Origin of the sequence: Pseudomonas sp. GM41(2012), assembly GCF_000282315.2 — a bacterium.
In the GTDB taxonomy this organism is placed as follows: Bacteria; Pseudomonadota; Gammaproteobacteria; order Pseudomonadales; family Pseudomonadaceae; genus Aquipseudomonas.
Window position 1 is genome coordinate 740,387 of sequence record NZ_AKJN02000006.1, and the last position, 57,671, is coordinate 798,057.

Annotated in this window: 44 protein-coding genes (2 of these 44 running past the window's edge); 25 read left to right on the forward strand and 19 right to left on the reverse strand. The window is 58.0% G+C overall.

Annotated features, from left to right (window positions below):
• Window positions 1–1,061: the 3' portion of a patatin-like phospholipase family protein gene (locus PMI27_RS22325; protein ID WP_150113538.1), read on the forward strand. Its footprint begins 82 nt before the window's first position; the window shows 1,061 of its 1,143 coding nt (coding positions 83–1,143); its start codon lies off the left edge, out of view; its stop codon occupies window positions 1,059–1,061.
• Between the two features lie 53 nt (window positions 1,062–1,114).
• On the opposite strand, the gene PMI27_RS22320 is transcribed toward PMI27_RS22325, so the two are convergent.
• Window positions 1,115–1,762: an MliC family protein gene (locus tag PMI27_RS22320; RefSeq protein ID WP_033053296.1), complete on the reverse strand. Its 648-nt coding sequence runs from the start codon at window positions 1,760–1,762 to the stop codon at window positions 1,115–1,117.
• 328 nt (window positions 1,763–2,090) lie between these two features.
• On the opposite strand from PMI27_RS22320, the gene PMI27_RS31850 reads away from it, so the two are divergent.
• The 6 genes from PMI27_RS31850 to otnI all read left to right on the forward strand — a co-directional run bounded on the left by PMI27_RS31850 (window position 2,091) and on the right by otnI (window position 7,825).
• Window positions 2,091–2,258 carry a hypothetical protein gene (locus PMI27_RS31850; RefSeq protein ID WP_008146427.1) on the forward strand — a complete coding sequence of 56 codons (168 nt, stop codon included), beginning with the start codon at window positions 2,091–2,093 and terminating at the stop codon, window positions 2,256–2,258.
• Window positions 2,251–3,156: an L-threonate dehydrogenase gene (gene ltnD / locus PMI27_RS22315; protein ID WP_008146428.1), complete on the forward strand. Its 906-nt coding sequence runs from the start codon at window positions 2,251–2,253 to the stop codon at window positions 3,154–3,156. The genes PMI27_RS31850 and ltnD overlap by 8 nt, the downstream gene beginning before the upstream one ends.
• Before the next feature lie 27 nt (window positions 3,157–3,183).
• Complete coding sequence (gene otnK, locus PMI27_RS22310) at window positions 3,184–4,476, forward strand: 3-oxo-tetronate kinase (RefSeq protein ID WP_008146429.1); 1,293 nt, start codon at window positions 3,184–3,186, stop codon at window positions 4,474–4,476.
• The gene (otnC, locus tag PMI27_RS22305) at window positions 4,473–5,111 is read left to right on the forward strand and encodes a 3-oxo-tetronate 4-phosphate decarboxylase (protein ID WP_008146430.1); all 639 of its coding nucleotides are present in this window, start codon (window positions 4,473–4,475) and stop codon (window positions 5,109–5,111) included. The genes otnK and otnC overlap by 4 nt, the downstream gene beginning before the upstream one ends.
• Window positions 5,112–5,300: 189 nt before the next feature.
• On the forward strand, window positions 5,301–6,761 hold the full coding sequence (locus tag PMI27_RS22300) for a GntP family transporter (RefSeq protein ID WP_008146431.1): 1,461 nt from the start codon (window positions 5,301–5,303) through the stop codon (window positions 6,759–6,761).
• A 272-nt stretch (window positions 6,762–7,033) separates the two neighbouring features.
• Entirely contained in the window at window positions 7,034–7,825 is a 792-nt protein-coding gene (gene otnI, locus PMI27_RS22295) for a 2-oxo-tetronate isomerase (protein WP_008157390.1), read from the forward strand.
• Window positions 7,826–7,867: 42 nt separating this feature from the next.
• On the opposite strand, the gene PMI27_RS22290 is transcribed toward otnI, so the two are convergent.
• The gene (locus tag PMI27_RS22290) at window positions 7,868–8,689 is read right to left on the reverse strand and encodes a DeoR/GlpR family DNA-binding transcription regulator (protein ID WP_008157392.1); all 822 of its coding nucleotides are present in this window, start codon (window positions 8,687–8,689) and stop codon (window positions 7,868–7,870) included.
• A 251-nt stretch (window positions 8,690–8,940) separates the two neighbouring features.
• Between PMI27_RS22290 and nspC the strand changes: the two genes are divergently transcribed.
• From nspC to PMI27_RS22265, 5 genes are all read left to right on the forward strand, one after another.
• Window positions 8,941–10,038: a carboxynorspermidine decarboxylase gene (gene nspC, locus PMI27_RS22285; protein ID WP_008157394.1), complete on the forward strand. Its 1,098-nt coding sequence runs from the start codon at window positions 8,941–8,943 to the stop codon at window positions 10,036–10,038.
• 27 nt (window positions 10,039–10,065) lie between these two features.
• Window positions 10,066–11,301 carry a saccharopine dehydrogenase family protein gene (locus PMI27_RS22280; protein ID WP_033053096.1) on the forward strand — a complete coding sequence of 412 codons (1,236 nt, stop codon included), beginning with the start codon at window positions 10,066–10,068 and terminating at the stop codon, window positions 11,299–11,301.
• Window positions 11,302–11,641: 340 nt separating this feature from the next.
• Window positions 11,642–13,363, forward strand: coding sequence for a type I secretion system permease/ATPase (locus tag PMI27_RS22275; protein WP_008157398.1), 1,722 nt, complete (start codon window positions 11,642–11,644; stop codon window positions 13,361–13,363).
• Window positions 13,356–14,708: an HlyD family type I secretion periplasmic adaptor subunit gene (locus PMI27_RS22270; RefSeq protein WP_008157400.1), complete on the forward strand. Its 1,353-nt coding sequence runs from the start codon at window positions 13,356–13,358 to the stop codon at window positions 14,706–14,708. The genes PMI27_RS22275 and PMI27_RS22270 overlap by 8 nt, the downstream gene beginning before the upstream one ends.
• Window positions 14,709–14,710: 2 nt before the next feature.
• Window positions 14,711–16,060, forward strand: coding sequence for a TolC family outer membrane protein (locus tag PMI27_RS22265; RefSeq protein ID WP_008157402.1), 1,350 nt, complete (start codon window positions 14,711–14,713; stop codon window positions 16,058–16,060).
• Between the two features lie 1,116 nt (window positions 16,061–17,176).
• Here the strand turns inward: PMI27_RS22265 and PMI27_RS22260 are convergent.
• Window positions 17,177–22,003: a glycosyl hydrolase family 28-related protein gene (locus PMI27_RS22260; RefSeq protein ID WP_008155454.1), complete on the reverse strand. Its 4,827-nt coding sequence runs from the start codon at window positions 22,001–22,003 to the stop codon at window positions 17,177–17,179.
• A gap of 401 nt (window positions 22,004–22,404) precedes the next feature.
• Between PMI27_RS22260 and PMI27_RS22255 the strand changes: the two genes are divergently transcribed.
• Window positions 22,405–25,014, forward strand: coding sequence for a bifunctional diguanylate cyclase/phosphodiesterase (locus PMI27_RS22255; protein ID WP_008155452.1), 2,610 nt, complete (start codon window positions 22,405–22,407; stop codon window positions 25,012–25,014).
• 19 nt (window positions 25,015–25,033) lie between these two features.
• On the opposite strand, the gene PMI27_RS22250 is transcribed toward PMI27_RS22255, so the two are convergent.
• The 10 genes from PMI27_RS22250 to PMI27_RS22205 all read right to left on the reverse strand — a co-directional run bounded on the left by PMI27_RS22250 (window position 25,034) and on the right by PMI27_RS22205 (window position 40,039).
• The gene (locus tag PMI27_RS22250) at window positions 25,034–25,897 is read right to left on the reverse strand and encodes a hypothetical protein (protein WP_008155450.1); all 864 of its coding nucleotides are present in this window, start codon (window positions 25,895–25,897) and stop codon (window positions 25,034–25,036) included.
• Window positions 25,894–26,883, reverse strand: a complete 990-nt coding sequence (locus PMI27_RS22245; RefSeq protein ID WP_008155448.1) for an alginate O-acetyltransferase AlgX-related protein — start codon at window positions 26,881–26,883, stop codon at window positions 25,894–25,896. The genes PMI27_RS22250 and PMI27_RS22245 overlap by 4 nt, the downstream gene beginning before the upstream one ends.
• On the reverse strand, window positions 26,880–27,533 hold the full coding sequence (locus tag PMI27_RS22240) for an alginate O-acetyltransferase AlgF (protein ID WP_008155445.1): 654 nt from the start codon (window positions 27,531–27,533) through the stop codon (window positions 26,880–26,882). Before PMI27_RS22240 ends, PMI27_RS22245 begins: the two co-directional genes overlap by 4 nt.
• A gap of 8 nt (window positions 27,534–27,541) precedes the next feature.
• Window positions 27,542–30,085, reverse strand: coding sequence for a bacteriophage N4 adsorption protein A (locus tag PMI27_RS22235; RefSeq protein WP_008155442.1), 2,544 nt, complete (start codon window positions 30,083–30,085; stop codon window positions 27,542–27,544).
• Window positions 30,082–32,196, reverse strand: a complete 2,115-nt coding sequence (locus PMI27_RS22230) for a glycosyl transferase family protein (protein ID WP_008155439.1) — start codon at window positions 32,194–32,196, stop codon at window positions 30,082–30,084. Before PMI27_RS22230 ends, PMI27_RS22235 begins: the two co-directional genes overlap by 4 nt.
• A gap of 12 nt (window positions 32,197–32,208) precedes the next feature.
• Window positions 32,209–34,422 carry a membrane protein gene (locus PMI27_RS22225; RefSeq protein WP_008155437.1) on the reverse strand — a complete coding sequence of 738 codons (2,214 nt, stop codon included), beginning with the start codon at window positions 34,420–34,422 and terminating at the stop codon, window positions 32,209–32,211.
• 41 nt (window positions 34,423–34,463) lie between these two features.
• A complete protein-coding gene (wecB, locus tag PMI27_RS22220; RefSeq protein WP_033053297.1) occupies window positions 34,464–35,636 on the reverse strand; it encodes a non-hydrolyzing UDP-N-acetylglucosamine 2-epimerase in 1,173 nt (390 codons plus the stop codon).
• Between the two features lie 753 nt (window positions 35,637–36,389).
• Window positions 36,390–37,805: an amino acid permease gene (locus PMI27_RS22215; RefSeq protein ID WP_008155432.1), complete on the reverse strand. Its 1,416-nt coding sequence runs from the start codon at window positions 37,803–37,805 to the stop codon at window positions 36,390–36,392.
• 122 nt (window positions 37,806–37,927) lie between these two features.
• The gene (locus tag PMI27_RS22210) at window positions 37,928–38,953 is read right to left on the reverse strand and encodes an ornithine cyclodeaminase (protein WP_008155430.1); all 1,026 of its coding nucleotides are present in this window, start codon (window positions 38,951–38,953) and stop codon (window positions 37,928–37,930) included.
• 51 nt (window positions 38,954–39,004) lie between these two features.
• Entirely contained in the window at window positions 39,005–40,039 is a 1,035-nt protein-coding gene (locus tag PMI27_RS22205) for a histone deacetylase family protein (RefSeq protein ID WP_008155427.1), read from the reverse strand.
• A gap of 120 nt (window positions 40,040–40,159) precedes the next feature.
• Between PMI27_RS22205 and PMI27_RS22200 the strand changes: the two genes are divergently transcribed.
• Window positions 40,160–40,660 (forward strand): Lrp/AsnC family transcriptional regulator, encoded by a 501-nt coding sequence (locus PMI27_RS22200; protein WP_008155426.1) that lies wholly within the window; start codon window positions 40,160–40,162, stop codon window positions 40,658–40,660.
• Between the two features lie 38 nt (window positions 40,661–40,698).
• Here the strand turns inward: PMI27_RS22200 and PMI27_RS22195 are convergent, their stop codons facing one another.
• Entirely contained in the window at window positions 40,699–41,601 is a 903-nt protein-coding gene (locus tag PMI27_RS22195) for a LysR family transcriptional regulator (RefSeq protein ID WP_008155423.1), read from the reverse strand.
• Window positions 41,602–41,964: 363 nt separating this feature from the next.
• Between PMI27_RS22195 and PMI27_RS22190 the strand changes: the two genes are divergently transcribed.
• From PMI27_RS22190 to PMI27_RS31745, 6 genes are all read left to right on the forward strand, one after another.
• Window positions 41,965–43,305 carry an MFS transporter gene (locus tag PMI27_RS22190; RefSeq protein ID WP_008155422.1) on the forward strand — a complete coding sequence of 447 codons (1,341 nt, stop codon included), beginning with the start codon at window positions 41,965–41,967 and terminating at the stop codon, window positions 43,303–43,305.
• A 115-nt stretch (window positions 43,306–43,420) separates the two neighbouring features.
• Complete coding sequence (gfa, locus tag PMI27_RS22185; protein ID WP_008155420.1) at window positions 43,421–43,999, forward strand: S-(hydroxymethyl)glutathione synthase; 579 nt, start codon at window positions 43,421–43,423, stop codon at window positions 43,997–43,999.
• Between the two features lie 233 nt (window positions 44,000–44,232).
• A complete protein-coding gene (salA, locus tag PMI27_RS22180) occupies window positions 44,233–45,516 on the forward strand; it encodes a salicylate 1-monooxygenase (RefSeq protein WP_008155418.1) in 1,284 nt (427 codons plus the stop codon).
• A 248-nt stretch (window positions 45,517–45,764) separates the two neighbouring features.
• A complete protein-coding gene (gene wrbA / locus PMI27_RS22175; RefSeq protein WP_008155417.1) occupies window positions 45,765–46,367 on the forward strand; it encodes an NAD(P)H:quinone oxidoreductase in 603 nt (200 codons plus the stop codon).
• A gap of 293 nt (window positions 46,368–46,660) precedes the next feature.
• On the forward strand, window positions 46,661–47,269 hold the full coding sequence (locus PMI27_RS22170; protein ID WP_008155415.1) for a dTMP kinase: 609 nt from the start codon (window positions 46,661–46,663) through the stop codon (window positions 47,267–47,269).
• 57 nt (window positions 47,270–47,326) lie between these two features.
• The gene (locus PMI27_RS31745; protein WP_160171630.1) at window positions 47,327–47,473 is read left to right on the forward strand and encodes a hypothetical protein; all 147 of its coding nucleotides are present in this window, start codon (window positions 47,327–47,329) and stop codon (window positions 47,471–47,473) included.
• Between the two features lie 11 nt (window positions 47,474–47,484).
• Here the strand turns inward: PMI27_RS31745 and PMI27_RS31750 are convergent, their stop codons facing one another.
• Window positions 47,485–47,646: a hypothetical protein gene (locus tag PMI27_RS31750; RefSeq protein ID WP_008155412.1), complete on the reverse strand. Its 162-nt coding sequence runs from the start codon at window positions 47,644–47,646 to the stop codon at window positions 47,485–47,487.
• 44 nt (window positions 47,647–47,690) lie between these two features.
• Here PMI27_RS31750 and PMI27_RS22165 point away from each other — a divergent pair, with 44 nt between their 5' ends.
• A complete protein-coding gene (locus tag PMI27_RS22165) occupies window positions 47,691–48,128 on the forward strand; it encodes a hypothetical protein (RefSeq protein ID WP_008155410.1) in 438 nt (145 codons plus the stop codon).
• 419 nt (window positions 48,129–48,547) lie between these two features.
• On the opposite strand, the gene PMI27_RS22160 is transcribed toward PMI27_RS22165, so the two are convergent.
• The 4 genes from PMI27_RS22160 to PMI27_RS22150 all read right to left on the reverse strand — a co-directional run bounded on the left by PMI27_RS22160 (window position 48,548) and on the right by PMI27_RS22150 (window position 54,603).
• Window positions 48,548–49,462, reverse strand: a complete 915-nt coding sequence (locus PMI27_RS22160) for a class I SAM-dependent methyltransferase (RefSeq protein WP_008155408.1) — start codon at window positions 49,460–49,462, stop codon at window positions 48,548–48,550.
• A gap of 1,501 nt (window positions 49,463–50,963) precedes the next feature.
• Window positions 50,964–51,155 (reverse strand): MFS transporter, encoded by a 192-nt coding sequence (locus PMI27_RS31755; RefSeq protein WP_160171631.1) that lies wholly within the window; start codon window positions 51,153–51,155, stop codon window positions 50,964–50,966.
• A 55-nt stretch (window positions 51,156–51,210) separates the two neighbouring features.
• Window positions 51,211–51,645: a phosphate-starvation-inducible PsiE family protein gene (locus PMI27_RS22155; protein WP_050562625.1), complete on the reverse strand. Its 435-nt coding sequence runs from the start codon at window positions 51,643–51,645 to the stop codon at window positions 51,211–51,213.
• Between the two features lie 192 nt (window positions 51,646–51,837).
• Entirely contained in the window at window positions 51,838–54,603 is a 2,766-nt protein-coding gene (locus PMI27_RS22150; RefSeq protein ID WP_443200782.1) for an AAA family ATPase, read from the reverse strand.
• A gap of 728 nt (window positions 54,604–55,331) precedes the next feature.
• Between PMI27_RS22150 and PMI27_RS22145 the strand changes: the two genes are divergently transcribed.
• From PMI27_RS22145 to PMI27_RS22130, 4 genes are all read left to right on the forward strand, one after another.
• Complete coding sequence (locus PMI27_RS22145) at window positions 55,332–55,874, forward strand: redoxin domain-containing protein (RefSeq protein WP_008061013.1); 543 nt, start codon at window positions 55,332–55,334, stop codon at window positions 55,872–55,874.
• Window positions 55,875–55,885: 11 nt separating this feature from the next.
• On the forward strand, window positions 55,886–56,413 hold the full coding sequence (locus tag PMI27_RS22140; protein WP_008061011.1) for a DsbA family protein: 528 nt from the start codon (window positions 55,886–55,888) through the stop codon (window positions 56,411–56,413).
• Between the two features lie 202 nt (window positions 56,414–56,615).
• Window positions 56,616–56,810: a hypothetical protein gene (locus tag PMI27_RS22135; RefSeq protein WP_008061009.1), complete on the forward strand. Its 195-nt coding sequence runs from the start codon at window positions 56,616–56,618 to the stop codon at window positions 56,808–56,810.
• 120 nt (window positions 56,811–56,930) lie between these two features.
• On the forward strand, window positions 56,931–57,671 hold the 5' portion of the coding sequence (locus PMI27_RS22130) for a low temperature requirement protein A (RefSeq protein ID WP_008061008.1). 360 nt of this gene lie beyond the right edge of the window; the window shows 741 of its 1,101 coding nt (coding positions 1–741); its start codon is at window positions 56,931–56,933; the stop codon falls past the right edge of the window.

The following is a 57,671-nucleotide window of genomic DNA, read 5'->3' on the forward strand; positions in this document are numbered from 1 at the left end:
ATGCCCGCTACTGGCTGGATCAGGATCTGACGCCGTTCATTCGGGATGTGAGTCAGGCCAACCTTCGAGAAGCCGAGACGCTCGCCAGCGCAGGGATGCCCAATGACACCCTGCCGCTGGCCAGCATGTTGGCCGTTTCAGGGGGCGGCGATGCAGGCACCTTCGCAGGGGGCATCATTGCGGGCTGGACCCTGCATGGGTCTCGTCCCGTGTTCAAAGTCGTCACCGGCATTAGCGCTGGCGCCCTGGTCGCCCCGTTTGCCTACCTGGGGCCCCAGTACGACGGGGTCATTCTGGGTATCTGCAATGCAGTCGGTCCAAAAGACATATTCCATTCGCGCAATGTGCTGACCCGTCTTGCCAGCGACGGTATCGCGCACAGCAAGCCTCTGTCGCGGCTGATTGCGCAGCACGTCACTGAAGAGGTGCTTGCGGCGATCGCGGCGGAATACGCCAAAGGACGTCTTCTGATGATCGGCACCACCGACCTTGATTCAGGACGCCCGGTCACCTGGAACATGGGCGCTATTGCCTCAAGCCAGGCACCGGGCGCGCTCGACCTGTTTCGCAACATCATGATCGCGTCGATGAGTATTCCCGGCGCCGTCTCACCCGTCATGATCGATGTGGAGGTAGACGGTCAACAGTTTCAGGAAATGCACGTGGACGGAGGCGTCCTGACTCAGGTGTTCCTTTACCCACCCGGCACCGTGATGGCGCTGAACCGCGTGACCGGGGCGCGTTTGCGTGATGAACGGCATTTCTATGTCATTCGCAATGGCAAACTGGAGCTGCAATGGTCCGGAACCAAGCGTCGCACCTTGAGCATCGGCGGTCGCGCCATCAGCGCATTGATCCAGACCCAGGGGATCAGCGATCTGGATCGAATTTACCGAATTGCACAGCAGGATGGCGCGGACTTCAATCTGGCGTACATCGGCTCCGACTTTGATATTTCCCGCAATCACAGATTTGATGGCGAGTACATGAAGCGCTTGTTCGAATACGCCTTTGAACTCAGCGCGAAAGGCTATCCGTGGCATAAATCGCCGAGTACGTGAGAGAGGGCCGGCGCACTGCCTACCCGAAGTATCCCGGACTTGCACCAGAGAAATCAGCTGACCGGCTCGGCGGTACAGCTCATCGCCCCTGAACCTGGCTTCTGGAAAATCACCCCGTTGCCGTCTTGCCAGAAGCGGTAGTTCCCCAGGGAATCCTTGCCGGTGTATTGGGTTCCCGAATCACTCGGCACCTGGTTCAGGGTGATCGAGGTGTTCGCCCATTTCAGGTACACGACACCTGGCTGCGAGTTAAAGAACGTGGCGGAAATCAGTGCGTTAAACCCGGTACAACGAAAAGCCAGGGGGCCTTCGGTGAGCCTGTCTGGATCCTTGGTTCTCACAATGGCCGAGCCTTGGCGGAGCTGGTACGCGCGCTCGGCATAACTTCGGATCGTGCACGCCTTGGGCTCAGACGTGGACGCACACTGATTACGGGAGTCGATCCAGAACTGCTGGTCGATCAAGACTTTGTCTGGCCGCGGTACTGAACGTTCATCCGTGAGCGCCAGACGATAAAGACGCGTCAGTTCGATATCCATCTGCGCCAGTTGCGAGTCGCGACAGATAAGTTTTTCCACGGATGCCCTTGCCGTGGCGCAGTCGAAGCTGGTCTTGAACGACGCAGCATTTGCGCAGGTGCTCGTCGCCGCGCAAACGCTGGCAGCGAGCAGACAGGTGAAAAGGCTCGTGACCGTTTTCATGTTGGCTTCACCCAGATCATTACGTGATCCCCGGATCGCCATGGAACCTATCGATCTGTTGGACATTCATTCGTTCGCATTGGGTGTATCGCAGTGTAAGTCAGTGCTCAAAACTTGCCACACCGCCGGGCGCAGAAACGCATGCCTTGTAGCCGCTGGCGAAGCCTGCGTCCGGCTCTACAGATCACGTAAGGGATTACCGAGGATCCGTAGGGCATGTTAAAAAATGTTAGATTAAAAAAATACTTCACATAATCCGATCATTGGTAGATGATCTCCATCAGCCGGTATGACAACCTGATAACACGACAAAAACAGGATTGCCTTGATGTTCGATGAGATCCCGACTCATGTGCTCAATGACAGCGCCCCTCGGCGGATTTATCCGCTCGGCGCTGTTCCTGTCTACCGCAGCCCTCTCTACAACGCGGCCAATGTCTGCGCCTTGCAGGCGCGCAAGCAGTCGCTGCTTTCCTCTGGAGTACCCCATGAATAACAAGAATGTCGGTGTGGTCGGTCTGGGCGCGATGGGCCTGGGCATTGCTCGCTCGTTGTTGCGCAGCGGTTTCAATGTGCATGCCTGTGATGTGCGAGCTGCTGTGACTGAACAGTTTGCCGGGGAGGGCGGTGTGGCTTGCGCTTCGCCGTCGCACATGGCCGCTGAGTGTGACGTGATAGTGACCGTGGTGGTCAACGCCGAGCAGACCGAAACCGTACTGTTTGGTGAGGGTGGTGCCGTGGCCGCACTGCGGCCGGGCAGTCTGGTGATTGGCTGTGCCACCGTAGCCCCGACTTACGCGGTGGATCTGGGCCAGCGCTTGGCCGCGTTGGGCCTGCTGTATCTGGATGCACCGATTTCCGGTGGCGCCGCCAAGGCGGCCGCTGGCGAGATGACCATGATGACCTCGGGGCCGGCCGACGCCTATACCAAGGCTGAGTCGATCCTGGCGGGCATGGCCGGCAAGGTGTATCGCCTGGGTGACGTTCATGGCCTGGGGTCGAAGGTCAAAATCATCAACCAGCTCCTCGCCGGGGTGCACATCGCCGCTTCTGCCGAAGCCATGGCGCTGGGCCTGCGTGAAGGGGTCGATGCCGATGCACTCTATGAGGTGATCACCCATAGCGCCGGTAATTCCTGGATGTTCGAAAACCGCGTACCGCACATTCTCAAGGCTGACTACACGCCGTTGTCCGCGGTGGATATTTTCGTCAAGGACCTGGGCCTGGTGCTGGATACCGCCCGGGCGAGCAAATTCCCGCTGCCGCTGTCGGCCACCGCTCACCAGATGTTCATGCAGGCGTCCAGTGCCGGCTTCGGTCGTGAAGACGACTCAGCAGTAATCAAGATTTTCCCGGGCATCGAATTGCCGACTGCCAAGCCCCAGTCCGTTTGAAGCCCGAGCCCGTTTGAGGAACACCCCATGACTACCTCCACCGCACGCCCGCTGCTGGGCTGCATCGCCGACGATTTCACCGGTGCCACGGACCTTGCCAACATGCTGGTGCGCGGCGGAATGCGTACCGTGCAAAGCATCGGTATTCCGAGCGCAGACGTCGCCGCCGGGCTTGATGCCGATGCGATCGTCATTGCCCTGAAGTCGCGCACCATTCCTGTCGCCGACGCGGTCGAACAGTCCCTCGCCGCACTGGCCTGGCTGCGCGAGCAAGGCTGCGAGCAGATCTTCTTCAAATACTGCTCGACGTTCGACTCCACCGCGGCCGGCAATATCGGCCAGGTCAGCGAAGCGCTGCTGGCGGCGCTGGGCAGCGACTTCACCCTGGCCTGTCCGGCGTTCCCGGAAAATGGCCGGACAATCTTTCGCGGCCACTTGTTTGTGCAGGATCAACTGCTCAGCGAGTCGGGCATGCAGCATCACCCGCTGACGCCAATGACCGATGCCAATCTGGTTCGGGTGCTGCAATCGCAGACCGGCCTGAATGTCGGTCTGTTGCGCTACGACACCATTGCCCGTGGCACCGAGCAGGTGCGTGCGCGAATTGCAGAGTTGAGGGCTGAAGGTGTCGGCATAGCCATCGCTGATGCCTTGTCGGACAACGATCTGTACACCCTCGGCGCCGCCTGTGCCGATCTGCCGTTGTTGACAGGTGGTTCGGGGCTGGCCCTGGGTTTGCCGGAAAACTTCCGTCGCGCCGGCAAGCTGCGCGACCTCGATGCCTCGAAGCTTCCGGCGGTGTTCGGCGGGGAAGTGGTGTTGGCCGGCAGTGCTTCGATCGCCACCAATGGACAAGTGGCCGCCTGGCTCGAAGCCGGTCGGCCGGCCTTGCGGATTGATCCGTTGGCCTTGGCGGCGGGTGAACCGGTGGTGGCGCAAGCCCTGACCTTCGCCCGTGATAACAAACAAACTGTATTGATCTACGCCACCAGTTCACCGGATGAGGTCAAGTCGGTGCAACAGCAACTGGGTGTCGAGCAGGCTGGAAGCCTGGTGGAAAATGCCTTTGGCGAAATTGCCCAAGGTCTGCGCCAGAGCGGCGTGCGCCGTTTCGTGATCGCTGGCGGAGAAACCTCGGGCGCGGTGGTTCAGGCGTTGGGTGTACAGCTGCTGCAGATCGGCGCGCAGATCGATCCGGGTGTGCCGGCGACTGTCAGCAGTACTGACGAACCGTTGGCGCTGGCACTTAAGTCGGGCAACTTCGGTGGTCGCGACTTCTTCAGCAAAGCCTTGAACCAACTCGCGGGAGGTGCTCAGTGAGTAACGAAAACGCCCTGCGCGAAGAAATCTGCGAGGTTGGCCATAGCCTTTACCAGCGCGGTTACACCGTCGGCAGCGCCGGCAATATCAGCGCGCGCCTGGATGACGGCTGGTTGATCACACCGACCGATGTCTGCCTCGGGCGCCTCGATCCGGCGACCATCGCCAAGGTCAACCTGGCCGGCGAATGGGTGTCCGGTGACAAGCCTTCAAAGACTCTGGCGCTGCACCGCCAGGTCTACGACCGCAATCCGAGTGTTGGCGGCGTGGTGCATACCCATTCCACTCATCTGGTGGCGTTGACGCTGGCCGGTGTCTGGCAGGCAGACGACATTCTGCCGCCGCTGACGCCGTACCAGGTGATGAAAGTCGGGCACATTCCGTTGATTGGCTACCAGCGACCCGGTTCGCCGAAGGTAGCCGAGCAAGTCGCGCAGCTGGCCAATAGTGTTCGCGGCGTGATGCTTGAACGGCTTGGGCCGGTGGTCTGGGAAAGTTCGGTCTCCAGGGCCAGTTACGCCCTGGAGGAGCTTGAGGAAACTGCGCGGCTCTGGCTGATGAGCCATCCCAAACCGGAACCTCTCGACCAGGCGGCTTTGGACGAGTTGCGAGAGACCTTCGGCGCGACCTGGTAAAGCGCTGGCTTAACGCGACAAATCGATACAGCAGGCCCTGTACATGAGGCGCGCAGCGACTCTCGACAGACCCGGCTTGCCTGAAAAAACAATAACAACAGGAAATCCAAGCATGACTCACCTTCACGGCGGCATTTTCAGATTCAGTGGCAGAACCGTTTCGTTTACCCGGCGTGGAGGGATTCTGAAATGAGCCCGTTAATCCTGCTGGTTACCGCGGGGGTGGGCATCGCGCTGTTGTTGTTCCTGGTGCTCAAGTACAAGTTCCAGCCCTTCGTGGCCTTGATGATGGTGAGTATTCTGGTGGCGCTGGTGGCTGGGGTAAAACCGGCCGATCTGGTGGCGACCATCGAAGGCGGCATGGGCAAGACCCTGGGTCATATCGCGATCATCATTGCCTTGGGCGCGATGATCGGGAGGATCATCGAACTCTCCGGTGGTGCCGAGGCGCTGGCCAAGACCCTGATCACTCGTTTCGGCAACCGGCGTACACCGCTGGCGCTGACGATTGCCGGGTTCATGGTCGGGGTGCCGGTGTTCTTCGAGGTCGGCGTGATCATCCTGATGCCGCTGGCCTATGGCATTGCGCGCAGTGCGCGTAAGCCGCTGTTGGTCTTCGCGTTGCCGATGTGCGCGGCCTTGTTGACCGTACACGCCTTTCTGCCACCACACCCGGGCGCCGTGGCCGCTGCCAGTCAGTTGGGCGCGGACCTGGGCCGCGTGCTGATGTTCGGTCTGCCGATCACCGCGTTCCTTTGCTATGTCGGCTACCGCGTGGCCGGGCGCATGACCCGTCGGGTGTACCCGATGACCGACGATATTCGTGCCGAGGTCTATGGCCCGCATGTCACCAACGAGGATCTGGCCGCCTGGTCCAATGGCAACGACAAGAGCACTGAACGAGCGGCTGTGGCTGTGTCGCACATGGGCCTGGAAGAGTCCACCAGCAGCATCGTTTCCAAGTTGCCGCCGGCACCGCCGCCAGGGTTTGGTTTGATCGTCAGCCTGATCCTGCTCCCCATCATTCTGATTCTGCTGGGAACGCTGTCCACTTCGTTGCTGCCTGCCGAATCGACCCTGCGCGGCATCATGACCGTGCTCGGCGCGCCGCTGGTGGCGTTGCTGATCGACACGTTGCTGTGTGCCTGGTTGCTGGGTTCGCGTCGGGGCTGGAGCCGTACTCAAGTGTCTGATGTGATCGGCTCGGCCTTGCCCGGTGTGGCCATGGTGATCCTGATTGCCGGCGCCGGCGGGGTGTTTGGCAAGGTGCTGGTGGATACCGGAATCGGCGCCGTGGTCTCCGATATGCTGCGCACCACCGGTCTGCCGGTGCTGGCGCTGGGCTTTCTGCTGACCCTGCTGTTGCGCGCGGTGCAGGGCTCGACGACGGTGGCGCTGGTGACCACTGCCGGCATCATCAGCCCGCTGATTGCGACCCTCAATCTCACTGCGAATCACATGGCGCTGCTGTGCCTGGCCATGGGCGGTGGCGGGTTGGCCATGTCCCATATCAATGACGCCGGTTACTGGATCTTCACCAAGTTGTCCGGACTGAACGTGGCCGACGGCTTGCGCACCTGGACGGTGTTGACCACCTTGCTCGGCACCTTGGGTTTCTGTATTACCCTGCTGATCTGGCCGTTTGTTTAACGAACTCGACCTGTAGGAGCACGGCTTGCCTGCGATGGCGTTCTTGAGATCGCCATCGCGAGCAAGCTCGGCTCCTACAAAGAGCGTTGTTGACCTGTAGGAGCACGGCTTGCCGGCGATGGCGTCTTTGAGATCGCCATCGCGAGCAAGCTCGGCTCCTACAAAGAGCGTTGTTGACCTGTAGGAGCACGGCTTGCCGGCGATGGCGTCTTTGAGATCGCCATCGCTAGCAAGCTCGGCTCCTACAAAAAAAGCCATCCATAGGAGTTACCATGCCTCGTTTCGCTGCCAACCTCAGCATGCTCTACCCGGAACATGCGTTTCTGGATCGCTTCGCCGCCGCGGCCGCCGATGGTTTCGAAGCGGTGGAGTATCTGTTCCCCTACGACTACAGCGCTGAAGAACTCAAACAACGCTTGAGTGATAACGGCCTGGTGCAGGCTCTGTTCAACGCGCCGCCCGGTGATTGGGCGGCGGGCGAGCGGGGCACAGTGTCGTTGCCGGGCCGTGAGCGTGAATTTCGTAGCGGTTTTGATCGCGCCCTGGAGTACGCCGGCGTGCTGGGTAACTCGCGAATCCATGTCATGGCCGGCCTGCTGCCTTCCGAGAGTGATCGGGCACGGCATCACGCCATTTATCTGGAAAACCTCGCCTATGCCACCGCCCAAGCAGCGAAGGCAGGTGTCACGGTGTTGCTCGAGCCGATCAATACACGAGACATGCCGGGGTTTTTCCTCAACCGCCAGGACCAGGCCCAGGCCATCTGCAAGGAAGTAGGCGCCAGTAACCTGAAGGTTCAGTTCGACTGTTATCACTGCCAAATCGTCGAGGGCGACCTGGCCACCAAACTGCGTCGGGACTTCGATGGCATCGGCCATATCCAGATCGCTGGCGTGCCGGACCGGCATGAACCGGACCTGGGAGAGGTCAACTATCCCTATCTGTTCGAGTTGATCGACCAGTTGGGTTATGACGGCTGGGTAGGGTGCGAATATCGGCCGCGTGGCAACACATCTGCCGGCTTGCAGTGGTTGCGGGACTGGAAGGCGCGCCAAGCGCAATAGTGAAGGGGCGACGGGCTCTGCTGGATGCGCGAGCCCGTCGTTTCAGGCCCGGGAATGGTCAGACGGCAGCAACAATTCGACTCCCTGCTTGCGAATGCCATCGGCCGCGGCCGCGGTCAGTGCATCGTCGCTGAGGATAATGTCGAACTGCTCTAGCCCGGCAATCTTGTACATGCTGAAGGTGCCGTATTTCGAACTGCTGGCCACCAGCACCACTTGCGAGGCCGATTGCATCGCGGCTTGTTTCACCTCCACCTTCAGCGCCGAAGGCGTGGTAAGGCCGCGACGCAAATCCCATGAGCTGGTCGATATGAACGCGATGTCGGTGACGACCTGGCGCAAGGTGGCAACCGCCAGACTACCGACGCACGATTGATTGGAGTGATCCAGCTGCCCGCCGGTATGAATCACCGTGACATGGGGAGCTTCGATCAGCGCCTGGACAACGCCGAAGTCATTGGTCACCACAGTCATGCCGGACAGCGCCTTGATGTAAGGGACGATTTCCAGCGTACTGGTTCCCGCATCCAGGTAAATCGTCATATCGGCATGCAGTAGCCGGGCGGCAAGCTTGGCCATGGCCTGCTTCTGCGGCAACTCGACCACCGCCTTGAGCTGATGGCTGGGCTCACTATGGAGCTGGCTGGCGATCCGCACCCCACCCGTTACCGAATAGGCACGACCTTCCTGCTCCAGCAGCGCGATATCGCGACGTATGGTCATGTGCGAACAGTCGAACATTTCCATCAACTGATGAACACTCAGCACCTGATGCTTGCGCAACTGTCGCAGCATCAGTTCACGGCGCTGTTCAGGAATCATCGGTGCGCCGCTGTCGGCGGCGATGTCCTTTTGAGTAGGCATTCGGGCTCCAGATCAAGGAAAGCTGACGGTAAAGCTAACGGTCAAACATAGTAGCGAATCTGTAGCCGGATCAGTAGCGTGGCGATGTTACGGGGCCTGCGGACAAAGGCCGTCACTCAGGCTTGTTTGCAGCCTGGGACTTAAATTGAGCCGCGTTTCACGTGGAGAGCGCTTCCTGCTCTTTCGATATGTAGCCAGTGAAGGCACAATGCGCATCCTTTTTTGGCTGGCCTTGCCGGAGGCGCCTCGAAATGATCAAAACGCCGTACTACCTCATCGATAAACAAAAGCTGCTGGCGAACATGCAGAAGATCGCTTACGTACGCGAACAGTCCGGGGCCAAGGCCCTGCTGGCACTCAAGTGCTTCGCCACCTGGTCGGTGTTCGACCTGATGCAGCAATACATGGACGGCACCACGTCGTCGTCGCTTTACGAGCTAAAGCTCGGTCGACAGAAGTTCGCTGGCGAGACCCATGCCTACAGCGTGGCCTGGGCCGACGACGAGATCGAGGAGATGCTCGAAAACTGCGACAAGATCATCTTCAACTCCATCGGTCAGTTGCAGCGCTACACCGAGGCTTCGGCCGGCAAGGTGCGCGGTCTGCGGGTCAATCCGCAGGTGAGCAGCTCGGATTATCTGCTGGCCGACCCTGCGCGACCGTTCAGCCGCCTGGGCGAGTGGGACCCGGTGAAGATCGAGCAGGTCATCGAGCAGATCTCTGGCTTCATGTTCCACAACAACTGCGAAAACGGTGATTTCGGCCTGTTCGACCAGATGCTGTGCACCATTGAAGAGCGTTTCGGCGACTTGCTGCACAAGGTCGAGTGGGTCAGCCTCGGTGGCGGTATCCATTTCACGGGTGAAGGCTACGCGCTGGACGAGTTCTGCGCGCGCCTCAAGGCCTTCTCGCAAAAATACGGCGTGCAGGTCTACCTGGAACCGGGCGAAGCGGCCATCACACAGAGCGCGTCGCTGGAAGTCACCGTGCTCGACACCCTCTACAACGGCAAGCACCTGGCGGTTGTGGACAGCTCCATCGAAGCGCATATGCTCGATCTGCTGATCTATCGCCTGAATGCCAAGCTGGCGCCTAGCGAGGGCGAGCACACGTACATGGTGTGCGGCAAATCCTGCCTGGCCGGCGACATTTTCGGTGAGTATCAATTTGATCGTCCGCTGGCTATCGGGGATCGGCTGTCGTTCATCGACGCAGCGGGTTACACCATGGTCAAGAAGAACTGGTTCAACGGCCTGAAAATGCCGTCCATCGTAGTGAAACAACTCGACGGTACAGTCGAGGTGGTTCGTGAGTTCGGTTACAACGACTACATGTCCAGCCTTTCGTAAGCTGGCAGAGAAGGAGAGAGAGAAAAATTGAAGAAGAACGTGCTTATCATTGGTGCAGGAGGTGTCGCCAAGGTGGTGGCCCACAAGTGCGCGCAGCACAACGATGAACTCGGTCGTATTGCTATCGCGTCGCGCAACATCTCCAAGTGCCAGGCCATCATCGACAGCGTCAAGGCCAAGGGCAGCCTCAAAGTGCCCGCCGACATCCAGGCCTTCTCGCTGAACGCACTGGATGTCGAAGCGACCAAGGCGCTGATCCGCGAAACCGGATCGCAGATCGTCATCAACGTCGGTTCCGCGTTCCTCAACATGTCGGTGCTGCGCGCCTGCATCGATACCGGCGTGGCCTATCTGGACACCGCCATTCACGAAGAACCGGGCAAAGTCTGCGAGACGCCGCCCTGGTATGGCAACTACGAGTGGAACCACCTCGAAGAGTGCAAAGAGAAGAACATTACCGCCATTCTCGGCGTGGGCTTCGACCCGGGTGTGGTCAATGCCTATGCAGCACTGGCGCAACAACAGTATTTCGACCGCATTGATTCGATCGACATTCTCGACGTCAACGCCGGTTCCCATGGCAAGTATTTCGCCACCAATTTCGACCCGGAAATCAACTTCCGCGAATTCACCGGACAAGTGTGGAGCTGGCAGAACAGTCAGTGGACCAGCAACACGATGTTCGAAGTCAAACGCACCGACGACCTGCCGGTCGTCGGCGCGCAGAACCTGTACCTGACCGGCCACGATGAAGTGCACTCGCTGTCGAAGAACCTCGACGTGCCCAACGTGCGTTTCTGGATGAGCTTCGGCGAACACTACATCAATGTGTTCACCGTACTCAGGAACCTTGGCCTGCTCTCCGAGCAACCGGTCAAGACCGCCGAAGGCCTGGAAGTCGTGCCGCTGAAAGTGGTCAAGGCTGTGCTGCCTGATCCGAGCTCGCTGGCGCCCGGCTACACCGGCAAGACCTGCATCGGCGATCTGGTCAAGGGCACCAAGGATGGCCAGCCGCGCGAAGTGTTCATCTACAACGTGGCTGATCATGAAGACGCTTACGCGGAAACTGACAGCCAGGGCATTTCCTATACCGCAGGCGTGCCGCCCGTGGCCGCTGCCTTGCTGGTCGCCCGTGGCGAGTGGGACGTGCAGCGCATGGCCAACGTCGAGGAGCTTGCGGCCGAGCCGTTCCTCAAGGCGCTGGATGTGATGGGCCTGCCGACCCGCATCAAGGACGAGAATGGAGACCGTCCGTGGAGCTGAAACGCTTGAGGCTCGCGACTTACAGTTGAACCGAGTTTCCCGCTCCATACGCAAAACGCCGCTCTTTGAGCGGCGTTTTTGTTTGTGCGTAATGGGCCCATCATTTTGGACGGCAGTGGGAATGCAACATCCCCGCCCGTCACCCACTTGCAAACCCAGCCCGTCGAACCGGCACTAACCCGTGGTTGCGCGGTCAGTAAATGGCGCCTGGAGCGACGAGGATCGTCTCTGATAGCGGCACATCAGGCTGCGTTTAGTGTTTTCTCCAAAGCCTTAGGGCAAAAAAAACCAGCGATGGATTGCGTCTTGGACCGACTATTTCTTTTGCGGGCGACACTCTATGGGTTTGCTTCTCGATCCGCGTCATGACATTGATGCCGCTTTATTAAGCTATCGCCGGGTGTTCTGGTCGCTGGCGCTGTTCAGTGGGGTGATCAACCTGCTGGTGCTGGTGCCGTCGCTCTACATGATGCAGGTGTACGACCGGGTCCTCACCAGCCGCAACGAAACCACCTTGTTCATGCTCACCTTGATCGCCCTGGGACTGTTCATGTTCAGCGCCCTGATCGAGTGGGTACGCGGCGAGGTGATGATTCGCATGAGCGCGGGGCTGGACGATGCCTTGGGCGAGCGGATTTTCGACGCTGCCTTCGCCCGCAGCCTGCGCGAGCACAACGCCAACCCGGCGCAGGTGCTCACCGACCTGGCGACGCTGCGGCAGTTGATCACCGGCCAGGGTCTGATCGCCTTGCTCGATGCGCCGTGGTTGCCAATCTTCCTGCTGGTGGCGTTCATCTTTCATCCCTGGTTCGGCGTGCTGACGCTGGTTCTGGCCCTGGTGCTGATCGGTCTGGCGCTGTGGGGCGAGTTGGCGACTCGCACGCGTTTGGGCGAAGCCAATCGCCTGGGCGTGCAGTCGTCGATCTATGTAAACAGCACGTTGCACAATGCCGAAGTCATCCAGGCCTTGGGCATGCTCGGGCCATTGCGCCAGCGTTGGAGCCTGCTGCAGCAACGCATCATTGCTGCCCAGGCCCATGCCAGCGACCGCGGTGCGCGTATCACTTCGATGACCCGTTTCGTGCGCATCTCCGGACAGTCTCTGGCCCTGGGCCTGGGGGCGTTGCTGGTGCTTGAAGGCCAATTGTCGGCGGGCATGATGATTGCGATGTCGCTGCTGCTGGGGCGTGCGCTGGCGCCCGTGGAAATCGCCATTGGCTCGTGGAAGCAATTCAACGCCGGCCGCCAGAGCTACCAGCGCCTGAGCCAACTGCTGGCCGAGCATCCGCGCGAGCGCCTGCGCATGCCTTTGCCACCGCCCACCGGCGCAGTGCGTTTGGAGCAGTTGTATGTAGGCCCGCCCGGCGCCTCGCAACCGATCCTGCGTGGCATCCATTTCAGCCTGGCCAAAGGTGATGTGCTCGCCGTCGTCGGCCCCAGCGCCAGTGGTAAATCAACGCTGGCCAGGGCGATGGTCGGGGTATGGCCAGCCTTGGGCGGGTCGGTGCGCCTGGACGACGCCGAGATCAGTCAATGGTCCCACGACGCCCTGGGCCCGCACCTTGGATACCTGCCGCAGGACATCGAACTGTTCGACGGCAGTGTGGCCGACAACATTGCCCGCTTCGGCGAGCAGGACGCCGACAAGATAATCGCAGCCGGGCGTCACGCCGGCATTCACGAGATGATCCTGAGGTTCCCCAAGGGTTACGACACACCTCTGGGCCCCGGCGGGCTTGGCTTGTCCGGTGGGCAAAAGCAACGCCTCGGCCTGGCTCGTGCACTCTATGGGCGCCCGTCGCTGATTGTGCTCGATGAGCCCAATTCCAACCTTGATGAAGCCGGAGAGCTGGCACTGGTGCAGGCCATCAGTGCGATCAAGGCTGCTGGCAGCACCGTGGTGCTGATTACCCACCGGCCTAATGTGCTGGCAGTGGTCGATTACATCCTGGTGCTCAAGGACGGCACTCAACAAGCATTCGGTTCACGAGACCAGGTGCTCAAGGCATTGATGACGGGGCCAAGACCGGCCGCGGTCAAGGAGACTGGCGAAGATGCATGATCTGACCCCTGAGCAGAGGCTGAGCGTGCGCGGCGCCACAACATTGCCCTGCGCCAGTACCGACGCCGGGGGAGCGGCACGCTATGGTGTCGGTTTCCTGGTCCTGACGCTGGGCGGTTTCCTGCTCTGGGCCTGCCTGGCTCCGCTCGACCAGGGTGTCGTGGGCAGCGGCACCGTGGTGGTGGCGGGCGAACGTAAGGCTGTGCAGTCGTTGGTCGGTGGGGTGGTGGAAAAGCTGCTGGTCAGCGATGGCGACCGCGTCACCCAGGGACAGTTGCTGGTGCAGCTCAATACGGTGCAGGCGCAGTCGCAACGGGACGTGACCCTGGGCAAGTTGCTCAACGATCGCAGCGTTGAAGCGCGGTTGATTGCCGAGCGCCTGGGCTCAACCGAGATCCAATGGCCCGCTGAACTGCTGGAACATGCCGATGAGCCGCGGGTCAAGGCCGCCATGGCCTTGCAGAGCCAGTTGTTTCTGACTCGCCGCGCAGAGCTGGGCAGCCGCTTGCAGATCATCGAACACGAAGCCGCGGCGTTGCAGCAGCAATTGCGCGGCTACGAAGGCGTCAAGCGCAACTACGACGCGCAGATGCGCTTCCAGCAGCAGGAGCTGGAAGGCCTGCGTGATTTGGCCCGTGAAGGCTACGTTCCGCGCAATAAACTTTTCGAGGCCGAGCGCAACGCAGCCCAATTGGCCGGGCAGATTGCCTCCGGGGTGGGCGATGTCGGCAGGACCCGCCAGGCGATCAACGAAAGCCGCCTCAAGGCCTTGCAGGCGCAGCAGGAATTTCGCCGCGATGCCGAAACCCAGCTCAGCGAGGTCTCTGCCGAGGCGGCGGGTTATGCCGATCAGATTCGTGCCTTGCAGTTTGAAGTCGACAACGGCGCGATCCGTGCGCCGGTGTCCGGGCAGGTCATGGACGTGAGCCTTCATACGGTCGGGGGCGTTGCGCAGGCCGGCCAAACCCTGATGCAGGTGGTGCCGCTGGATGCGCCGATGGCGATTACCGCGCGTTTCGAGCCGCTGATGGCCAATAAGTTGCGCCCGGGTCTGCCGGTGCATGTGCATTTCACCGCGCTGCAACGGGTGGATACGCCGACGGTCACCGGCACGGTGACTACGGTGTCGGCGGACCAGTTGATCAATGAACAGACGCACCAGCCGTACTTTTCCGCCAAGGTCGAAATTCCCGCCGACACCGTCGCCTCGCTCCAGGCCGCCGGCCTGCTGGTGCGCCCCGGCATGCTCGCCGATGTCACGGTGGTGACGGGGGAACGCACCTTGATGAATTACCTGATGAAACCTTTGCGTGAACGCTTGCTTGCAGCCTTCAAAGAGGAATGAGCATGACCGATCGTTGTCGCTATCGCTCCCGTGCGTTGCTGGGTTTGTATATCAGTTGGGCCGCGATCAATCCCCTATGGGCCGCCGAAAAAGGCCTGAGCCTGACCGCGGCGTACGACGCCTCGCGCGCCAATGACCCGACCGTGCAATCGGCGACCCATGCCTTTGATGCTTCGAAGCAGGAAGAGGCGATTGGCCGCGGCGGCCTCTATCCGCAAGTGTCGTTGACGTCACGCTACGGCTACGGTGGGCGTATCGATGGCGGCGACGACAGCACCTACGTCAACAGTAATGATTACCAGGCAAACAACGTCACCCTGGCGGCGCAACAACCGCTCTATGACAAGGGGCGCTGGGCGGCGTATCAGGAGGGCAAGGCGCGAGGGCAGTTGGGTAACCAGCTATTCGACGTTGCCGGCCAGACCCTGTACGACCGGGTCGCCAAAGGCTACTTCGACGTCGCCCGGGCTGAAAACGAGATCAAGTTGATTGCCCAGCAAAAGGCTGCCATCAGTGGATTGGTGACGCAGAGCAAAAAGCTTTATCAGGGCGGCCAGGGTGCGATCACCGACATTGATGAGGCCCAGGCGCGGCTCGATCTCGTCGAAGCCCAGGAGACTGAAGCCCAGGCCCGCCGCGTGGCGGCGTTGCGGGCATTGTCCGGTCGCGCCAGCGTGCCCATCGATGACATCCAGCCGATGCGCGAAGAACTCGCCGCCGGTAGCCCGATCCCGCCGGAGCAGGATTTGCCGTACTGGACGGCGGTTGCCCGTGAAGCCAGCCCAGAGCTGGCAGCCCGGCTGGCAGCGGTGAAAGTCGCCGAGGCGCAAGCCGACAGTCAGCGCGCCGGGCATTATCCGACCTTGTCGCTGACCACCCAGCTAACCCGCCGGGAAACCCGCCAGTACCAGGAACTCGATCCGCGTCAGGACAGTTATTACGTGGGGGTGCAGCTGGATATTCCGTTGTATCGCGGCGGGGCGGTACGCGCCTCGGTGGCGAAGGCTGAAGCGCAACTGGCCGGTGCCCAGTCCGACTACGATGTGCAGCGTCAACAGTTGGCCGAGGACATCGAAGCCGATTATCTGGGCGTGGTGGCCGGGTTCACCAAGAGCAAGGCGATGCAGCGGGCGGTGGAGTCCAATCAGCGGGCCCTGACCTCGACGGAAAAAGGCTTTCAGGGTGGAGTGCGTTCCACGGTGGATATTCTTGATGCACAGCAGCGGGTGTTCCAGGCCCGCCGAGACCTGCTCAACACCAAACTCGACATGCTGCAAAGCTATGTAAGCCTGCACACCCACACCGGCCAGATGAGCCGCGGCGTGCTGGAGCAGGTGCAAAGCCTGTTCTGAGCCGCAGGGTTGCGACCAGGTTCAAGATTGACGCCTATCGCCACGAAATCAACCATGGTCAGTCAGGTCGAATGCATATCCTGTGGGAGCGGGCTTGCTCGCGAAAGCGGCGGGTCAGCTTGTATCAGTGCTGAATGTGTCGCCGTCATCGCGAGCAGGCTCGCTCCCACATTTGATCTGTGGCTGTCCTCGATTTTTGTGGCACTGCAAGTCCCCTGTGGGAGCGGGCTTGCTCGCGAAAGCGGTGGGTCAGCTTGTATCAGTGCTGAATGTGTCGCCGCCTTCGCGAGCAGGCTCACTCCCACATTTGATCTGCGGCTGTCCTCGATTTTTGTGGCACTGCAAATCCCCTGTGGGAGCGGGCTTGCTCGCGAAAGCGGCGGGTCAGCTTGTATCAGTGCTGAATGTGTCGCCGCCTTCGCGAGCAGGCTCGCTCCCACATTTGATCTGCGGTTGCCCTGGTTTTTGTGGCACTGCAAGTCCCCTGTAGGAGTGAGCCTGCTCGCGATAGCGGTGGGTCAGCTTGTATCAGTGCTGAATGTGTCGCCGCCTTCGCGAGCAGGCTCGCTCCCACATTTGATATGCGGTTGCCCTGGTTTTTGTGGCACTGCAAGTCCCCTGTGGGAGTGAGCCTGCTCGCGATAGCGGTGGGTCAGCTTGTATCAGTGCTGAATGTGCCGCCGTCATCGCGAGCAGGCTCGCTCCCACATTTGATCTGTGGCTGTCCTCGATTTTTGTGGCACTGCAAATCCCCTGTGGGAGCGGGCTTGCTCGCGAAAGCGGTGGGTCAGCTTGCCGCAGTGCTGAATGTGCCGCCGTCATCGCGAGCAGGCTCGCTCCCACATTTGATCTGCGGCTGTCCTCGATTTTTGTGGCACTGCAAATCCCCTGTGGGAGTGAGCCTGCTCGCGATAGCGGTGGGTCAGCTTGTATCAGTGCTGAATGTGTCGCCGCCTTCGCGGGCAAGCCCGCTCCCACATTTGATCTGTGGCTGTCCTCGATTTTTGTGGCACTGCAAATCCCTTGTGGGAGTGAGCCTGCTCGCGATAGCGGTGGTTCAGCTTGCAGCAATGCTGAATGTGACGCCGTCATCGCGAGCAGGCTCGCTGCCACACGTCAGGCTGTGAAATCGCTGGCATGCAGCTCCTTGACGCCCACCAGTTCAAACTCGAACTCGGGGGTGGCGTCGGCGTTGACACTGCCGTAGAGAATGCCATCGGCAAAGCGCAGTTGGCCGGTGGCGTTGGCAGGGTCGAAGGCGTTGCTGCCGATGAACGTGAAGGCGTCGATATTGGCGGTCAGCGGGTTGGCGTCCAGGCCGGTGAAATCCAGATGATCACCCTCGGTGGTCTTGAAACCGTTGACCACATCGCGCAAAGCCCCGACGCCCATGTCCGACAGCGCACCAAACGCGTAGGTGTCCGCGCCAGTGCCGCCGGTGAGGTTGTCGGTGCCTGCACCGCCGATCAGCCGGTCATCGCCCGAACCACCCACCAGCGTATCGTTGCCCGCACCACCGTTCAGAACGTTCGCGGCGCTGTTGCCCGACAGACTGTCGGCGTAGGCGCTTCCCGTCAGGTTTTCGATAAATTTCAGAGTGTCGAGCCCGGAACCCACGGTATTTTGTTGCGCTGACGTCGAGAGGTTTACGGTAACCCCGGAGAGGGCGCGTTCAAAGGACACCGTGTCGTTGCCATCGCGCCCGTCCAGCACGTTGTTGCCGGCTCCGGCGAACAGCGTGTTGTCCAGCGCGTTGCCCGTGCCATTGGCGGCGCCAGTGCTATCGATATACAGACGCTCGACGTTGTTGGCGAGAGTATGGGCCGCCAGGCTGCTGTGCACGCTGTCGATCCCTCCAGACACTGCATTGCTGTTGGTCTCGATCACGATGTCGTCGGCGTTGTCGACATAGTAGGTGTCGTTGCCATCGCCACCACTCATGCTGTCGTCCCCTGCAGCACCATTGAGCACGTTATTGGCGGCATTGCCGGTGATGAAGTTGTGCCGCTCATTGCCGGTGCCGTTGATGTTCGACGCGCCGGTGAGCACCAGGTTCTCGAGATTGGCGCCCAGGGTCCAGCTGACCGAGGCCTGCACCGTATCGATCTGCGAGGTCGAGGTGTTGGTTTCCACCACGCGGTCGGACGCGTTATCGACCACATAGATGTCATTGCCATCGCCACCGGTCATGGTGTCGGCGCCCAGTTTGCCATCCAGTGTGTCGTTGCCCGAAGTGCCCACCAGGGTATCCGCTTGGTCGGTACCGGAAATCATGTTCTGAGCGTTGTCGAAAATGTCCTGCACGCTGTTGTTGTCGTTAGGGTTGCCCTGGAAGCCAAGGTCACCGGCAATGTAGTCGGCCAGGCGCTGGCCAACGATCTCCGCTGACTCCTCGTGCAGGTGCCAGACGTCGTCGGGATACGCCTGCGGATCGACTTCGTGGCGCAAGGGGAGGTCGGTGTAGTCCACCGCCAGCTTGACATCGGCACGCTCGGCAGCGATGGCTTCCTGGGCGGCGCGGACATAGCCAACCCCCTCGACGATGGAGGCAATCTTCTCCTCCGAATAACCACGGGTACGCGCCGCGTCCTGCTCGTAGTGACCGGTTTCCATCATGTACACGCTGAAGTTGCCGAACTGGGCATGCAGGTAATCAAACACCTTCAGGGTCGCGGCCTTGTACGCCGCTGCTGCCGCTGCTTTGTCCGTGGCGCGGCCGATCTCCTGGGCGGCTTCCTCGCCCTGGCCCCAAATGATGCCCATGGTGACGTTATCGATGGATTGCAGTTCGGTGTGCTGGTCCCGCAGCAGCGTCACGGCGCGCAACAGCGCAGGCCCGGGTTGGTTGGTGTCGGTCAGCCACCAGCACAACTTGAGTTCCTCGGCGCTGAGAGTCGACAGGCCGGTGACCGTGCTGCCGCCCACCGCGATGTCGATGCCGTTCCCATCGGTATCGGTGAACTGGCTGCGCACGTCATAGGTTGTGTAGCGGTCCAGGTCGTTGACCAGCATCGAGGTGCCGGACTGATTGTCGTCCTCTGTCATGCGTAGCAGGCGTGCATTGGATTGGCCGAGGACGGGCAGGTAGAGGATGTCCTGCTGGGCGCGCTCGCCGAACACGAAATCACTGGCGGTCAGGGTGTTGAGGTAGTTGCCGTTGAGGGCGATTTCGAAGCGATTGCCATCGGCATCGGTCTCGGCGGATTTGATGTAAGTCTTGTCGCCGGCCGCGTTGAGGGTGATGTACAACGTGCCGTTGCTGCCATCGCCGAGGCCGACAAAGCCAAGGCCCGAAACATCGATCTTGTCGACGCCTGCGGTGAAATCATAAATCGTGTCGGTGGCCGTGACACCGCCGGTGTCGTAGTCGCGGTAGCTGTCGAGTACGTTGGTGTAGCGGAAGGTGTCGGCACCGTCGCCGCCGTACAGCGAATCGCGTCCGGCGCCGCCATCGACGATGTCCGCGCCGGTGCCGGCCTTGATGGTGTCGTTGCCACCGAGGCCGAGGATCAGGTCTGCGCCCGCCGTGCCGTTGAGGCTTTCGGCATTGTTGGTGCCGGTGATGGTGTTGGCGGGCGTATCGGCCACTGCCAGGGCGAAGCTGTCGCTGACCGATGCACCGGCCGGGTCCGTGGCTTTAACCAGCACGTTGTAATTGCCGGATGCAGTGCTGGTCGGCGTGCCGGTGAAGGTCAGGTTGGTGGCATTGAAGCTCAGCCACGCGGGCAGGGCGCTGCCATCGGCCAGGGTCGCGGTATAGCTGAGGCTGTCGTTATCCGGATCGGTGAAACTGGTGGTCGGCACCGCGTAGTTGAACGGGGTGTTTTCGGTCGCGTTCTGATCCAGCAACGCCGTTGCCACCACCGGTGCATGGTTGACCGTTGGCGACGTGGCGAAGACGAAGTTGGCGCTGGTCAGCTTGTTGAGGTAGTTGCCGTCCAGTGTCACTTCGAAGCGGTTGCCATTGGCGTCGGCGGTCAGGGACTTGATGTACGTCTTGGTGCCGGCACTGTTGAGCACCACGTACACGGTGTTGTTTTTGCCATCCCCCAGGCCGGTGAATCCAATGGCCGAGAGGTCGATCTTGTCGGCGGTGATATCGAAATCGGTGATCACGTCGCTAAGATTGGCACCGCCGGTGTTGTAGTTGCGGTAACTGTCCAGGCGATTGGAGAACGCAAAGATGTCCGCGCCAGTGCCGCCGGTGAGGGAGTCCATGCCGGCACCGCCGTCGAGCTTGTCGTCGCCCGCGCCGCCACTGAGGCTGTCGTTGCCCGCCAGGCCGAGCAGGGTGTCGGCCGAGTCGCTACCCGACAGCGAGTCGCTGCCGCTGGTGCCGGTGATCACACGATTGAAGATGAAATTGCTGGCGGTCAGGGTGCTGGCCAGGTTGCCCGAGAGAATCAACTCGAAGCGATTGCCGCTGGCGTCGGCATCGTAGTCCTTGATGTAGGTGCGGTCGTTGCTGGCGCTGTAGCTGACCTGCAAGGTGCCGCCACGGCCATTGCCCAGGCCGGTGAAACCGAGGCCGGCGAGGTCGATCTTGTCCTGGGTGACGTCGAAGTCGGTGATGGTGTCATCGAAGCTTGCGGTTGCGTTGCGGTAACTGTCGGACTGAGCGACGAACCGGAACGTATCGGCACCGGTACCGCCGGTGAGTTTGTCGATGCCTGCACCGCCCACCAGAATGTCGCCACCGGCCCCGCCATTGATGGTGTCGTTGCCGGCAACGCCGTAGAAAATCTCGCTGGCGGCACTGCCCAGCAGGGTGTCGTTGCCAGCCGTACCTTGCACGGTGGTCATCGGCACCGTGGCGCTGACGTAGCTGCCGTCACCATAGACTAGCGTGGCACCGTTGCTGGTGTGGCTGATGGTGTTGCCGATGATGGCGTTGCGATCAGTGCCGTCTTCATTGCGCTCCGCAACGCCGTAGGTCGACAGGTTGCTGCCAGTGATGATGTTGCCCTGGATCGTGTTATCGCTGCCGTTGAAGTACTTGCCGGACACGCCCAGGGTGTCGTTGTAGGACTGGATGATGATTTCCGGTACGGGGTTGCCCAGGGAGTTGTTGCTGAGCGTGTTGTCGATGATCTCGACGTGGTTGCTGCCATAGATGCGGATCCCGGCGCTGGCGTTGTCGTGAATCTCGACGCCGCTGACGGTCACCTCACTGGACATTTTGATCAGCACCCCTTCGGCGCCGTTGCCGTACACCTCGCCAACGGTGATGGTGATGTTGCTGGGGGAGGGGATGTTCTCGCTGCCGCGCTGCACCACGATGCCATTGCCGCCATTGTTGTAGGCAACGTTGTTGGTAAGGGTGAAGTCGTGGGTACTGGTGACGACGTTGAAACCGTGGCGGTCGTTGTCGTAGGCGACGTTGTTTTCGAAGGTGCTATCGCTGAGGAAGTCAGCAACGAAGCCGTCCAGGCCATTGCCGTGGGACACGCTGTTCTTGATGACCATGTTGACGGTCTGCTCGTGGGGGTCGAAACCGTACCCGGAGCAATCCTTGATCTCGACGCTGTCGAGGGTGACGTTGGAGTCGTAGCCTGCCTGGCCGGGAATGTAGCCGTTGAACCAACCGTCAATCTTGCCCGTGGTGTGATCACGGTTGCCGTCGATGGTGAGGTTGCTGACGCCAAAGTCGTGTGTTTCCTCGCCATAGGCGGAGCGGATGACCCCCGTGATCTTGGTGTCGGAGCCATCAGCCACTTTGACAGTGGTTGCGCCCATGCCATCGCCGTACAGGTAGACGTTGCTCTTGAGCATCAGGCAGCCGTCGGAGGGTTCCTCACCTCCCGAAACGATGTAAGTTCCGGTCGGCATATACACCTGCCCCCCACCTGCGGCGGCCGCTGCATCAATCGCACTTTGTATCGCCGCCGTGTCGTCGGTGATGCCATCTCCTTTGGCGCCAAAATTTTGTACATTAAAAATCATGAGCTTATCTCCGTATCAGCCTAAAACCTCGAAAGATGCCAATATTCCATCGACAGCCACCGTGTTATGACCCAGCGGAGCGCAAAAGTTGTGACCACATATCGGGGAAGTGTCAAAAAACCGAACCAACTGATCAGCGGTTGTGAGGTGTTTCGAGAAAATAACGTTCTGTTGACGCTCGCTCAGGTAGCGAACAAGCCCGCTCCCACAGGTTCTGCGGTTACCGGCGTCGCGCTCGAAAGCCCGGCCGCCGCAAAACAGAGTCAGAAAAAGTGAGCTGAAGCTTCAGGGTTGGCTTTGCTCGCAAGACTCGACCGTTGAGCGGTTGAAGACGATAGCGGGTCAAGGCATCGACAGTCGGGCCGATAAGGCCTGTAGTCGTTGTACCGCCTGGAAGCCCTATGAAAAGCAAGCCTCTCGACCCTCTGCCGCAGAAGCAAACCTCCAATCTTTCCCTGACCCGCATGTCATTGATGGCCTTCTCTTGTCTGTTGTTGTCGATCTTCCTGTTGGCCAGCACCTTGATTGTTTACATCGCCTTCGAGCAAAACCAGGACGCCGAGCGCCGCAGTCGCTTCTATACGGAAAAGGCCGTGCAATCCCTGGAGAAGTCGGTTCTTTTGACGATCAAGGACTACGCATTCTGGGGCGATGCCTACGAGCACCTGCACAGGAAGGTGGATATCGACTGGGCATTTGTCCGCCAGAATGCCGGCTCGTCGCTGTTTGAGGATTTCGGGTTTGAGGGCGTGTTTGTGATCGATTCGACCGATCGTACGGTGTACTCGGTCATCAATGGGCAGCTGGAATCGGTCACCGCAGAAGACTGGCTGAAACAACCCATCACCGCGCTCATCGAACGTGCACGCATTGATGTCGAAAGCGAAACACCCATCAAGGCGTTTCTCGATGTCGACGGCACCCCGGTGTTGGTCGCTGCCGCGCCCCTGACGCCGGGCACCAACCTCCAGGTCGAAACGGATGACAGGCCAGCCTCAATACTGTTGTTCGTCTCCAGGCTCGATGCTGCCCGACTGAGCACCATGGCCAGTGATTTCGGGATTGCTCAATTGCGCGTGGCCTCAGGTGATAGTGCTGCGCTCGGCACATCGTTTTTGCGCCTGGGGGAAACTGGTACGGCGGGCACCCTGCAGTGGACACCGGCGCAACCGGGGCATCGGTTGATGACCGTGGTGTTGCCACTGATCGGTATAGCGGGGCTGATTATCGGACTGATGACCTGGCTTTTTCAGCGCCGTACCACGGCGGCTGCGCAAGTGATGGATGCCAGTTACACCTCCCTGCAGGTCAGTCGAACGGCGTTGGCGGCCAGTGAGGCGCGGTTTCGTGATGTCGCCGAAGCGTCCTCCGACTGGATTTGGGAAATCGATACCGGGTTGTGCTTCACCTACCTGTCAGAGCGCTTCGAAACCGTGACGGGACTGCGCAGGGCCGAGTGCCTTGGTCGTCCTATCGATGACTTGCTGGTGTCTGATCAGGGCCCACTTTCCCAGTGGTTGAAAAACCACTCGCGACGGGCCAACGCCATCTTGCAATGCAGTTATCTGTCAGGGGACGGGCAAGCCAGGATTTTCCGTCTTTCCGTGCGAGAAATGGAGGGGCTGGGCTATCGCGGCACGGCCAGCGATATCACTGAAGAAGTGGCAGCCCGCCGACGGATCGAATACCTGTCGCAACACGATGCGCTGACGGGCCTGGCGAATCGCGCCCGGATGCAGGAATTCCTCGATGGCAAACTCAAGGCTGCGCCGACCCTGAGTGATCCGTTGGTCATGCTCAGCGTCGACCTGGATCGCTTCAAACCGGTGAATGATTTGCTCGGGCATGCCGCAGGCGATCAGGTGCTCAACGAGGTCTCCAAAAGGCTAGGGCAGTGCTTGCGCTCCGACGACCTGGTCGCGCGAATCGGTGGCGATGAGTTTGTGCTGGTGGTGGCGAATATGGTTTCTCAGGATGAGGTCGAGCACCTGTGCCAGCGCCTGATCGACTGCATCGAACAGCCGTTCCAGATTGATGAGCATGAGGTGTTTATCAGTGCCAGCATCGGCATTGCCATGGCACCGGCTGACGCCACCCTGGCCGACGAGTTGCTGCGCTATGCCGACATCGCGCTGTACGAAGCCAAGGATGCTGGACGCAACACCTGGCGTTTTTACGCGGGCGACATGAATGCCCGAATCCTCGATCGTCGTCAGTTGGAAAGCGATCTGCGTCACGCGATCAAACATGATGAGTTGCGTCTGCACTTTCAGCCGCGCTATCAGATTGCAGGCAGAGTCATGGCCGGTGCCGAAGCGCTGGTACGCTGGGAGCACCCGGTGAGAGGGCTGTTGTCGCCCGACGTTTTCATTCCCATTGCGGAAGAAACCGGGTTGATTCTGCCGCTGAGCAACTGGGTGCTGCACACCGCTTGCAGGGCCGCGTCGACCTGGCCTGAAGAACTCTTTGTCTCGGTGAACCTGTCGCCGACAGAGTTTCAGCGTGGGCAGCTGGTGTCCAGGGTTCAGGCGGTGTTAACGCAGACCGGTTTGAATCCGGCCCGGCTGGAATTGGAACTGACAGAGAATGTCATGCTCGACGACGCCAAGGGCGCACTGCAGATCATGCACGACTTGAAAGCCTTGGGAGTTCGCCTGGCAATGGACGATTTCGGCACTGGGTACTCGTCATTGAGCTACCTGCGTTCATTTCCTTTCGACGGGTTGAAGATCGATCGCAGCTTTATCTCCGGGCTGGCCGCCAGCGGTGACGATCAGTCGATCATCGAGGCCATCGTCGGGCTGGGCAGGGCACTGTCGCTGACAGTCACGGCGGAGGGAGTGGAAACGATCGAGCAACTTCAGGCGTTGCAGGATGCCCGGTGCGATGAGGTTCAAGGGTATTTCTTGAGCCGGCCTATGGATGCGCAGGCGATTGGACACTTGATCGGCGTCCACGCGAAGCATTCAGGGCTGCGAACGCTGGCCGAAAGCGCTTGCGCTGAAAGTTGACACGTCAGCGGCGCACGCTTTACTGCACCATTTGCTCAACCAACTCTGGCGTCACGTAGTGCGGCCCGTCGAACAGGTAGAGCGGATATCCGTCATAGGCCGCCAGTTGCGGTTTGAGCTCGGCAGCGGTCGCGGAGCGGAAGCCGCCGCCAAAGTTGGGGCGGAAGGCTTCGACGATGATCCGCACACGATCTTTGCCCAGGCGCTGGCTCAGAGCGTCGGCGTAGGTTCGCGCGACCGGTGCAGTGCGGGCGTACACGCCGACACCGTCCTGGAAGAACACGCCGATGTCGTCCGGCAGCCATTGCTTGAGCCATTCGGCGGTGGCGACGGGGCCGATATTGGCACCGTCATAAACGCTGATCCACAGCGGTCGCGGCAGCTTGGCCAACAACGCGGGCAGTTCTTTGGCACGGGTCCAGCTGGGGTCGACTTCAGCCGGGAAATACCAGCCGGTCACGTGTAACGGCGTAGGCAATTTGGCGATCCGTTCCGAGACTGCGGCCAGCTGTTCGATGTTGTCCCGTGAGCGGTTCTCGCTGAAATAACCCGCCAGCCCGAGGATCACATCCTGCGCCCAGGGTGCCTTGGCGATGCGCGCCCAATCGGGCAGCACCGGTACGGCGGGCAGGTCGGTACCGGGAACGAAGGCCTGATCGTCGACAACCGTCCATTGCACCAGCAGCTCACGCGCTCCCAGTTTTTCCCAGTGTCCGCTGATACCGACGGTCTTGTTGTCCGGCTGCCAGACGATGCCGACAATCCCCGGGTCCAGGGCCTTGGTTTTCGTCACGTAGAGCATGCTGGTGCCTACGCCGACGGTGACTGCAAACAACAGGGCCGCAACGGTCGCACGACTGGCGGTGTAGCCGAAAATGTTCACGGAAGTGCCTTTTGGAGACGTTGATGCCATTGGCTCAGCGAGGTGACGCCTTTGGCGTTCCAGTTGGCCGCCGCATCAGGGCCAAGGTGGAACTGGCCCTCGTTGAATTGCCAGACGATCACTTGCGGCTTGTGTTCGGCAAAATCCGCCGACTCCAGGTATTGCAGCAGCGTAGCCCACGGACCGACGTCGCCAGGGTTCCAGGTCAGTGCGACGGGACGGTCCAAGGCATTTGAGAGCTTCTGCGTAAAACCCAGGTAAGGCTGGACAAAGCTGTTGCCGATCACTTGGACCGGTGCCGGCGCATCGTCGATCAGCAAGTCGTTTTCGGCCTGATGGCGAACGGTGTAGATGTCGCGACCAATCGCCTTGCGCTTGATCGCTGGCAGAAAATTACTGGCCAGGTCGCCGAACGCGCGTCTGTCGAACCATTGGCCCAGCGCCGCGCCACCACCGGGGTCACCTTGCAGGCGATAGCGCTCGGTAATCAGTTGCGCCGTGGCGTCTGCGGTGTTTTCGGCGCTCCAGGCTGTCCAGTGGTAGTCGGCGCGGTAGAACGCGGTCTGTTTGCCTTGCTCGGTCCGTTGCAGGATCGGCTTGATATTCAGTGTGGTCAGACCTGCTTGGGTCAAGTCGTTTTGCAGGTGGTCATAGCGCTGCATCACGGCCACGCTCAAGGGTTGATCGACGGGCAGGCGCTGAGCATAAAACGGCGCTTTCATCGGCACCACCAGCACCACCAGCCCAATGTGTTCGCGTTGAAGTTGCTGCTGGAGTTCCCTGACCAGTGCAATGCTGCGGGCAGTGCCGGTGTTGTCGACCTTGCTCAGGCTTTCCCAGGCCGGGAATAACCAGCCACCGTTGCCGGTGATCACCGCCGAGGCCGCTTGAACGCCGGTGCCTGACAGGCTCGACAGCAGGCCAGCGATCATGGCGGGCATCGACAATCGACGGATAAAACGTTCGGGTCTGGATTGAAGGTTCATGGGGCGGTCTGGTCGACAAGGCCAATCAGCCGTGGAGCCTGGCGGGAGCCGATCAGGAACAGGCTATAACGATCACCGGCTTTGAAGGGCGCCAGCTTCAACGGCAGGCTCGCGTTCTCATTGCAGCTGGCAATCAGCGTCGCCTGCACCGGGTTGATCGTGCGCTGGGCTTGTCCGTTGAACGGCAGCTGGTTGAACACAGGAGCACCGTTGGCGAGTTTGACCTCGGCCTTTTCGCAACCGTTGGCCAGGTTGTAGACATTGAGTTCGGCGCGCAGGTCTTTACCGCGCAACGGCGGGTCGATGACCAGGCGTGGCGCCCGTGCCGGGTCGCTGTCGAGAATCAGCGTAACCCACGCACTTTTTGGTGCGCTGAGGCCTTTTATCTCGCGACCATTGATGCTCACCTGTAGCGGCTGCAGCGAGTCCACGACCTGAAACGGGCTGGCCAAGGCGGTTGAGGCGGCAAGGGCAAAACTCGGGCCTTGGCCGACCCGGACCTGCATGGCGGTATCGGACGGATTGACCACCCGCACCCAGGCCGAACCCTCGGGCAGTTTCGGCGCATACAGCTGGGCGATTTCAGGGGCCGCTTGTGCCCCCATTGAGACCAGGCCAAGACCCAGCCACAAACACATTCGAACGTTCATGCAAGTCCTCAATAGGAATAGGTCAGGCGCGCGAACACGCCTTCAGCGTTGTCTTCGCCCAGCACCTTCACGCGATATTGCAGGGAAAAATCCACATAGGAGCGGGGCGCGTTGTACGCATCTTCGCGAAACCAGTACCGCACGTTGTTACCGATACCAACGCCGCCGGCCTTGCCCGATGACGAGTCCGTGCTGCCGTCGGCAGCGGTTTCGCTGTTCATCTTCGAGTCGTAGTCGAACGCGGCCACCACATGAGGGAACGTCACCCAGCGCGAGCCCGCGCCGCCGATGGCGTAGCTGCGACCCACCTGCCATTCGCTGTTGAAGTAGTTGCGCGAGTCGTTGACGTAATGTCCGGCTTCGGCGAACAACTGCGAGGTCCACCAGCTGTCAGCATCGACCCGCAGATCGGTGCCGATGCTGGAGCCGTAGCCCAGGCGCAGCAACCAGTCACCGTCGACGTCCGACGAACCCAACGGGAAGGTGCGCTCGACGGCGGCCATCACGTTCAGCGAGGTGAACGGTTTGACTCGCACACCCACGGCGCCTTGCAAGGCGTCGAATCCGGTATCCGAATCGCCGTTTTTGCTCCACAAGGTGTCGGTGACCCGTCCGTAGAGTTCGACAAACCGTGCGTTGCGGTAGCCCAAGGGACGCCAGGAAAGCTCGGTGCTGTTTTGCACATTGTCATTGCTGCTACTGCCGCCGCTCGGTGCTGAACTCAAGCCGCTGCTGGTACTGTTGCCGCGATAACTGGTGGTGTTGGTCAAGCCCCAGGTGCGCGACACATCGGCCACGGCGCGGCGGGTGTCGAACAGCTGCTGCTCGGACATGTCGAGTTCACTGGCGTTTTTCGCGTCGATGACTCGCTTGAAGTAGGTGACAGCTTGCTCGTCGTCATTGACCCGCATGGCGTTATAGGCCGCATCCTGCGTGGCTGTCGGCGTGAGGCGGGTGTCGGCATCGGCCTTGCGGAACGAAGTGTGGGCACCGTCATCGTCACCGGCCTGGACCGACAGATAGGCGATTTGCAGTTCGCTCATCGATTCGAGTTCGCCGGTATCACGCGCTTGTTGCAGGCGTTCGCGTGCAGTCCGACGCTGACCGATGGCGGCATACAGACTGGCCTCCTCGTAAGCGGGCAGGCTGCCTGACGCCAAGGCCTGGGTGAAGTCCTTGCGAGCGCCGGCATCATCACCCGATTGTTGGCGCAGACGACCCCGTTGGGCCAGCAGCCGCGCGTCATCACCGGTGACTTTTAGACCGTCGCTGGCTGCCGCGATGGCTTCGGGCACACGTTTCTGATCACTCAGGGCGCTGACCAGCAGTCGGCGGTACGCCGGATTCTGTGGCGCTCGGGCAATGGCTTCATTTGCCAGAGCGACGGCTGTTCCGGAGTCCTTGCGGGCCAGGGCCGCGTAGGCTTGGCCGGCCATGTCGGTTCCGCCATCACGCTGGTTGCCCGGCCAGATATCACAGACCAGGCCGAAGGCCGTTTCCTCACAGTTCAGTGCCGGAGCAGGGAAGTGGGCAATAACGTTCGCGCCGTTGTTTTTCTGCCGCAACGCCAAGCGGGCGTTGGTGCGTCGGCGGGCTACTTCACCGCCTTCATCGTCGGCCAATGGCTGCAGATGATCGAGCGCTTGTTGAGGCTCGTCATGGGCCAGTGCAGCGTCCGCAGCGAAGAAACGAATGTCACGGGTTTCTGCTTCAAGCAGGCCATCGATGGCCAGAGCGTGATTCAGGTCAGCCTGGGCGGCCTGGGTTTTACCCTGACGATCACGGGCGTAGCTGCGCAGAATCCACGGAGCGATTTCCCCATCGTCTTGCGCCAAAGCGCCTGACGCGGCCTGTTCGGCCCCAGGATAATCCGTGGCCGCGAGCAGGGCACTGATCAGCAGTTGCTGATTGGCGCCGATTTCCGGAGCCCAGGCGACGGCTTTTCTGGCCTGGTCCACGGCCAGGGACACCTGGCCTTGCTCCAGGGCACGATAACCTTCAACGGCCAGCGGAGCGGCCAATTGACGACGAATCGCTTCGCGACGCATCAGCAAGGTATCGTCGTCCGGGAACACCACAAGCGCCTGGGTGGTGGCTTGATCCGCTTCCTGCAAATGCTGCTGGCGCTGCAAGGACTCGATCAGCAGCAATCGATAATCCATGCGTTTGGGCGCTTGGGCGATGGCTTTGCGTGACGCTTGGGCAGCCGTGCCGAAGTCATCGCGATCGTAGGCCTTGAACGCCTGGGCCGCGGCGCCGAAGCCTGGGGCCTGACGCGATTGGGGGTAGCGTTTGGGATGATCACGCAGTTCCTTGTCGCGCTGAGCCAGCACAATCAAGGTGTTCAAACGGGTGATGTCAGCCCGCTGACGCAAGGCTTCGCGGGCCTTGGCGATGGCCAGGTCGTAATCTTTGCGCTCGTAAGCGCTGTAGGCCTCGTTGGCGGTGACATAGGCCGGGCCGGTCAACGGCAGCGGCAACGTCTCGGCAAGAGCAAGCCCGGGTAACAGGCTTAGCCCCGTGGCCATGAGGGTCAGGAAGGGGCGTTTCATGCCGGAAGCTCCGCAGGGTAGTGGCTGTGCTGACGCGCCACGGCCTTTTCGATGGTGGAGCGGGGTAGCACGCCGCTGTCGACCAGATAGTCGCCGATGCGTCCGTGACGCTGCGGGCGGTACTGCAGCATGGCGCGATTGAATACGTCGCGATCCAGCAGGCCCATTTCGATCAACAAGTCCCCCAGCAGTGGCGCGCGGGCATCCGGCACGGACTGGCCTTGGCGCACGTTCAGTTGACGTAACTGCGCGACGATTTCGCTTTCCCGGGCAATCAGTTGCACCGGTTCGCTGCCCAGTGCCTCGCTGACTTGTTGCAGACCTTCGGCCGGCAACGGGCTGGCCACGGCAAGTTGTGCTCGGCCGTCGGCATTCAAGCCGACCGGCACCACGCGCCAGCGCAGAGCGAATTCATCGTCCAGGGTAGGGGTTGACGCCTGTGCCTTGTTGGCCACATCGAACACCCGCGGCAGATCGTTCTGGAAGGCGATGGCTTCCGCCAGTGTCTCGTCGTCCAGCCAGCCATTGCTGAGCAAGATCCGTCCCAATGGCATATGCCGGGTTTTCTGTTCGTCGAGAGCGCTTTGCAGGTCGGTTTCGTTGATCGCCTGCCAGGACAGCAACACGCTGCCCAACTTGCGCGGTGCGAAGGCAACCAGGTCAGTGGACGGGAAGTCGTGCATGGTTTTGTCCCACACCAGTTTGCGGTTCATTACCTTGCCGACGATGAACATGCGCCAGGCGCGTGATGCAGCCATGAAGTTGACAAAGTTGCCCACCACCATGCGCGGGATGGACAGCAATCCATGCTGCCAGCCGTATAACACGGTGGTGAAATAGCAGCGGTGCGCGATACGCCAGGCCAGCGCGATACCGTTGGCCAGCAGCAGGTATTTGATGAAGCCGTTGGTTTCAAACGGCGTCGGGAAACTCACATCCCACAGGCCACTCTGGCGCAGGATGAGCAGGCCCAGCAGCTGCACCAGAATCACGTAGGCGATGATGCTGACGAACGCCGTCACCACGCCCTTGCGGTCACGAAACAACAGATAACGGTTGGCCAGTGAGCCGTTCCAGCCCATTTGCTCCCAGCCTTGCAGGCCGATGCCCAGCGTCCAGCGGGCTTTCTGGCGGAATGCGGTACGGAATGTGTCGGGAAAGAATTCCCGCACGCACAACGGCATCTTCAGGGTCGATTCGTAAGGTTTGCGAAACCAGGATTTACGCAGCACGCGAAACTGCACCGGGAAGCGCACAAAGATCGCGTTCATGCCGACCTTGGCCAGGCGTGCGCCGACGTCGTAGTCCTCGGTGAGGCTGTCCGTGTTGAACGGCTGGTTCTGGGTTTCCCCGGCCAGCACTCGCAGGGCACGGTGGGAGAAACAGGTGCCAACCCCGGCAGACGGCACCGTGTCGGTCATGCTTTCACGCACGACCAAATCCTTGCCATGCCATTCGGCGAATTCGTCCATGTAGGTGCCCGCCACCCATTCGTACCAGTTGCGTTCCAGCGAAACCACGGGCAGCTGAATCATGTCCTTGCGCGGCAGCAAGTAATTGAACAGCCGCAATTCCAGCGGGTGCAGTACGTCTTCGCTGTCGTGCAATACGACGCCGGCGAAGGTCATGCCGTGGGTTTTCTCGTGCAGGAAGATCGCCTGGATCACCCAGTTCAGGCAGTCGGCCTTGCAGGTCGGCCCGGCATGCGGGACTTCCACGCGATGCAGCTGCTTGTAGCGCCGACGCATGCGTTCCACTTCATCGATGGTGCGCTGGTCATTGATGTAGGTGCCGACGAAGACGACATAGTTCTGGTAATCCAGGGTTGACACCATGTTCTCGATCATCGGTGCGATGACGTCATATTCCAGCCAGGCCGGGACCATGATCGCCAACGGCTGTTCATCCCGGGCCATCAGTTGCTCGGCGGTCAGCGGCCGATATTTGCGATCCACGGTGAACTTGCGAAACAGGCGGCGAGACCAGTACCACAGGTCAATGAACAAATCGTCCAGGCTGGAGATCAGGATCAGCACCGCGATCACGATGGTCGAGATTTCCAGGAAACTGTAGTAGTGGGCCAGCCAATAGGGCCAATAAAGCGACGTCATCGAAAGGTTCCGTTACTGGCGATTGCGACGGGCGTTACGGCCGGCCAGCAACAGGATGAGGACCAACAGGATTCCACCCGGAATCAGCCACAGCAGCGACGGCTTGCGCCAGGCGTCCAGGCCCTTGGGTTCTTCGTTGTCGATCAGTTGGCTGCCACTCGGGTCCTGGGTGTCGAAGGTGGTCAGTGCACCGTTGTCACCGAGGATGGCCACGTCGCCGCGGGTCAGCAGAATCTGCCTGGCAAAGCGGGGCGCGTCATCGCCCAGGGCGCGATAGACCAGACCGTGCTGGCCGCCGGCATCCACCACTTGCAACGAGGCCAGGTGGTTGAGGGGATGCACGTCCAGCAACACCTGATCTTTGTGATTGATGAGCAGGCGACCCTGCTCATCAACCTGCACCGACTCTTTGCTGTCCTTGATCGGCAGCTCGAAGGCGAGGAAGGCTTTGTCCGGTACGACCAAGGCTTTCGGGTCGGCACTGACGTTCAGTTGCGCCCGCAGCGGCGAAACACCAGCGGCGTCAGCCACCGAAATCACGTGTGGCAAGCTGCTCGCCGGATGCTCGAGGTAGGCCTGTGGCACGAGGATTTGCGCGTCCATGGCAAAGCGCGCAGCCATGCCGGAGAAGTCATCACCCAGGGCAGTTTTATCCAGCACGATGTGGCTGGTCGGTAGCACCGAGACCGGGAAGGCCTGTGGCGTTTCCAGGCAACGATCACTGACCGGCTGACGCTGGAACGACACACGCAAAACGTTCTTCGAACCCAGGGCGTAACGCGGGATACGTGCTTCGATGCGTTGCTGTTCACCGTTGGCCACGAGCTGTTGTGCGCCAATCAGGTAATCGTTGAGAAACAGCGAGGCCACCGGCGCGGTGTCCGAGGCACCGGGTGCGGCAGACACATCGACTACCGCCTTCACCGGCAGACGACCGTCGTAAGCCACGCTGCCCAGAGGGAACGAGGTGCTCCAGTCGGATTTGGCCAGCACGTCAATGGCACCGGGGTTTCCGCCCAGGCGCGACAAGGCCACACGACCGTCCGCGCTCAATGGCATTTGTGCTTCGCTGACCGTCAATTGGCGGCTGCGTGCCAGTGCGTTCCAGGCCGTGCTGAACAGGGCCAGCGCCTTACCAGTTGCTTGCGGTGCGATCATCAGCACCGGGCGGGTGCCCAGCAATGCCAGGCGCACGTTGTCAGTACCGGTGGCGGCCAGACCTGCATTGATATGCCGCTCACGCCATTGCGTGAAGGCGTTGGCGGCTGTGGAGTCGAGGCCTTGAACCTGGCTCTGCAGCGCGTCCAGCGATTCGTTGACGGCTTTGAGCAGTTGCGGGTCGTTGATTGCCAGATCCGCCTGGACGTTCGGCGTTTGCCCCAACATCAACAGCGCACCGATTTGCGCCGGGTTGGCCAGAACCTGCGGGCCTTTGCCATTGAGGCTGGCGAACGCTGGAATAGCCAGCAGTTCGGCCGGGATGCGCAGGCTGGTCAGGTCGACTGTGTCCTGTACGGCGGGGAAGGGCAGAACGCGGCTGTGTTTGCCAATCCGCTCCAGTGCGACACCGAGACGCCAGGCCGCATCGTAGCTGTCGGCGGACAAGGTGCCCGGCGCGACCATGATTCCCGGCTTGCCGGGCAATGCCGTCCAGGCGGCGCCGACGTCCTGTAACTGGCTGGCGTCGTAGCTGTAATTGAGGCGGGTGTCCGGTTCGATACGCAATACATTGCCGATCGCGCGTTCGTCTTCGCACAGCACACGGGACACGATTGACGACCAGGCAACTCCGAGGCGCAACGAGCCGTTTTCGCGCGCTTTCTTATCCACGCCGAGCGTGACGCTGGCGTCGCCCTGGGGTTCGCTGAGCCCTTGTGCGCGCACCGGATAACCGTCCAGCGACAACAGCAGCGTGTTGCGACCGCCTTCGCCATTCAGGTAGCTGGCGTCGAAATTCAGTGTGGCATCCGTCAGCGGCACGCCCGCCGGCACGGGCAGATACAGCTCGCGTCGGGCGTCGGTGGAGCCGAGGATGATCGGTGCATCGATCCCCAGATCGCTCAAGCGGATCTCACGCTCCTGGCGCGTGTCGGCGTTGAGTCGGTTGATCGCCTGGGTGAGCGGGCTGTCCGCGGCCAGAGCAAAGGTCGGCATGAGCGCGAGCAGGCTCACGCCACAGGCAAAGGCGCTGAGCGCACCCGTATGGATGGCAACGGAAGACTTCATTCAGGTAGATCTCGAGCTGATAAGGGGATGAGCGGTTTGGTTTATAAAGATGTGAAAGCCGGGAGACTTTTCTCGGGTACAGGTAGCCCTGACAGGTGGTGCTGGAACTTGGGCAATCGCACCCCAGTCACGACGAAATCATCGACCGGGCGCCCCATCAGGGCATCGACGATGCGCGCACTGGCCTTGCCATCGCCGTAAGGGTTGGCCGCCTGGGAGCATCGGCGCCAAAGCAGGTCGTCATCGAACAGTGCGTTGACGCCAGCGATGATCGAGTCCGGCGAGGTGCCGACCAGGCGAACCGTGCCCGCGGCGACAGCTTCGGGGCGTTCAGTCACATCGCGCATGACCAGCACCGGTTTGCCCAGCGACGGCGCTTCTTCCTGCACGCCACCGGAGTCGGTGAGGATCACATGCGCACGTTGCATCAGGCGTACGAAGGCCAGGTAGTCCAGCGGCTTGATCAAGTGCACGTTGGGCAGATCGCCCAGCTGCTCGGTGACCGGGCCCATGACATTGGGATTCAAGTGCACCGGATAGACGATCTGGATGTCCGTGCGCCGGGCCAGATGGCTCAGGGCCTTGCAGATATCCAGGAAGCCTTCGCCGAAGTTTTCCCGGCGATGCCCGGTTACCAGCAGAACTTTGCGGCCGGTTTTCAGGAACGAGAACTGTTGGTCCAGGCTAGCCCGCAGGTCTGTGTCTTGCTCAATGCGCCGCGCTGTCATCTGCAAAGCGTCAATCACCGTATTGCCGGTCACGAAGGCGCGACCTTGAAGGCGTTCGTCGAGCAGGTTTTGGCGCGATTCGTGGGTCGGCGCAAACAGCATGTCCGCACTGAGGTCGATGCAGCGGCGGTTCATTTCTTCCGGCCAAGGGCTGTAGATATCGCCGGTTCGCAGTCCAGCTTCGACGTGACCGACCGGGATGCGTCGATGGAACGCAGCCATTGAGGCAACCATGGCCGAAGTGGTGTCGCCGTGTACCAGCACCCGGTCCGGGCGGGTCATTTCCAGCACGGGGTCAATCGCCCCGTAAAGCGCCGCGGTCAACGAGTTGAGCGACTGGTGCGGCGTCATCACATCGAGGGTGTGATCGGCCTCGAGGTCGAACAGATCCAGCACCTGTTTAAGCATGCTTTGATGTTGGCCGGTGATGCATATCTGCGAATGAATGCCTGGTTCCGCAGCGAGGGCTTTGACTAAAGGCGCCATCTTGATGGCTTCTGGACGGGTACCGAAGATCGAAAGGATTTTAATCCTTGAATGATGGCGAACGATGATGTCTTCCTTGCGCAGTTTTAGTGCGCCGCACAACAACGGCTCAAGTTTTATTGAACTTGAGTACGCCATCGTTATTTGAATTTAGTAAAGACCGGGGTAGTCAGCGTGAGATCTGATGCTCACTTTATGTGAGGTGGTGCGTTGCCCAAGAACCCGGAACCGGCCGAATTATTAGCATTGATGGCGAATATTTCAAAGCGTTATATGTGCAATTTGTTTTAATTATTAACGTTTGAAACTTTTATGTTCTCGGTTGGTCTTGTTTAGTTTTTGATGATTTTAAGAAGGTTTCTTCCGACTACTACTCTGCATTTAACTCATTGTTTTTTATGGCTATTATCTATTTTATCTCCATTCATCAGCTTGAATGAATTATTCATTCGCTATAACGGTCGTGATCAATGCGTTTACCGTCTGGTTTTCTAACGTGAGGGTTATGATAGTCACTGAACTGACGCCTGTAAATTGTCACGATGCAATAAGTGTTATTTCGGACTAACAAATGAACTTTTCCTCCGCCTTCAATTATTGATAAGTCCTCCGCCTATATTGGTGAGGCAGGTTTCGCGCCGTACCACGACCCACCCATGATGACGGCGGCCGCCAACATTCCTGCACCGGATAGTTGATGCGCAGCGGATTTCGTCGTTTGAGGTGCGGCCAATCCATGGCCATGCTTCAACTTCAGCCGTGTTGCCTGGTTGCAAGGCTGGCCAGGTTCCTGCTCCTGAACTGTGAGAATTGGTAGGCGATTGCCAACCAGATGAACCATGCAGGCATCACGCACAGTGCGAGGCGGGTGTCTGGTCTAAGGGCAAGCAGGCACAGCACAAAGGCAAGGAATGCGAGGGAGAACCATGCCATCGGCACGCCTCCAGGCATTTTGTACCGGGATTGCGCATGCAGGTCGGGCCTTGCTTTGCGATAAGCAATGTAAGACGCCAGGATGGTCGACCAGGTAAAGATCACCAGGATGGCCGACACCGTCGACACGATGGTAAAGGCGGTGATGACTTCAGGAATGATGAACAGCAACAACACCCCCAGCAGCATCAGGAAGGTCGTGAAGGCCAGGCTGATGAACGGAACGCTGTTTTTCGACAGCCGTCTGAAGATACCCGGTGCACTGCCCAGATCGGCCAGGCCGAATAACATGCGGCTGGCCGAGAAGACACCACTGTTGGCGGACGACGCCGCAGAGGTCAGCACCACAAAGTTCACAATGCCGGCTGCCGCTGGAAAACCCGCGATCAGGAACAGTTCGACAAAGGGACTTTTGTTGGGCGATACCTGCTGCCAGGAGGTCACTGCGATGATGCAGGCCAAGGCCAGAACATAAAAAAGGATGATCCGCAGCGGTATGGAATTGATGGCTTTGGGCAAGGTCTTTTCAGGCGACTTGGTTTCGGCGGCGGCGGTGCCGATCAGTTCCGTACCTGCAAACGAAAAGATCGCCATCTGAAAGCCGGCGAAGAAGCCGAACAGGCCGTTAGGAAAGGCGGCTTGTTTGTCCAGCAAGTGCGTCAGGGAAGCCGTTACGCCAGTGGGGGAGACGAAGGAGCTGGCAATCAGCAGCACACTGACGGAAATCAGCGCGACGACTGCGATTATCTTGATGATCGCGAACCAGAATTCAACCTCGCCGAACAGTTTGACAGTGAGCACATTCAAGGCAAATAGCGTCAGCATCATGCCGATGGCGGGGATCCAGGCCGGTACATCAGGGAACCAGTATTGAAAGAATCCCCCGACGACAACTGCATCCCCCACAACGGCCACACTCCAGCTCAACCAGTATGACCACCCGAGAAAGAAGGCTGCACGAGGTCCGAGGTAAGCCCCGGCGAAATCAGCAAAGCTTTTGAAGTTCAGGTTAGATAGAAGTAGCTCTCCCATGGCACGCATGACGAAGTAAACAAACAGGCCGATGATCATATAGATAAGTATGATCGAGGTTCCGGAGAGGGCGATGATCTTGCCGGAACCCATGAACAGGCCAGTACCAATAGCACCGCCCATGGCCATTAGTTGAATGTGGCGGTTGCTGAGCGTGCGCTGTAATGCAGGATTTTCAGTTATTTCATGCGTATCTGATTTCATCACAAAACCTCTTGATTTTATGTTTTTGAGTTTTGGCAGAGAAATAGTGTGTGTTTTATTGTTGTAAATATTACGCCTTGCAGGGACAGGGTGCCGGTTCGCACTCTTGCAGTAGCGGTTAATCAGTGAGCGTTACCCTCAATCAATTGATACAGGTTCTTTATGTTGGCGGGTGTGGGAACGAGATGAATTCTCTCGCCAACCGCATATTTGCCAGCTTGGTCATGCAAATAACGAAGTGAAGAAAAGTCTTCAAGCGCAAACCCGACTGAGTCGAACACTGTGACTTGAGTGTCACTTTCTCGGCCCGGTTCGTTATCCCGAACGATGCGGAAATATTCGATGACAGGAAAGTCAGCGTCCAGTTGCTGAATGTCCCCTTCAATGCGCGTCTGGGGTTCAAACTCGACAATGATTCGAGCGTTGCGCAGGATATCTGCGTGAAGTTCGGTTTTCCCGGGACAGTCACCGCCAACCGCGTTGATGTGCATGCCAGGCTCGATCATGTCGGGCGTCAAGATTGTCGCGTAGGCCTTGTCCGCCGTGACGGTGGTGATGATATCGACGCCTTTGACAGCTTCATGCACCGAGGAGGCTACGGTGACATTGATGCCGGTATAGCTTTCCAGGTTTTGTTTCAGCTTCAATGAAGCAGCACTGTCGATATCAAATATCCGCACCTCGCTGATCCCGAGCATTTCATAAAAGGCAATGGCCTGGAATTCGCTCTGGGCGCCATTTCCGATAATGGCCATGCGTGTCGAGCCCTTGCGTGCCAGGGACTGGGCTACCAGGGCGGACGTTGCCGCTGTGCGAACCGCAGTGGTCAGGGTGAGTTCGCTGAGGACCGTGGGGTATCCGCTATCAACGTCCGCCAAAACACCAAACGCCATGACTGTCAGCAGATGGTTGCTGGCATTGGCGGGATGGCCATTCACATATTTAAATGAATAGTGCTTGCCGTCGTCGGTCGGCATCAACTCGATGACCCCGTAGGCGGAATGATTGGCGGTACGTGGGGACTTATCAAAGTCGGCCCAACGGCAATAGTCGGCTTTGATGTAGAGCGCCATTTGCTTGATGGCATTACCGATTCCGATTTTTCGAAAAAGCGTGGCAGCATGATCAACGTCTATGAATAGAGTCATATGTTTCTCTCTGAGTTGTAAGCCGAAGGAAGTTATATCGTTCGCCGAAACTTAGGATTGCCTGCTCTCGTAACCATGCAATACATTGACCGCATTGATGCCAATTTCATCGACCATATATCCGCCCTCCATGACGAAGAGTGTGGGGGCGCCGACAGAGGCGATAATTTCACCCATGCCAAAGAAGTCATCACTTTCCAGAAGAAAATGGCTGATCGGATCGTCCTTGAATGTATCGACGCCCAAAGAAATGACTAACAACTCGGGCGCGAAGCTCCGAAGTTTCTTACAGGCATGAATCAGGGCGTTCTGGTAGCTCTGCCACGTCGTATTTTTCGGCAAAGGATAATTCAGGTTATAACCTTCGCCGGCACCTGTTCCGCACTCGGAACTGAAACCCGAGTAATAAGGATAAGAAACCGACGGCTCTCCATGCAGAGAGACAAACATCACATCATTGCGGTTATAGAAGATGTTTTGCGTTCCGTTGCCATGATGGAAGTCAACGTCCAGCACCGCGACACGTTTAGCGCCTTGAGTCAGTGCATGTTGCGCGGCGATGGCCGCGTTATTCAGGTAGCAGTAACCGCCCATGTATTCACGAGCAGCATGGTGCCCAGGTGGACGACACAGGGCAAAGGCGCTGTTTTGGCCTTCGTTGATCAACGACAGCCCGGTGAGTGCAATGTCCGCGCTGGTTTTGACTGCTTCCCAGGTGGTCGCGGTGATCGGCGAACCGGCATCCATGGCAAAAAAGCCGAGCTTGCCATCAATGAAGTCCGGGACTTGCTCATTGGACAAGTCGCGTACCGGCCAGACCAAGGGCAGGGCGTCATGCTCCCGACCGGTTGCCGTCCATTCAGACCACGCGGTTTCCAGAAAGGAAACATAGCGCTCACTGTGTGCATTGACGTAGCACGCCCGGTCAAACGTTCGCGGGACGATGATATCGCCGAGCTCCACGTGCCGGACTCGGTCGCGAACGGTATCCGCTCGACTTGGCTGTTCGAAGGAAGGTTTGAGAACACCATCTTTTAGTTCAGTGCCATGGTGCAATCTATGAGAGTCGCTAAAAACTGTAAGCATTTAAACGCATCCGTCATTGTGGTCCAGTGCCAATAGTTTGTTCGCGTTCGGATGCACTTTCTTTGCTTTTCATTCTCGTTCTGCTAGCGTAATCGGGATATTTTTCCACTGGATGGCATCATGCAGAAAAAAAATACCCATCGCGCAACGCTTGACGATACCGACCTTTCTATCCTTGCCCTGTTGCAGGAAGACGCCAGCATTTCCAACGCGGAGTTGAGTGAGCGTCTTTCGTTAAGCCTGACTCCATGCTGGAGGCGACGTAAGAGATTGGAAGAGGAGGGTGTGATCAAGGATTACCAGGCCAACCTGGATCGGCGGAAGTTGGGGCTGGATATTATGGCGTTCGTGCATATCCGCTTTGCCACGCACACCGACCACACCCCCGAAGCCTTTGAAGCCGTCATCATGCAGCTCCCGGAGGTCTTGTCTTGTCACAAGATAACTGGCGATGCCGATTACCTTTTGCAAGTACTGGCTCAGGATCTCGATAGTTACAGTGACTTTGTAGAGAGCGTATTGAGGCGACAACTCGGGATAGCGTCTATCCAGTCAAGTCTAGCGTTGCGTGAGGTCAAGACGACCAGTCGTATCGCCATTCCTGGGCGAACAAGGCAGTAAGCGACCTGTTCAAAGCGTTCTCTCAACGCTTGCCACGATTAATCCGAAAACAGCTCGAACATGAGCTGGCGCAACCAACGATTGGCCGGATCCTTGTTGTATCGGGCATGCCAGAAAAGATTGATCTCGATTTTCGGCAATTCCAGAGGCGGCGGCAGGACGGTAAGTCCAAAGGGTTGTTCGCAACTGAGGGCGAATCGTTCAGGCACTGTTGCCAGCAAATCCGTGCGTTGAAGAATGTGGCCTATCGCAACGAAATGCGGGACTTCCAAGCGTATGTTTCGCTCGATGCCCGCCCGTGCGAGGAAGGTATCAACGACGCCGTGTCCGGTGTTCGCCGCTACAACACGAACATGGTCATAGCTGCAAAAACGCTCAAGCGTCAACGGCTCCCTGGTGGCAGGATGGCCTTTGCGGCACAAGCAGACGTAGCAATGGTGGAACAAGCGTTGTTGAAAAAAGCCCGCTTGAAGGTGAGGCAGCAACCCGACGGCAAGGTCGATCGCACCGTTCTGTAGCCCTTCGGCCAGGGTATCGGTGTTGTTGCGCAGTGTGCTGATCGAGCAACCAGGAGCGCGTTCAGCCAGAGCATCCATCAGCCGAGGCATGAAGTAGATTTCACCAATATCGGTCATGGCCATGGTGAATCTGCGATTGCAGTTGAGCGGGTCAAACGTGTCCTGTCGACTTAACGCGTCACGTAAAGTCTGAATGGCCAGTGCAACCGGCTCAGCCAACTGTCGGGCATAAGGCGTGGGTTCCATTCCTTGGTAGGTGCGTACGAAAAGCTCGTCGTTCAAGGCGGTACGCAACCGCTTTAGCGCGTTGCTGACCGCCGGTTGGGTCAGCTCGAGATTATCCGCCGCAGTCGAAACCCTGCGGTCGATGAGCAGTTGGTTGAACACCAAAAGCAGATTGAGATCCAGCTCACGTAATTCCATAAAGCCTCATGCAGATTGGCTCATGCCAGGGCAATGAACCGTTGCCCGCCGTTGGGTCTGCACCGCTCTGAAATGGCCGCTGCAAGAACCGCAAGCCTATCAACTGCTACATCGTCGCGTCCATCGTAAGGGTTGCCTGGCTTTTGCTCGTGTCTGATCTTTATTCACGTTCGAAATAGTAGGTATTCGGATCGCTGCATTTATCACCGTTGATGCCTTGGCCATGATCGCCGCATGCCCAAATTCTGAACGGTTTACGTCCCTCAAGAACTACGCGCCTATCGGTCAGCTAGTTGGGCACCGCGCAACGCCCGGAGGCGTCTGATCCTCCGGCTCTATAACAATGACAAAAAGAGCGATGCCATGCGTACGATCGATGTATCAGCCCTGATTGACGGGGCACGTTTCAATGCCTTCCATGCGCGCGTGCTGTTCTGGTGCGCACTCATCATCATCTTCGACGGCTACGACCTGGTCATCTATGGGGTCGTGTTGCCCTCACTCATGGCCGAGTGGGGGCTGAGCTCATTACAGGCGGGAGCGCTGGGTAGTTGTGCGCTGGTGGGAATGATGTTGGGTGCACTGTTTTTCGGATCATTGTCGGACCGGATAGGCAGACGTAAAACCATCATGATGTGCGTAACACTATTCAGCGGTGTCACCGCGCTCAACGGCTTGGTGCAGAGCCCAGAGGCTTTTGCGTTGTGCCGGTTTGTTGCCGGTCTGGGGATTGGCGGGGTCATGCCGAATGTTGTCGCGTTGATGAACGAGTACGCACCCCAGAAATCCCGCAGCACCTTGGTCGCCCTCATGTTCAGTGGCTACTCGCTAGGAGGGATGCTGTCTGCGGGTTTGGGCATGGTGTTGATTCCTCAGTGGGGATGGCAAGCGGTGTTCTATGTGGCCTTGATCCCACTGTTGGCGTTGCCATTTTTGATACGGCAGTTGCCCGAGTCGCTGGACTTCCTTTTGCGCACCGGGCAGACGGGCAAAGCCCGGATATTACTGACGCAGGCCGTACCGAGCTATGAGCCCAGCGCAACCGATCAGTTGAATCACACAGTCGCCAAAGGCACAAACGCGTCGATTGCACAGTTGTTCCAAGAGGGGCGCAAATTGAGCACCTTCATGCTGTGGCTGGCGTTTTTCTGTTGCCTGTTGATGGTCTATGCATTGAGCTCGTGGTTGCCAAAACTCATGAGCGCCGCTGGTTACGGCTTGAACTCGAGCCTGGCGTTTCTGGTGGCGCTGAACCTTGGTGCGATTATCGGCGCGGTGGCCGGCGGGTGGCTGGGTGATCGAATAGGCATCGCAAAGGTCTTGTTCGCCTTCTTCAGTTGCGGGGCTTTGGCCCTGAGCCTGCTCGCACTCAAAGCCCCATTACCTGTGCTCTATTTACTCATCGCTGTTGCCGGGGCATGCACCATTGGCACGCAAATCCTGGCCAACGCTTGCACCGTGCAGTATTACCCGCCACAGATACGGGCTACAGGCCTTGGTTGGGCGATGGGAGTGGGTCGCACGGGGGCCATCATCGGTCCTCTACTGGGCGGCGCACTGCATGCCTCATCGTTGCCGCTGCAGGCGAGTTTTCTCATCTTCGCAATTCCGGGGCTGGTAGGAGCAATAGCCATTCTGGTCTTCCTGATACAGAACGCGCGAAATCGATCTGGCTCCCTTCGTCACTCATACCATACTACTTGAACGTATTAATGAGGCCTTCGATCTGATGCATGAAGGCACTATCAAATACTGATCCGCACCCTGGAGCTCAGGCTCCAGATCCAGTTCGAACACTCCCTGATACTGGAGGTTTATCGTGAGCAACTTGAAGCTTCATCCTTCACTGGATAACGGCATAGAACCAAGCGCTGCAAATTTCTCTGGCGGTACCCTGCAATGTCTGTGTCCGACCGATAAGGTTGAGATCAGGATTGACGCTCAGACTCTGCACAATCATGCCTGTGGCTGCAGCAAGTGCTGGAAACCCGCCGGTGCGAAATTGGCGGTCATAGCTGTCGTTCCTCGCGATAAAGTCAGCGTCATCGCGAACGCTGAGAAGCTGGTCATCGTCGATGAGCGCGCCACTATTCAACGACATGCTTGCAAAGAGTGCCATGTGCATATGTACGGCCGCATCGAAAATAAAGACCATGCGTTCTATGGCCTGGACTTTGTGCATACCGAGCTTTCTCCGCAAAAAGGTTGGGCTGCACCGGGCTTTGCAGCCTTCGTTTCGTCGCTCATCGAAACCGGCACCCCGCCGGAGGACATGAAGGATATTCGCGAAAAACTGCGCGCACTCGGTTTGGAACCTTACGATTGCTTGTCGCCAGATCTGATGGACGCATTGGCTACGCAAGTGGCGAAGTTGAATGGTGTTCTTGCATCCCGTTAAACCCATTTGCCGAATGTTTTATTCGGCACGATCCACCTTGGATGAACCCTTCGTGCAACGCCCTTCACCTGGATCCGTTTCAGGTGAAGAGCGTTGCGCTAAAGCCGCATTTTTCCGGCGAACAATATTCACATTCGTAATGTTGAGTATGGGAGTTGCGGTATTTATCAATAGCGCTCAGATGGCGATGATTCAGTTACTCCAATAACAATCAGCCTCATGGGTAACTTGCTATGCAAACCTCTCAATCTACTTTGCACATCGGTATTGTCGGCGGAGGTATCGCCGGCGTGGCTTTGGCACTGGATCTGTGCCGCCACACCCATCTCAGCGTGCAGTTGTTCGAATCGGCCCCCGCCTTTGGCGAGGTCGGTGCCGGTGTTTCCTTTGGCGCCAACGCCGTTCGTGCCATAGCGGGACTGGGTATTGCCGAACCCTACCGGCAGATCGCTGACCGCACGCTTGATCCCTGGCAGGATATTTGGTTCGAATGGCGCCGCGGCGAGGATGCCGGTTACCTCGGCGCGAGTCTTGCCGAAGGGGTAGGGCAGTCTTCGGTGCATCGTGCGGATTTTCTCGACGCGCTGGCCAGTCAACTTCCTGAGGGCATCGCCCAATTCGGCAAGCGCGCGGTTAGCGTAGAACAGGATGCCGAACAGGCTCGCGTGCTGTTCACCGATGGCAGCGAACACCGCTGCGACCTGCTGATCGCCGCTGACGGCATCAAGTCTTCGATTCGTGATCATGTGCTTCAAGGCCTCGGTCAGCCCCTTGCGGCACCGCGCTTCAGCGGCACCTGCGCCTACCGGGGAATGATCGACAGCCAACAGTTGCGCGCGGCCTATCGGGCTCGGGGTGTCGATGAACACCTTGTCGATGTCCCGCAGATGTATCTGGGGCTCGACGCACACATCCTCACATTCCCGGTCAAGCAAGGCCGGCTGATCAACGTAGTGGCCTTCATTTCAGACCGCAGTCGGCCTGACCCCTCCTGGCCGAGCGATTCCCCATGGGTTCGTAATGCCAGCCAGGAAGAAATGCTTGCGGCTTTCACCGATTGGGGCGATGCCGCGCGAGTGTTGCTCGAGTGCATTCCAGCGCCGACCCTTTGGGCTCTACATGAACTTGAAGAGCTGCCGGGTTACGTGCACGGCCGTGTAGGGCTGATTGGCGATGCGGCCCACGCCATGTTGCCGCACCAGGGCGCTGGTGCAGGGCAGGGGTTGGAAGATGCCTGGCTTTTGGCCCGATTGCTGGCCGACCCGCAGGTTCTGACGAGCCGCCCGCAAGCGGTGCTTGAGGTCTATGACGCTATTCGTCGTCCACGTGCCTGTCGTGTGCAACGCACTTCCTGGGAAGCCGGCGAGCTCTACGAGCTGCGTGATCCGGCGGTAGCCGATGACGAGCAATTGCTGGGCGAAACCCTGGCAGAGCGTTTCGATTGGTTGTGGGATCACGATCTGCAATCCGACCTGCAAGAGGCTCGTGAGCAATTGGGCTGGAAAGTACTGGTTTAGTGACTTGCCCGGCATGCTCGGGATGGAACAAGAATGTGCCGGCAACTTTTAACACCAGCAGCTGATTGGCAGCCTGCTCTGGGATGGGGAGGGCAATGGGAGCGTCTCAGCCTGCCGGCAGGCAGCATATGGAGCTGCTAGTGTTAAGTCCGCATGCCGTCAAAGCACCTGCCGCTGTTGGTCGTTGGCAGTGGTGTAATCCAAGATCTTCCTGATCCATCGAATGACACTTAATCGAGGAAAAAATCATGGCGAAGGTACTGGTTCTCTATTACTCAATGTACGGTCACCTCGAAACGATGGCTGGCGCAGTGGCCGAAGGCGCGCGATCCGTCCCCGGCACCGACGTGACGCTCAAGCGTGTCGCCGAAACCATCCCGGCCGAACAGGCAGCAGCCATCGGCGTCAAACTTGACCAGAAGGCACCGGTGGCGACACCTGACGAGCTGGGCAATTACGATGCCATCATCTTTGGTACACCGACGCGCTTTGGCAATATGGCAGGGCAGATGCGCACGTTTCTCGACCAGACCGGCGGACTGTGGATGAGCGGCGCGCTGGTCGGGAAAATCGGCAGTGTCTTTGCGTCGACCGGAACCCAGCACGGTGGCCAGGAAACCACTATTACGTCGTTCCACAGCACACTCCTGCATCAGGGGATGGTCATCGTGGGTGTGCCTTACACCTGCGCAGGGCTGACCAACATGAGCGAAATCACCGGCGGTACGCCCTATGGCGCGACCACCCTGGCAGGCGCCGACGGTAAACGGCAACCGTCACAAAATGAACTGGATATTGCGCGTTTCCAAGGCAAACACGTCGCTGAGCTTGCAAAAAAGATCGCGGGCTAACGCAGCGCGTAAATGGGCACATGCTGCAGGACAGGTTTCTGGAATCAGAGGAGCGACGCTCTAGCGAGGTCGCTCCTAATCCCGCCAGTCAAACCGGACTACTTTCTTGATGTGATTGGCACTCCGCCATACTGGAATGACTTGGGTGATGTTCAGCAATAGCTGCAAATCAGGTTAGAGTGTTCATCAATGTCTGTTCATAAGGGCCCTCCACTCGATTCGCATAGTCGCGCCAAGCGGTTCCAGCAAACGAACAGGGCAAAAAAAACCGTATATCTATCGTTATGTGAAGAATGAATCCTCCGCTGTTTATTTCTCTAGATGGGCCCAAGGGAGCCGGTAAAACCACACTGTTGGAGGCCGTTACGAAAGCACTGAGGGCAGACAACAAAAAGGTGATCCGACTTTGCGAGAGAAAAAGCGATCCCCATAGGGGTGAAACAATGACCCTCGTTAACAAACTCGTCAGAAATCCCACCCGGGATTTGGAGTTGGAGGTTTGTGAGCGCTTTGCTGATAGCCGTACCTGGATTTCCCGGCACGTGCTGGCTAAACAGCCACCAGACAGCATTATCTTGATCGATCGCTGGTACCCATCTGATGCCGCGTTTCGCCGGATAATCCCGTTTGCAGAGATTCTACAGTTGAACATTGATCGAAACGTGCGAGTGCCAGACCTGCATGTCGGGGTTGTCACCGCCCCTGATATTTCATGGGCGAGGGCAGCGGCACGACGGCGTGGGCTGAGCAGTACTGTGATCCATAAGCTGGAAGAACATGTCGCTTGTACCACGGCGTTCGAGCAAGCGATTGCAGATCACGGCTGGGTTTTATGCCGTAATGAAGGAACGATCGAGGACGCAACGATGCAGGTGATTTCGGAGATCTATAGAGTCCTTTGATGCGCCACAGCGGTAGCGGGCTGACGCTTTGATCTGGGTGCCTGTCATCGATTTTCGATGCAGGGCAAGGACCGCGAAGCAGGCGTACTCGACAATCGCCTGGGCGATGCCGGGGTCGAGCATGCGCACAACCTCGACCTGAGGCGGCAGGCAGCTCAGATCGAACTGATCGACACCCGCGGAAGTCGCGAATATCGCTTGTAGATTCGGGAGCATCAGGGGACGTTTGGTGGCGGCTGCCACGTCGCCAGGTAGCGCACTGCGTGGGGGGCGCCGACGTCCGGCCAGAACCGAACGTCAATGTCCGAAGCATGTCGCTCAAACAGGTTTTTCCAGGCCAGGCCGCGATCGGTATCAACTTTGAAAAGCAGGGTCATGACGCCTCGCAAGCAACGGGATCAGTCATCCCAAGAATGGCCTGTTGCCGCGCAATAATCTCCCGTATACGTTGGCCGAAGCGAAAGAATGCGCGGCAATTGATTACGGAGCCAAGGCCGCAGAGCCGAAGAACTTGCATCACAACGTTTCGCGAATCCTGACGCGGGCAGGGATCCACTCAACGGTGATCGTCGTCGACAACGGTCTGGTTTGCCTCGTTCCATCGGAAGGCGAGAAGGGCCGGGAGCGGCTGGCCAAGGTTCAGCGCCAGATTGCCGATGACTTGGCCCACTACCTGGGGGCCGAGCTAATTCTGCTGGCCAGCGGCGTCTGCAGGATGCTGACCGATTATCCCGCCGCCTGGGAACGGTGCAGGCGGCTGATCAATATTGCTCGTTCGTTCGGCCGCAGCGGTCCGATCTCCGATCAGGACTTTGGACCGATCCCCATCTTTATGGCGGCGGTAGGCGGCGAAGTCTAGCTACGTTGAGCTTTCTGCTTAGCGTAAGAGTTTTTACGTCGGGGGCTTGGCTGCGAGAGCTGGAGTGTTGCTCCAGCTCTCAAAACGTCGGCGTCAAAACGTGGCCGTGCGTAGGGTATCCGAGCGAAATGCTTATGAATGATCATCCTCGCCACAGCCCCATTGCCGTCAGAAAGCGGTTGAGTTTCTACGAGGTAATAGTGGTGGGCTAACGCCGCAAGAATACGTCGACGAAGCTCTGTAATTCCGTCGAGCGTGGACTGCTTGTTCGCTAAGTATCCTTCAGGATCTCTGGCTCGGTATGAGGCCCGTAGATGATCCTTGAATGATAGGCGCCAGATGCCACCTGCAGTTTACTAAGGCATGCAGCGGTTTCAGGTGCGAGTGCACACATGCTAGCGAGACCGTCGGCACGCGGGTCAACTTGGCATCGGCGTCAACAGCTCCCGGGTGAGTAGTAGGTAGATCACATTGCGATAGGGGTCGAAATACAAGCAGGAATGTGGTGATGAGTCCGCAGGTATGAACGCCCTCATCTGTTCGCGCGTCCTGAGCACGAGTTTCCAGTCCATGAAAGCTTCCATATAGCCCCGCCCCCAGTTGTCCGGTGTAAAGTTTGCGATCAGGAGTTTCCCTCCTGGATTCAGTTTACCCATCAGCCAAGCTGTAAGCGCCATTGCCTGGGCGCGATTTAGGTAGTCATAGATGCCAATACTGTAGATGAAGTCGAATCCATCGTAATCATCACTTTCAGGCAGCTTCTTGACATTGCACTGCCACTTGATGATTTCCGACCACGTTAGAGTGGCAAGCTTCAGCGTCTCTAAGTCATTATCAAATGCGACAAAGCGCTGGATCCGCAGTCGGGTCTCGGGTTTGAGAAGCTCCAGTTCTCGGCAGTGGCCACAAGCGACGCTCATGATAGAAAGCGTTTCCCGATGGGATGCCAGCCGCTCAATCAAGCCTGCAATGTGCTCACGGCGCCAGCGTACGCTCAGTGCATTTGGGCTTGAGGTGACAACCTCGAATATTAATTTTCCGATCGCGCTGGAGTCGGGAGGCGGATTCTGAAAGTAGGCGTAATCCAGCATTACAGCATCCCCTGGGTAGCCTCTGGGCTTTTCGAAAGCTCGTGAGGTGTAGGGGTCTTCCTGGAGTAGTTGAAAAATCGGATGTTCACGACATTGATCGACTATGTCGTCCTGCCAAAGCGTGTCGGGCAAACTTTGGCGGTACTCCGTTAGCAGCTCGGTCATGCAAGTGATGGCGTGCATATGGTCGCCACCGAGAATTTCTTGCTGGAAAATATCAAGTTCACTAATCAGGCCTCTCATCATCAACCTCCGCTGCGCCGCAAAGTAGGTGAGCCACTGTTGTAGATTAGTAGAACTGGCGCGGTGCAGTACCTCACACGGAGAGTCATATTGCGAGTCAGCGTATCGCATCGACCCCACTGAATATGGTGAGGACATTCGATGGTATCTCCGGAAGCTCCTAACCGTGCGGGTTAGCGGGGTTACTTAGCGCTACGTATTATCAAATCGCAACTCTCACAAGAAGAGCCTAGACGTCTGCAAAATCGGAAAGTGGTGGAGCTTGACCTCAAGCATAGGAAATTCCACTCTGACACATCATTTAACATAATATACATTACACGTAACAAGGTGTTTCGAGATTAGCCCGGTTACGCGCAGATTTTGAAGCAATCAAAGCTCTCGGAAGTAATCTCTTTTCATTTTGAGAACTAAATCCCTAGCGTGGGTGCTTCGCTGCCATGAAAAGACTTTACTTCTGCAGGCTTCAGAGCTCATTCCGTGCGGCCCATGCGACCTTTTGTTCCTGAACCTTCTACTGCGCAGAAATACTTGTGCTGGAGATCAAGCCATCAGTTCGCAGAAGTAACGTGTAAAAAAATGGGAAGTAATTGTGTAAATCGAGCCATTCGCCTCATGTTCACGGATGCTTACAGATAACTGTCCGGCAATCATCTGCGCGCTACAGGCTCTGGCACAGCCTTTGCGGCCGCTATCGTGCCCGATTTTACGTCATGAGCAGCGAATCCAGAAATGTCACCCTTGATCGGCTGATCATGCACCGTATGCGAATTCGCCTATTCGTTTGATTTGAGTAATTTTTTGGAGACAGCTTGTTCGTTTACGGTATTACTGAAATTGCAGCGCCCACTTACTAGCACGACGCTGTGTGAAATCTGCAGCGTTCAGCATGGAGTTGGTGCACGGATTTCAAGGCCTGCCATTCGCGGAAATGAACAGTCCCGGCTGATTTACATTCCGATAGTCCGTAGAGCTACTGTGGCCACCAGCTTCCCTGGGAGCTGCTCCAGGATTTGGTTTATTGAAAAGCTCAATAACGTGCACTGGTCCTCGGCCTGTCCCCGACCCAAAACCGCATCCACATGTCCGGCCTCATCACGTAGGCCCAGAAGCGCGGTTGCCGTTGTAAACCTGTTTTTTGATCTGTTAACCACTGTAGTTAACAGATCAAAAAACAGGTTTACAGGATGCTAGAGATCTACGCTTTTCAAGCCAGCAAGAAAGCTCTTAGCTGAGAGCTCCATGCTGGTGATACGTGTGCTTTCGAAACCATCGATTGCAAACCGGTACTTTAGGTCTCTTCAAGGCGCAAATTGGTAACTCGAAAACTACAACTCAACTAAACATCTATTTAGTTGAGCTAAGTTTGGATAGATTTTAATCGCATTGAAGCATTGTGCAACAGCGAAAACCGCCCTCGCCCTTCTTATTCATTACTGAAATACCAAACGCCCGATGCGGTGCATCAGGCGTTTGGTTGTATCGGTGTAACTCTAAACAATTAGCGCAGTGGCAGGTCCTTGGTTTCTGGCATGCGCAAATAGACCCCGGCACTGATGGCGCTGATCACCGTCAGGTAGATCCAGAACAAGTGCCCATAGCCCCATCCGGCCATCGCGGCCATCGCGGCCATCGCGGCCATAAGATACGGTGCGGTTCCGCCACACAGTGTCACTGATAATGCGTACGGCACGGCTATACCGGGGTGCTCTCGCTAAAAAAATGTCGGCATTGCGTAACCCTTGTAGCTATTCATCCTTATCACTCTCTCGCAAGTCATCCTTATCACGCTCTCGTAAGAGCCAGCAGACGATGCCGAGCACCAGGGTGGCAAATCCTAGTGCGGCAATGGTGAGCGCAGGAGTAGCGGCAGAATCGAGAATAACGAACTTCCGGCTGAGCGCCAGCAAGGCGATCAACAGCACTGTGCGAACCTGAACGATGCTGTTGCGTCGTAGGGCCGGGCGTACAATCGAATGCTTAAACTCCAGGGCTATCAGCACGGTGAAGATTGAACCAAAGAGGGCCTGGAAAACATCGTGATCTAGAGGGTCAATCGCACCACCGATCACCAACGGCACAACCCTGCGACAGAGCTGCAGTAGCGCCATCATGATCACAGACGCGATGATGAGACTGAGCGCAAGAACAACCAATTGTTCGAAACGTTCGTACGCATTCATCAGCGCCCACTGAAGTCTGAAATTTTTCAGCGTCGAGTTGCACTCACGCCCTTCAGAATCAGGCTTTGGCACGATAATCCTCCACACTTGCGTCTTCAGTCTGCCGGGCTCATCCAGGCATTTGAGGATCCAGTAGATCATTGCACGTCGTGATCAACAGGCCCGCTCCCAGGTTACGTGAGTGTGTTGAGGCTAAGTCCCAGTCTCCGCAACAGGTGCCAGATCATCTGGCTGGTCTGGAGGACTACCCTTTTCGGCGGTCTTTGGCGCATCCACCTCCACCTTATTGAAGACCACTTCGCTACGCTCCTTGTCGTAACCCAACTCAACGCTGTCGCCGGCTTGCAGCTTGTCAGCGAGCATTTCCTTCGCAAGCCGCGTTTCGACGGCCTGGCGAATCTGACGTTTCAACTCACGCGCGCCAAACTCAGGCTGATAACCAACATCCGCCAGATGATCAATGAGTGAGTCAGCAATTTTCACTGTGATGTTCTGTGCAGATGCGGTTCGAATGACCCGATCAAGCTGAATACTCACAATCGATCGGATGTTGTCACGGGTAAGGGCATGGAACACGATGATGTCATCAATACGGTTCAGGAATTCGGGACGAAAATGCCCTTTCAGGACTCCCATCAATTCATCACGTAACGCTTTATCCGTAAGGCGTTCATCTTCTGGGCGCTCAAGATTCTCCATGATCACGGGAGAGCCCAGGTTGCTGGTGGCAATGATGATCGTATTGCTGAAATCCACGACACGTCCCTTGCCGTCCGTGAGACGCCCATCGTCGAATACCTGCAGCAATACGTTGTTCACGTCGGGATGCGCCTTCTCGATCTCGTCGAGCAGAATCACACTGTAGGGCTTGCGGCGGACACGCTCTGTCAACTGCCCGCCTTCGTCGTATCCCACGTAACCGGGTGGCGCACCGATCAACCGGGCAACCGCATGACGCTCCATGTACTCCGACATATCAATACGAATGATCGATTGCTCGTCACCGAACACCGTTTCTGCCAACGCTTTGGCAAGTTCGGTTTTGCCGACGCCCGTAGGGCCAAGAAAGAGAAACGTGGCAATCGGTCTGTTGGCCTGGCCAAGGCCGGCTCGAGACAAACGAACGGCATCGCTGACCGCGCGAACAGCATCTTCCTGCCCGACCAGCCGATCACGCAGCGTGTCTTCCATATTCATCAGCTTTTGACGCTCCTCCTGCGTAAGCTCGGTCACAGGAATACCGGTGAGACGGGACAGCACCTCGGCAATCGACTCGAGGGTCACCTCAAGGGTTTCGGAACCTGTCTTGCGCTCCCAGGCTTCTGTTTCCTCTCCCAGTTGCGCTTGTTTTTGACCAATGCGCTCTTCGAAGCCTTTGGATTCATCAAAACGTTTACGGGAGGATGCATAGTCCTGTTCACGTTTGAGTTGGGTGATTTCGGCTTCCAGCTCCTGAATGCCAGCCGGCCTCGAGGAGGAACTGATTCGAACGCGGGCCGCTGCCTGATCGATGAGGTCAATGGCCTTATCCGGCAGATAGCGCGAGGTGATGTAACGATCCGACAGCTCTGCTGCCGCCACAAATGCTTCATCGGCGAATGTGACCTGATGGTGAGCCTCAAGTTTGTCGCGCAGCCCACGCAGGATAATGATGGTCTGTTCGACGGTGGGCTCGGCTATCAGCACAGGCTGAAAACGTCGTTCAAGCGCTGCGTCTTTTTCGATGTGCTTTTGATACTCATTGAGTGTCGTCGCACCGATCAAACTGAGCTCCCCGCGCGCCAATGCGGGTTTCAGCACGTTGGCAATGTCCAGGCCGCCCTCCTCACCACCCTGCCCCGCACCGACGATCGTATGTAACTCATCGATGAACAGAATAAGCTCCGAGCTTTTTGCGGCGACTTCATCAAGCAATTGCTTGGCTCGCTCCTCAAATTCACCACGATATTTGGAGCCTGCAACCATTGAGTTCAGATTGACTTCAACAAGCCGTCTGCCACGCAAGATCTCAGGGACATCGCCCTTCACTATTCGTTGTGCAAGCCCTTCGACGATGGCGGTTTTACCGACGCCAGGTTCGCCGATAAGAACTGGATTGTTCTTTCTGCGCCGCGCCAGCACCTCAATGGTATTTTCGATTTCCTGCGCGCGCCCCAGTACGGGATCGAGTTTGCCCTCACGAGCCAGTGACGTCAGGTCGCGACCGAACTTGTCGAGTGTCGGTGTTCCCGTCGGGGTATCGACTCGCCCATCCTCAGCGCCCTTACCCACTACCTTGACCACCTTCTGCCGCAAGGCTTCAGGCGTTACGCCGTATTTTTTAAGCAATGTCCCGGCAATACTGTCTGGTACAGAGGCAAGCCCGATCAACAGATGCTCCGGGCCAACGTACGAATGTCCTAAATCACGAGACGCCTGGAACGCAGAATTGAACACTTTCTTCAACCGGGGCGAAATGCTCATCCGGTCCACCGGTGACTGGTCCTGCGCCGTGCCTTTCTGAGCATGTTGATCGATGTAGCCTTTGATCTCGTCCGCAGAAAGCTTCAGCTCCTTGAGCAACGCCGTACCCACATCGGTATCCGCCAGCACATACAACAAGTGCTCGGTATCGAGCTCGCTACGGTTGAGCTCATGGGCTTTCTCACCCGCGCGTTGCAGGATTTCCAGCGTCTGGGAACTGAATGCATCGGTTGCATCGACAGATTCACGAGGCACTTGCGCAGAGAGCCTGAGGTCATCGCCCCCCTGATCCTTTGCTCCGCCCATGCTGTCGAAAAAGCGAGACACTCCCCCGCCCAGCAGAGAATCGAATGGATTCAACATGCTTTGATGGCGTAAGAGTTGACGGTAATCGTGGTCGCAAATCGACATTGTCCTGGCTTGGCCATTTTGCGATACGGTCACTCGCGCGACCGCTGGTCTCGCATTACATATTTCACAGAGAGTAGCCATGATGAGTTGTCTCCAAAGATGGATAACACGGACTCATTCAGATGGATCTACGTACCCGCAAACGGTGCTCAAGAAATAGGGGCATGAGATCCGCAGTACGCTGACCTTGGTCAGGAAGACGATTACGTGGGAGGGAATGGCAGACTCGGCAGACGACGCCATCCATTAAAGATAGTCGGATCTCATCAAAACACGCTATGGGCGACCCAGGATACCGACGAACGACGTCTGATAAATTCGTGCTCAAAAATACCGCCAGTCGTAAACCACCAACTCATCAGCAAATGAGGCTAGGGAATCACCAGTGATCGAGCAACGCTTCGATGTCGGGATTCGCGGGGGGAATCGATCAGCAATGAGAGGACCGGGCGATTACGGTGAAGGCGGATGGGCAACAGAATTAGCGCGAGGCCTTGCTGTGGAAACCGAAAATGCGTTCAGCGACTACGGCAAGCGACAATAGCGACTATAGTCATTGGTGAGCCAGAGCGAATCCTGCCGTTGCGCTACCCACATGGCCCTCAATCCAAATACCGCGAAAACACGGCGAACGTCGTCGTGCTTCTTGACGCGGATCGTGAACGTTTCGCTGCCGAAAACACTCAGGCTCAGGCTGAGATCGAGGCATCGTTGCCTTAATAAATCCCTTGATGGTGGATGGAGTTATCCCGCCGGGAAAGTCGTATCCCCCCTGAGTAGATCCCACCCACCTATCTATCAGGGCTCAAGCAATGAACACTTCAGAATTGGATGTTGCAAAAGAAACGAATGACGACCTGGTTCAGGGACCGCTGTCAGCCGGCACTGTCGCGCCCGACTTCACTCTGTACGCAACCCCTGATCAGCAGTTGTCGCTACGCGAGCTAAAGGGAAATCCCGTGATACTGGCGTTTTATCCCGCAGACTGGACTTCGGTTTGTGGCGACCAACTGACCTTGTACAACCAGTTGCTACCCACATTCAGAGAATACGGTGCGACGCTACTGGGTATCTCGGTTGACAGCGCTTGGTGTCATCAGGCCTTTTCCAAAGATCGGAATTTTCACTTCAGCCTGCTCGCCGATTTTGAGCCCAAAGGGGCTGTGGCTCGACAGTATGGAGCGTACGACTCCCACCTGGGAGTTTGTAAGCGGGCGCTGTTCGTGATTGACAAGGAGGGAGTGATCGCCTGGAGCTACATCTCACCGATGGCAATCAACCCTGGGGCGGACGGCATTCTGGATGCGCTGGATGCTCTGGCGAGTTCGCCCCAAAGCGCGCCAACCAAAAATTAGCAGGTGATCACATGGCCACTCTCAAAGTCCCGGTAAGTGCCAACGACCATCGCCAAGGAAGTGGGCATGCCAAAGTCACCTTGGTGGAATTTGGCGACTATGAATGTCCCTACTGCGGTTTAGCGTATTGGGTCGTCAAAAAGCTACAGCAGCATTTTCGCGATGATCTGCAGTTTGTGTTCCGTAACTTTCCACTGACCACCGCTCACCCGCATGCGATGGGTGCAGCCGTCACCGCTGAGTATGCCGGGAGTCGAGGATTCTTCTGGGAGGCTCACGACGAATTGTATGAAAATCAGGATCGATTGGGCCTGCCGCTGTTTCGGGCCATCGCTCTAAAACATGGCCTCTCCGACGAAGAACTCTATCTTGCCATGCAAGACGGTACCTACGTACCCAAAATAAAATCCGATTTTAATGGCGGCGTACGGAGCGGCGTGAATGGCACCCCAGCGTTTTACATTGACGGGCTTCGCTATGACGGGGCTCCAGAGTTCACCGAGATGAGTCAGATGATTGAGCTTTCGTTAGTGAGTTGACGAAATCGCTAGATAGTGAATCGCTTGGCATCACCCACACCGTAGCCGAGGGCGAACGTGCCCCATTGCGCAGCGCACCAGGTGTGCATTCGATAATATTTCAATACGGGAGATTGAAGAATCCACGGTGCTGCCAACGATAAGCATCGCTCATAAAGCAGCGGCACGAAAATATCAGCCCAGCGAACCGAGGACATAAAAAATGGCGATGTTAATTTTTGACAACTCGGAAGATTCCATAGTCGAGGCGCGTGTCCTGGTCGAGGCGCTGAATGAATGGTTGGCAGAACAGCAGCCCAGTTGCCCGTTAAGGTCCGCCCGTGCGCAATGTTGCTATCGGCCCGATGGCACGCTGGATTCTGTATTGACCGTACTAACAGACGTGGTGGTGGACTAGGTCAGGTGTTGCACTCAGTTTTTGCGACCGCCGCAAGGTTGACGCCTATACCCGTCCACCCGTTCGCTTATCCGTTAGTTTCCTTCTACATTAAAGAGGTGCACACGGAGCCAGCAGCGAATGAAATCTTTGAAGTATTATGAAAAAAATCGACACGCCACATGGTTAGAGTTGTTTTTTGACCTGATTTTTGTTGTAGCAATTGGCAAGGTTACTCATACTCTCGGACATCTTCATCACGGCCACTTTGAACAGGAGCAATTATGGACATTTTTACTGCTTTTTGTTCCATTATGGTGGATCTGGTCCAGCCACACGATTTACTCAAATAGGTTTGATACAGACAGTAGTCTTCACCGCTTGGCAACATTATTTTTAATGTTGCTGCTCATTGTGCTGTCTGCACGGATTGGGGAAGAATTGGAAGTAAACTATGCGCTTGTTATTGCCTGCTATTTTGGTATACGTGCCATCATCAGCATTATGTACATTTCGTCCATAAATAAATTTGATCACCGTAGCGAATTCTCCTCCAGGCTTGGCTTCGCCCTGTTAGTTAGCGCAGTGATTAGTCTTTCATCCATTCTTTTTGACCCACCTATGCGTTACCTTGTCGCTTACATTGGGATTTTTCTCGACATTCTGCTCCCTTTATTTTCTTGGGGTAAGCTAAAGCCATTACCCGCACATACAGAACACTTGGTTGAACGACTAGGTTTACTCACCCTTATCTTATTGGGCGAGTCGGTAATTAGCCTTTCTGGAGGGTTATCTGACATCCAATGGGATCGTTATAATGTGATGGCGGCAATCACCGGATTTATCATGATTTGCAGTATCTGGTGGATCTATTTTGATAGC

Coding starts and splice junctions, on each gene's coding strand:
- PMI27_RS22320 (WP_033053296.1), bottom strand. CDS start 1,762: ATGAAAACGGTCACGAGCCTTTTCACCTGTCTGCTCGCTGCCAGCGTT.
- PMI27_RS31850 (WP_008146427.1), top strand. CDS start 2,091: ATGTTCGATGAGATCCCGACTCATGTGCTCAATGACAGCGCCCCTCGG.
- ltnD (WP_008146428.1), top strand. CDS start 2,251: ATGAATAACAAGAATGTCGGTGTGGTCGGTCTGGGCGCGATGGGCCTG.
- otnK (WP_008146429.1), top strand. CDS start 3,184: ATGACTACCTCCACCGCACGCCCGCTGCTGGGCTGCATCGCCGACGAT.
- PMI27_RS22300 (WP_008146431.1), top strand. CDS start 5,301: ATGAGCCCGTTAATCCTGCTGGTTACCGCGGGGGTGGGCATCGCGCTG.
- otnI (WP_008157390.1), top strand. CDS start 7,034: ATGCCTCGTTTCGCTGCCAACCTCAGCATGCTCTACCCGGAACATGCG.
- PMI27_RS22290 (WP_008157392.1), bottom strand. CDS start 8,689: ATGCCTACTCAAAAGGACATCGCCGCCGACAGCGGCGCACCGATGATT.
- nspC (WP_008157394.1), top strand. CDS start 8,941: ATGATCAAAACGCCGTACTACCTCATCGATAAACAAAAGCTGCTGGCG.
- PMI27_RS22275 (WP_008157398.1), top strand. CDS start 11,642: ATGGGTTTGCTTCTCGATCCGCGTCATGACATTGATGCCGCTTTATTA.
- PMI27_RS22270 (WP_008157400.1), top strand. CDS start 13,356: ATGCATGATCTGACCCCTGAGCAGAGGCTGAGCGTGCGCGGCGCCACA.
- PMI27_RS22265 (WP_008157402.1), top strand. CDS start 14,711: ATGACCGATCGTTGTCGCTATCGCTCCCGTGCGTTGCTGGGTTTGTAT.
- PMI27_RS22260 (WP_008155454.1), bottom strand. CDS start 22,003: ATGATTTTTAATGTACAAAATTTTGGCGCCAAAGGAGATGGCATCACC.
- PMI27_RS22255 (WP_008155452.1), top strand. CDS start 22,405: ATGAAAAGCAAGCCTCTCGACCCTCTGCCGCAGAAGCAAACCTCCAAT.
- PMI27_RS22245 (WP_008155448.1), bottom strand. CDS start 26,883: ATGAACCTTCAATCCAGACCCGAACGTTTTATCCGTCGATTGTCGATG.
- PMI27_RS22240 (WP_008155445.1), bottom strand. CDS start 27,533: ATGAACGTTCGAATGTGTTTGTGGCTGGGTCTTGGCCTGGTCTCAATG.
- PMI27_RS22235 (WP_008155442.1), bottom strand. CDS start 30,085: ATGAAACGCCCCTTCCTGACCCTCATGGCCACGGGGCTAAGCCTGTTA.
- PMI27_RS22230 (WP_008155439.1), bottom strand. CDS start 32,196: ATGACGTCGCTTTATTGGCCCTATTGGCTGGCCCACTACTACAGTTTC.
- PMI27_RS22225 (WP_008155437.1), bottom strand. CDS start 34,422: ATGAAGTCTTCCGTTGCCATCCATACGGGTGCGCTCAGCGCCTTTGCC.
- wecB (WP_033053297.1), bottom strand. CDS start 35,636: ATGGCGCCTTTAGTCAAAGCCCTCGCTGCGGAACCAGGCATTCATTCG.
- PMI27_RS22215 (WP_008155432.1), bottom strand. CDS start 37,805: ATGAAATCAGATACGCATGAAATAACTGAAAATCCTGCATTACAGCGC.
- PMI27_RS22210 (WP_008155430.1), bottom strand. CDS start 38,953: ATGACTCTATTCATAGACGTTGATCATGCTGCCACGCTTTTTCGAAAA.
- PMI27_RS22205 (WP_008155427.1), bottom strand. CDS start 40,039: ATGCTTACAGTTTTTAGCGACTCTCATAGATTGCACCATGGCACTGAA.
- PMI27_RS22200 (WP_008155426.1), top strand. CDS start 40,160: ATGCAGAAAAAAAATACCCATCGCGCAACGCTTGACGATACCGACCTT.
- PMI27_RS22195 (WP_008155423.1), bottom strand. CDS start 41,601: ATGGAATTACGTGAGCTGGATCTCAATCTGCTTTTGGTGTTCAACCAA.
- PMI27_RS22190 (WP_008155422.1), top strand. CDS start 41,965: ATGCGTACGATCGATGTATCAGCCCTGATTGACGGGGCACGTTTCAAT.
- salA (WP_008155418.1), top strand. CDS start 44,233: ATGCAAACCTCTCAATCTACTTTGCACATCGGTATTGTCGGCGGAGGT.
- wrbA (WP_008155417.1), top strand. CDS start 45,765: ATGGCGAAGGTACTGGTTCTCTATTACTCAATGTACGGTCACCTCGAA.
- PMI27_RS22170 (WP_008155415.1), top strand. CDS start 46,661: ATGAATCCTCCGCTGTTTATTTCTCTAGATGGGCCCAAGGGAGCCGGT.
- PMI27_RS31745 (WP_160171630.1), top strand. CDS start 47,327: ATGCAGGGCAAGGACCGCGAAGCAGGCGTACTCGACAATCGCCTGGGC.
- PMI27_RS31750 (WP_008155412.1), bottom strand. CDS start 47,646: ATGACCCTGCTTTTCAAAGTTGATACCGATCGCGGCCTGGCCTGGAAA.
- PMI27_RS22160 (WP_008155408.1), bottom strand. CDS start 49,462: ATGAGAGGCCTGATTAGTGAACTTGATATTTTCCAGCAAGAAATTCTC.
- PMI27_RS22155 (WP_050562625.1), bottom strand. CDS start 51,645: ATGAATGCGTACGAACGTTTCGAACAATTGGTTGTTCTTGCGCTCAGT.
- PMI27_RS22145 (WP_008061013.1), top strand. CDS start 55,332: ATGAACACTTCAGAATTGGATGTTGCAAAAGAAACGAATGACGACCTG.
- PMI27_RS22140 (WP_008061011.1), top strand. CDS start 55,886: ATGGCCACTCTCAAAGTCCCGGTAAGTGCCAACGACCATCGCCAAGGA.
- PMI27_RS22135 (WP_008061009.1), top strand. CDS start 56,616: ATGGCGATGTTAATTTTTGACAACTCGGAAGATTCCATAGTCGAGGCG.